The sequence below is a fragment of the Roseomonas sp. CAU 1739 genome, assembly GCF_039839775.1.
Lineage (GTDB): Bacteria > Pseudomonadota > Alphaproteobacteria > Acetobacterales > Acetobacteraceae > Neoroseomonas.
On sequence record NZ_JBDOQQ010000005.1, the window covers coordinates 110,632 to 165,930 of the forward strand.

52 protein-coding genes and 1 tRNA gene (1 of these 53 only partly in view) are annotated in these 55,299 nt (G+C 71.0%); 25 read left to right on the forward strand and 28 right to left on the reverse strand.

The genetic code is table 11. From position 1 onward, the window contains the following. Positions 1-207: 207 nt before the first annotated feature. Complete coding sequence (locus AAFN86_RS10680) at positions 208-1,422, reverse strand: ABC transporter substrate-binding protein (RefSeq protein ID WP_347543295.1); 1,215 nt, start codon at positions 1,420-1,422, stop codon at positions 208-210. A gap of 115 nt (positions 1,423-1,537) precedes the next feature. On the opposite strand from AAFN86_RS10680, the gene AAFN86_RS10685 reads away from it, so the two are divergent. The 3 genes from AAFN86_RS10685 (at position 1,538) to AAFN86_RS10695 (ending at position 3,667) form a co-directional block, all read left to right on the forward strand. Beyond that, positions 1,538-2,077 carry a sigma-70 family RNA polymerase sigma factor gene (locus AAFN86_RS10685; protein ID WP_347543296.1) on the forward strand — a complete coding sequence of 180 codons (540 nt, stop codon included), beginning with the start codon at positions 1,538-1,540 and terminating at the stop codon, positions 2,075-2,077. Then, positions 2,074-2,748 (forward strand): anti-sigma factor domain-containing protein, encoded by a 675-nt coding sequence (locus AAFN86_RS10690; protein ID WP_347543297.1) that lies wholly within the window; start codon positions 2,074-2,076, stop codon positions 2,746-2,748. The genes AAFN86_RS10685 and AAFN86_RS10690 overlap by 4 nt, the downstream gene beginning before the upstream one ends. 133 nt (positions 2,749-2,881) lie before the next feature. Then, positions 2,882-3,667, forward strand: a complete 786-nt coding sequence (locus tag AAFN86_RS10695; protein WP_347543298.1) for a DUF4394 domain-containing protein — start codon at positions 2,882-2,884, stop codon at positions 3,665-3,667. Positions 3,668-3,949: 282 nt separating this feature from the next. Here AAFN86_RS10695 and AAFN86_RS10700 read toward each other — a convergent pair whose 3' ends face one another. The 5 genes from AAFN86_RS10700 to AAFN86_RS10720 all read right to left on the reverse strand — a co-directional run bounded on the left by AAFN86_RS10700 (position 3,950) and on the right by AAFN86_RS10720 (position 9,756). Further along, on the reverse strand, positions 3,950-4,876 hold the full coding sequence (locus tag AAFN86_RS10700) for a 3-keto-5-aminohexanoate cleavage protein (protein ID WP_347543299.1): 927 nt from the start codon (positions 4,874-4,876) through the stop codon (positions 3,950-3,952). Between the two features lie 256 nt (positions 4,877-5,132). Beyond that, positions 5,133-6,710 carry an ABC transporter substrate-binding protein gene (locus AAFN86_RS10705; protein ID WP_347543300.1) on the reverse strand — a complete coding sequence of 526 codons (1,578 nt, stop codon included), beginning with the start codon at positions 6,708-6,710 and terminating at the stop codon, positions 5,133-5,135. A 166-nt stretch (positions 6,711-6,876) separates the two neighbouring features. After that, positions 6,877-7,170 carry a 50S ribosomal protein L28 gene (gene rpmB, locus AAFN86_RS10710; RefSeq protein WP_347543301.1) on the reverse strand — a complete coding sequence of 98 codons (294 nt, stop codon included), beginning with the start codon at positions 7,168-7,170 and terminating at the stop codon, positions 6,877-6,879. Positions 7,171-7,548: 378 nt separating this feature from the next. Further along, positions 7,549-7,812 (reverse strand): hypothetical protein, encoded by a 264-nt coding sequence (locus tag AAFN86_RS10715; RefSeq protein WP_347543302.1) that lies wholly within the window; start codon positions 7,810-7,812, stop codon positions 7,549-7,551. A gap of 69 nt (positions 7,813-7,881) precedes the next feature. Further along, positions 7,882-9,756 carry an ABC transporter ATP-binding protein/permease gene (locus AAFN86_RS10720; protein WP_347543303.1) on the reverse strand — a complete coding sequence of 625 codons (1,875 nt, stop codon included), beginning with the start codon at positions 9,754-9,756 and terminating at the stop codon, positions 7,882-7,884. A gap of 215 nt (positions 9,757-9,971) precedes the next feature. Between AAFN86_RS10720 and AAFN86_RS10725 the strand changes: the two genes are divergently transcribed. The 3 genes from AAFN86_RS10725 (at position 9,972) to AAFN86_RS10735 (ending at position 13,398) form a co-directional block, all read left to right on the forward strand. Continuing rightward, on the forward strand, positions 9,972-10,916 hold the full coding sequence (locus tag AAFN86_RS10725; RefSeq protein ID WP_347543305.1) for a ketopantoate reductase family protein: 945 nt from the start codon (positions 9,972-9,974) through the stop codon (positions 10,914-10,916). Between the two features lie 52 nt (positions 10,917-10,968). Further along, positions 10,969-11,823 carry a DUF4743 domain-containing protein gene (locus AAFN86_RS10730; RefSeq protein WP_347543306.1) on the forward strand — a complete coding sequence of 285 codons (855 nt, stop codon included), beginning with the start codon at positions 10,969-10,971 and terminating at the stop codon, positions 11,821-11,823. Positions 11,824-12,021: 198 nt separating this feature from the next. Next, complete coding sequence (locus AAFN86_RS10735) at positions 12,022-13,398, forward strand: hypothetical protein (protein ID WP_347543308.1); 1,377 nt, start codon at positions 12,022-12,024, stop codon at positions 13,396-13,398. Between the two features lie 422 nt (positions 13,399-13,820). On the opposite strand, the gene AAFN86_RS10740 is transcribed toward AAFN86_RS10735, so the two are convergent. The 3 genes from AAFN86_RS10740 to AAFN86_RS10750 form a co-directional block, all read right to left on the reverse strand. Next, a complete protein-coding gene (locus AAFN86_RS10740; protein WP_347543309.1) occupies positions 13,821-14,621 on the reverse strand; it encodes an alpha/beta fold hydrolase in 801 nt (266 codons plus the stop codon). Further along, complete coding sequence (locus AAFN86_RS10745; protein WP_347543310.1) at positions 14,618-15,592, reverse strand: tripartite tricarboxylate transporter substrate binding protein; 975 nt, start codon at positions 15,590-15,592, stop codon at positions 14,618-14,620. Before AAFN86_RS10745 ends, AAFN86_RS10740 begins: the two co-directional genes overlap by 4 nt. A 205-nt stretch (positions 15,593-15,797) precedes the next feature. Continuing rightward, positions 15,798-16,088, reverse strand: coding sequence for a hypothetical protein (locus tag AAFN86_RS10750; protein ID WP_347543311.1), 291 nt, complete (start codon positions 16,086-16,088; stop codon positions 15,798-15,800). Between the two features lie 62 nt (positions 16,089-16,150). Here AAFN86_RS10750 and AAFN86_RS10755 point away from each other — a divergent pair, with 62 nt between their 5' ends. Continuing rightward, on the forward strand, positions 16,151-17,404 hold the full coding sequence (locus AAFN86_RS10755; RefSeq protein ID WP_347543312.1) for an FAD-dependent oxidoreductase: 1,254 nt from the start codon (positions 16,151-16,153) through the stop codon (positions 17,402-17,404). Between the two features lie 17 nt (positions 17,405-17,421). Beyond that, complete coding sequence (locus AAFN86_RS10760; protein ID WP_347543313.1) at positions 17,422-18,423, forward strand: 4-hydroxyproline epimerase; 1,002 nt, start codon at positions 17,422-17,424, stop codon at positions 18,421-18,423. 12 nt (positions 18,424-18,435) lie between these two features. Here the strand turns inward: AAFN86_RS10760 and AAFN86_RS10765 are convergent, their stop codons facing one another. Next, complete coding sequence (locus AAFN86_RS10765; protein WP_347543314.1) at positions 18,436-19,476, reverse strand: alpha/beta fold hydrolase; 1,041 nt, start codon at positions 19,474-19,476, stop codon at positions 18,436-18,438. 275 nt (positions 19,477-19,751) lie between these two features. Here AAFN86_RS10765 and AAFN86_RS10770 point away from each other — a divergent pair, with 275 nt between their 5' ends. Genes AAFN86_RS10770 through AAFN86_RS10790 form a run of 5 tightly spaced genes read left to right on the forward strand, consistent with a single transcriptional unit; the run spans position 19,752 to position 24,183 of the window. Further along, complete coding sequence (locus AAFN86_RS10770; protein ID WP_347543315.1) at positions 19,752-20,963, forward strand: ABC transporter substrate-binding protein; 1,212 nt, start codon at positions 19,752-19,754, stop codon at positions 20,961-20,963. A gap of 4 nt (positions 20,964-20,967) precedes the next feature. Next, positions 20,968-21,828: a branched-chain amino acid ABC transporter permease gene (locus AAFN86_RS10775; protein WP_347543316.1), complete on the forward strand. Its 861-nt coding sequence runs from the start codon at positions 20,968-20,970 to the stop codon at positions 21,826-21,828. After that, the gene (locus AAFN86_RS10780) at positions 21,828-22,718 is read left to right on the forward strand and encodes a branched-chain amino acid ABC transporter permease (protein WP_347543317.1); all 891 of its coding nucleotides are present in this window, start codon (positions 21,828-21,830) and stop codon (positions 22,716-22,718) included. The genes AAFN86_RS10775 and AAFN86_RS10780 overlap by 1 nt, the downstream gene beginning before the upstream one ends. Then, entirely contained in the window at positions 22,715-23,476 is a 762-nt protein-coding gene (locus tag AAFN86_RS10785; RefSeq protein WP_347543318.1) for an ABC transporter ATP-binding protein, read from the forward strand. The genes AAFN86_RS10780 and AAFN86_RS10785 overlap by 4 nt, the downstream gene beginning before the upstream one ends. Further along, positions 23,473-24,183, forward strand: a complete 711-nt coding sequence (locus AAFN86_RS10790; RefSeq protein ID WP_347543319.1) for an ABC transporter ATP-binding protein — start codon at positions 23,473-23,475, stop codon at positions 24,181-24,183. Before AAFN86_RS10785 ends, AAFN86_RS10790 begins: the two co-directional genes overlap by 4 nt. 33 nt (positions 24,184-24,216) lie before the next feature. Here the strand turns inward: AAFN86_RS10790 and AAFN86_RS10795 are convergent. Then, positions 24,217-24,290: transfer RNA gene (locus AAFN86_RS10795), tRNA-Gly, on the reverse strand. A gap of 253 nt (positions 24,291-24,543) precedes the next feature. Between AAFN86_RS10795 and metZ the strand changes: the two genes are divergently transcribed. From metZ to folE, 4 genes are all read left to right on the forward strand, one after another. Beyond that, the gene (metZ, locus tag AAFN86_RS10800) at positions 24,544-25,764 is read left to right on the forward strand and encodes an O-succinylhomoserine sulfhydrylase (protein WP_347543320.1); all 1,221 of its coding nucleotides are present in this window, start codon (positions 24,544-24,546) and stop codon (positions 25,762-25,764) included. Positions 25,765-25,770: 6 nt separating this feature from the next. Beyond that, entirely contained in the window at positions 25,771-26,382 is a 612-nt protein-coding gene (locus AAFN86_RS10805; protein ID WP_347543321.1) for a LysE family translocator, read from the forward strand. Between the two features lie 76 nt (positions 26,383-26,458). Then, positions 26,459-26,872: a Co2+/Mg2+ efflux protein ApaG gene (apaG, locus tag AAFN86_RS10810; RefSeq protein ID WP_347543322.1), complete on the forward strand. Its 414-nt coding sequence runs from the start codon at positions 26,459-26,461 to the stop codon at positions 26,870-26,872. A gap of 128 nt (positions 26,873-27,000) precedes the next feature. After that, positions 27,001-27,642 (forward strand): GTP cyclohydrolase I FolE, encoded by a 642-nt coding sequence (gene folE, locus AAFN86_RS10815; RefSeq protein WP_347543323.1) that lies wholly within the window; start codon positions 27,001-27,003, stop codon positions 27,640-27,642. 67 nt (positions 27,643-27,709) lie between these two features. Here folE and AAFN86_RS10820 read toward each other — a convergent pair whose 3' ends face one another. The 11 genes from AAFN86_RS10820 to AAFN86_RS10870 all read right to left on the reverse strand — a co-directional run bounded on the left by AAFN86_RS10820 (position 27,710) and on the right by AAFN86_RS10870 (position 38,262). Further along, complete coding sequence (locus tag AAFN86_RS10820) at positions 27,710-28,315, reverse strand: hypothetical protein (protein ID WP_347543324.1); 606 nt, start codon at positions 28,313-28,315, stop codon at positions 27,710-27,712. Between the two features lie 82 nt (positions 28,316-28,397). Next, positions 28,398-29,525: a hypothetical protein gene (locus AAFN86_RS10825; protein ID WP_347543325.1), complete on the reverse strand. Its 1,128-nt coding sequence runs from the start codon at positions 29,523-29,525 to the stop codon at positions 28,398-28,400. Continuing rightward, positions 29,522-30,493 (reverse strand): tripartite tricarboxylate transporter substrate binding protein, encoded by a 972-nt coding sequence (locus tag AAFN86_RS10830; RefSeq protein WP_347543326.1) that lies wholly within the window; start codon positions 30,491-30,493, stop codon positions 29,522-29,524. The genes AAFN86_RS10825 and AAFN86_RS10830 overlap by 4 nt, the downstream gene beginning before the upstream one ends. 456 nt (positions 30,494-30,949) lie before the next feature. Next, positions 30,950-31,339, reverse strand: a complete 390-nt coding sequence (locus tag AAFN86_RS10835; protein ID WP_347543327.1) for a RidA family protein — start codon at positions 31,337-31,339, stop codon at positions 30,950-30,952. Between the two features lie 14 nt (positions 31,340-31,353). After that, positions 31,354-32,007 (reverse strand): hypothetical protein, encoded by a 654-nt coding sequence (locus AAFN86_RS10840; protein WP_347543328.1) that lies wholly within the window; start codon positions 32,005-32,007, stop codon positions 31,354-31,356. Then, positions 32,007-32,981: an Hsp33 family molecular chaperone HslO gene (locus tag AAFN86_RS10845; RefSeq protein ID WP_347543485.1), complete on the reverse strand. Its 975-nt coding sequence runs from the start codon at positions 32,979-32,981 to the stop codon at positions 32,007-32,009. Before AAFN86_RS10845 ends, AAFN86_RS10840 begins: the two co-directional genes overlap by 1 nt. A 197-nt stretch (positions 32,982-33,178) precedes the next feature. Next, positions 33,179-34,294 (reverse strand): class I SAM-dependent RNA methyltransferase, encoded by a 1,116-nt coding sequence (locus AAFN86_RS10850; RefSeq protein ID WP_347543329.1) that lies wholly within the window; start codon positions 34,292-34,294, stop codon positions 33,179-33,181. A gap of 374 nt (positions 34,295-34,668) precedes the next feature. After that, positions 34,669-35,619 (reverse strand): ornithine carbamoyltransferase, encoded by a 951-nt coding sequence (argF, locus tag AAFN86_RS10855; RefSeq protein WP_408906596.1) that lies wholly within the window; start codon positions 35,617-35,619, stop codon positions 34,669-34,671. Beyond that, positions 35,616-36,818, reverse strand: coding sequence for an aspartate aminotransferase family protein (locus AAFN86_RS10860; RefSeq protein WP_347543330.1), 1,203 nt, complete (start codon positions 36,816-36,818; stop codon positions 35,616-35,618). Before AAFN86_RS10860 ends, argF begins: the two co-directional genes overlap by 4 nt. 542 nt (positions 36,819-37,360) lie before the next feature. Next, positions 37,361-37,714 (reverse strand): hypothetical protein, encoded by a 354-nt coding sequence (locus tag AAFN86_RS10865; protein WP_347543331.1) that lies wholly within the window; start codon positions 37,712-37,714, stop codon positions 37,361-37,363. Between the two features lie 80 nt (positions 37,715-37,794). Further along, on the reverse strand, positions 37,795-38,262 hold the full coding sequence (locus AAFN86_RS10870) for a heme-binding protein (RefSeq protein ID WP_347543332.1): 468 nt from the start codon (positions 38,260-38,262) through the stop codon (positions 37,795-37,797). Positions 38,263-38,388: 126 nt separating this feature from the next. On the opposite strand from AAFN86_RS10870, the gene AAFN86_RS10875 reads away from it, so the two are divergent. Continuing rightward, the gene (locus tag AAFN86_RS10875) at positions 38,389-38,988 is read left to right on the forward strand and encodes a hypothetical protein (RefSeq protein WP_347543333.1); all 600 of its coding nucleotides are present in this window, start codon (positions 38,389-38,391) and stop codon (positions 38,986-38,988) included. 25 nt (positions 38,989-39,013) lie between these two features. Here the strand turns inward: AAFN86_RS10875 and AAFN86_RS10880 are convergent, their stop codons facing one another. Then, positions 39,014-39,319: a hypothetical protein gene (locus tag AAFN86_RS10880; RefSeq protein ID WP_347543334.1), complete on the reverse strand. Its 306-nt coding sequence runs from the start codon at positions 39,317-39,319 to the stop codon at positions 39,014-39,016. A gap of 121 nt (positions 39,320-39,440) precedes the next feature. On the opposite strand from AAFN86_RS10880, the gene AAFN86_RS10885 reads away from it, so the two are divergent. The 3 genes from AAFN86_RS10885 to AAFN86_RS10895 are packed head-to-tail and all read left to right on the forward strand — an operon-like array spanning position 39,441 to position 41,067. Beyond that, positions 39,441-40,064 carry a RecX family transcriptional regulator gene (locus AAFN86_RS10885; RefSeq protein WP_347543335.1) on the forward strand — a complete coding sequence of 208 codons (624 nt, stop codon included), beginning with the start codon at positions 39,441-39,443 and terminating at the stop codon, positions 40,062-40,064. After that, entirely contained in the window at positions 40,061-40,768 is a 708-nt protein-coding gene (locus AAFN86_RS10890; protein ID WP_347543336.1) for an AzlC family ABC transporter permease, read from the forward strand. The genes AAFN86_RS10885 and AAFN86_RS10890 overlap by 4 nt, the downstream gene beginning before the upstream one ends. Then, positions 40,765-41,067 (forward strand): AzlD domain-containing protein, encoded by a 303-nt coding sequence (locus tag AAFN86_RS10895; RefSeq protein ID WP_347543337.1) that lies wholly within the window; start codon positions 40,765-40,767, stop codon positions 41,065-41,067. The genes AAFN86_RS10890 and AAFN86_RS10895 overlap by 4 nt, the downstream gene beginning before the upstream one ends. A gap of 12 nt (positions 41,068-41,079) precedes the next feature. Here AAFN86_RS10895 and AAFN86_RS10900 read toward each other — a convergent pair whose 3' ends face one another. The 3 genes from AAFN86_RS10900 to AAFN86_RS10910 all read right to left on the reverse strand — a co-directional run bounded on the left by AAFN86_RS10900 (position 41,080) and on the right by AAFN86_RS10910 (position 48,956). Next, positions 41,080-41,400, reverse strand: coding sequence for a putative quinol monooxygenase (locus AAFN86_RS10900; RefSeq protein ID WP_347543338.1), 321 nt, complete (start codon positions 41,398-41,400; stop codon positions 41,080-41,082). A 41-nt stretch (positions 41,401-41,441) separates the two neighbouring features. Then, positions 41,442-43,475 carry a penicillin-binding protein 1C gene (gene pbpC / locus AAFN86_RS10905; protein ID WP_347543339.1) on the reverse strand — a complete coding sequence of 678 codons (2,034 nt, stop codon included), beginning with the start codon at positions 43,473-43,475 and terminating at the stop codon, positions 41,442-41,444. Positions 43,476-43,853: 378 nt separating this feature from the next. Continuing rightward, positions 43,854-48,956 (reverse strand): alpha-2-macroglobulin, encoded by a 5,103-nt coding sequence (locus AAFN86_RS10910; RefSeq protein ID WP_347543340.1) that lies wholly within the window; start codon positions 48,954-48,956, stop codon positions 43,854-43,856. Between the two features lie 176 nt (positions 48,957-49,132). Between AAFN86_RS10910 and AAFN86_RS10915 the strand changes: the two genes are divergently transcribed. Next, positions 49,133-50,107, forward strand: a complete 975-nt coding sequence (locus AAFN86_RS10915) for a tripartite tricarboxylate transporter substrate binding protein (RefSeq protein WP_347543341.1) — start codon at positions 49,133-49,135, stop codon at positions 50,105-50,107. 266 nt (positions 50,108-50,373) lie between these two features. Here AAFN86_RS10915 and AAFN86_RS10920 read toward each other — a convergent pair whose 3' ends face one another. Both AAFN86_RS10920 and AAFN86_RS10925 read right to left on the reverse strand, forming a co-directional pair. Further along, on the reverse strand, positions 50,374-51,630 hold the full coding sequence (locus AAFN86_RS10920) for a hydantoinase/carbamoylase family amidase (RefSeq protein WP_347543487.1): 1,257 nt from the start codon (positions 51,628-51,630) through the stop codon (positions 50,374-50,376). Next, positions 51,630-52,745, reverse strand: a complete 1,116-nt coding sequence (locus AAFN86_RS10925; RefSeq protein WP_347543342.1) for a CoA transferase — start codon at positions 52,743-52,745, stop codon at positions 51,630-51,632. Before AAFN86_RS10925 ends, AAFN86_RS10920 begins: the two co-directional genes overlap by 1 nt. A gap of 65 nt (positions 52,746-52,810) precedes the next feature. Here AAFN86_RS10925 and AAFN86_RS10930 point away from each other — a divergent pair, with 65 nt between their 5' ends. The 3 genes in view from AAFN86_RS10930 to AAFN86_RS10940 are tightly spaced (each overlapping or abutting the next) and all read left to right on the forward strand, a layout consistent with a single transcriptional unit that may run on beyond the window. Next, positions 52,811-53,776, forward strand: coding sequence for a tripartite tricarboxylate transporter substrate binding protein (locus tag AAFN86_RS10930; RefSeq protein ID WP_347543343.1), 966 nt, complete (start codon positions 52,811-52,813; stop codon positions 53,774-53,776). Then, entirely contained in the window at positions 53,773-54,768 is a 996-nt protein-coding gene (locus AAFN86_RS10935) for an NADPH:quinone oxidoreductase family protein (protein WP_347543344.1), read from the forward strand. The genes AAFN86_RS10930 and AAFN86_RS10935 overlap by 4 nt, the downstream gene beginning before the upstream one ends. Then, positions 54,765-55,299 carry the 5' end (the start) of an MFS transporter gene (locus AAFN86_RS10940; RefSeq protein ID WP_347543345.1) on the forward strand. The gene runs 860 nt beyond the window's last position, so only the first 535 of its 1,395 coding nucleotides appear in the window; its start codon is at positions 54,765-54,767; its stop codon lies off the right edge, out of view. Before AAFN86_RS10935 ends, AAFN86_RS10940 begins: the two co-directional genes overlap by 4 nt.

Consider the following 55,299-nt stretch of genomic DNA (forward strand, 5'->3'; position numbering starts at 1 on the left):
CCACGCGCGAGCCAAACCATCGGGCGCAGCAACCCTCGGCCCGATGCCCTGCATCGGGCCGGGAGCGCAAGGCGCGACCGCGCCCGGACAGCCTGCCGCCACCAGCGCGACAGTGCTCGGCGCGAAGCCAAGCGGCCCGGATGGGCCGCGCCCGGCGTCTGAGGGACGAAACAAGACTCCAATGGCCGCCTGCAGCGGCCATTGATATCAGGCCGAACGGCGCGCGGCGCGGACCTCGGCTTCGGGGAACATGTAGTTGGCGCCATCGGCGAAGCGGATGTTCTTCATCGTGCCCTGGCGGCCGCGCAGCGTCGTCTCGCCGACCCAGGCGCCGAGCGTGCTCTGGTGGTCAAGCCCGCGCATCGTCACCGGACCGACCACCGTATCGGTGCGCAGGTCGGCCAGCGCGTCGATCAGCGCCTCCGTCTCGATGGTGTTCGCCTTGTTCAGCAGGTTGGCGATCATCTGCACGGTGACGTAGCCGAGCAGCGAGCCAAGCCGCGGCGTGTCGTTGAAGCGCGCGCGATAGGCCTCGATGAACGCCTTGTGCGCAGGCGGCGCGTCGATCTGCTCGGGGGCGTAGCCGGTGACGATCCAGCCCTCCGGCGTCTCGTCGCCCAGCGGGATCATGTATTCCGGCTCCCCCGTCAGCAGGGAGACGACGGTGCGGCGTTCGAACAGCCCGCGCGTGTTGCCTTCGCGTACGAAGGCCGTCAGGTCCGGGCCGAACAGCACGTTGAAGATGCCATCCGGGCGCGACTGCGCGAGCGCGCCCACCGTCGCCCCCGCATCCACGCGGCCGAGTGCGGGGAATTGTTCCGCCACGATCTCCGCGCCGGGGATCGCCTCGGGCAGCATGCGCTTGAAATTCGCCGCGGCCGACTGGCCGTATTCGTAGTTGGGCGCGACGATCGCCCAGCGCTTGGCAGTCTTGCCGCGGATCGCCTCGATCAGCATCTTCGTCTGCATGAAGGTGCCGGGCCGCACGCGGAAGGTGTAGCGGTTGCCCTGCGCCATGGTGATCGCGTCGGTCAGCGGTTCGGTCGCCAGGAACAGTCGCTTGCGCTGGTTGGCGAAATCCGCGACGGCAAGGCCGACATTCGACAGGAAGGTGCCGGCGAGAAAGGCGACGTTCTCGCGCGTCAGCAATTCCTCGGCGACGCGCACGGCATCGCCGGGCGTTGAGCCGTCGTCGCGGAACACCAGTTCGATCGGCCGGCCGCCCATCACGCCGCCCGCCGCGTTCACCGTATCCTGGGCGAGTTGCATTCCGCTGCGGTACGGCCCCGCGAAGGCCGCCATGCGGGCATAGGAATTGAGCTCCCCGATGCGGATCGGGGCGGGCTGCGCGAAGCCGGGCCGCGCCAGCGTGGCCAGCGCCGCGGCACCGAGCGCGCGGCGGGGAAGGGTGAAGCGCGTCATGCGGAAGCCTCCTGGAAACCCTGCTGAACAGGATGATCGGTGTGGCGGCCCCTTGGTGCAATGGGGTCATTGCGCTTGACCGCCGCGCCTTACCCGTGGCCTGTTCCGCGCCTTGATGGAAGCCGACACCGATCTCGCCGGCCTGCTCGCCGCTGTCGCCACCGGTGACAGGGCAGCGTTGCGCGCGGTGTACCAGCGTCAATCCGTGCGGCTGTTCGGCGTGGCCAACGCCATCCTGCGCGACCGCGACGCCGCGGCCGACGCGCTGCAGGATGCCTTCCTGCGCATCGCCCGCCGCTCCGGGCAGTTCGACGCCAGCCGTGGCGCGGCGGAGGCCTGGCTTGGCGCCATCGTCCGCCATGCGGCACTCGACATCATCCGCGCTCGCGGGCGGGAGATCCCGACCGACGATCCCACTCTTGGCGACCAGGCGGTGGCGCCGGAGGCTGAGGAACGCCTAACGGCCAGCGCGGAGGGGCGCCGCCTGCGCCAATGCCTTGAAGGTCTGGAGCCGAAGAACCGGGAGGGTATCATCCTCGCCTTCGTCCATGGGCTGTCGCATCCGCAGATCGCGGACCGCCTCGGCACGCCGCTCGGGACGGTGAAGTCGTGGATCCGCCGCGGCCTGCTGGCGCTGAAGGAGTGCCTGGCGTGATCCCGACCGATCCCGTCGAACGCGATGCGCTGGCCGCGGAATATGTCCTTGGCACGCTGGATGCGCGGGCGGCACGCGAGGTCGAGCGCGCGTTGGACGGCGATGCTGGGCTGCGCGAGATGGTCGCGGCGTGGGAAGCGCGGCTTGCGCCGTTGAGCGCGCTCGCCCCGCCCGAGGCGCCGCCGCCGGGGTTGTGGGACCGCATCGCGACGGCACTCGATGGTACCGCGGTGCCGTTGCAGCCCTCGCGGATCTGGCGGTTCTGGGCCTTGGGGGCGAGCGCGGTCGCCGCGGGCCTCGCCGCCTTCCTGGTGCTGCGGCCGGTGCCCGAGCAGCGGCTGATGACCGTGCTGCTGACCCAGCGCGACCAGCCGGCCTGGCTGGTGGAAGCCGATGGCGGTGCGCTGCGGCTCGCCTCGCTGAACCCGCAGCCAGTGCCATCGGACCGGGTCATGCAGTTGTGGGCGCTGCCGCAGGGGGCGACGGCACCGACCTCGCTCGGCCTGATCCCGGCGGAACAGGGGCGGCTGACGGTGACACCGTCCAGCCTGCGGCCGGAGCCGGGGATGCTGATCGAGATCACCCTGGAACCACCGGGCGGGTCACCGACCGGACGGCCAACGGGGCCGGTGCTGTTTATCGGGCGCTTGGCGGCGGCGCGGGGGGCGTAGACCGGAAGGGACAAAACCCCTTCAACTCCGCAATCGCGAATACGTGACCACCTCCCTGCATCCGCGCTGCACCTGCCCCCGTAAGGCGGTCAGCGGGGCCGTTGGCGGCCTCGCCCGAGCAGGAGAGACCGCCATGACGAACCCCATTCGCCTCACCCTCGCCGCCTTCGGGATGATCGCCGCCGCGCAGGCCGCCCAGGCGGCCAACCTGGTCGGCCTGACGGCCGACAATGCGCTGGTCGTGATCGACAGCGAGACGCGGCGCGCGGCGGCACCCATCCGCATCACCGGCACCGATGGCCGCGTGCTGGGCATCGACCAGCGCCCGCAGGATGGCCGCCTGTATGGCGTGACCGAGCGTGGCCAGATCGTCACCATCGACATCGCCAACGGCCGCGCCACGCAGGTCAGCCGGCTGAACACCGCGTTCGAATCGGGCGGCCGCGCGGTGGTCGACTTCAACCCGGTCGCCAACCGCCTGCGCGTGATGGGCATGAGCGGGGTGAACCTGCGCGTGAATGTCGAGACCGGCGAGGCGGTGACCGATGGCACGCTGAAATACGCGGCCGGAACGCCGCTCGCCGAGACGACGCCGCGCGTCGTCGCCGGCGCCTACACCAACAGCATGACCGGGGCGCGGGCCACCGCGCTGTACACGATCGACACGCTGACCCGCCGGCTGAACCTGCAGGCACCGCCGAATGACGGCGTGCAGCAGCCGCGCGGCGAGGTGGCGGCGATGCTGCCGGCCGGCGTGGCCTTCGATATCCTGCCGGATGGGCAGGGCGGCAACACGACCTTCCTGCTCGCTGGCGGGACGCTGCACAGCGTCAATCTGGAAACCGGTGCGGCGACCGCGTCCGGCCCGGTGACCGGCCTGCCGGCGGCCGAGGTGATCGACATCGCCGCCATGCGGTGATCCCGGCGCACCCCCGGGGTGGGGCGTGGCTCATCCTTCGCGGAGCAACTGCCCCCGGTTCCGCGATGCCCGACCCCGGGGGAAAGCGCGACGCCCGCACGGTTCCGTGCGGGCGTCGTTGCATCATACCGGCGGCCGATCACTGGTATTCAGCCATTCGTGCCCTCGGACGCGTCGTGCCGAGGGCAGCCCTTGGCGTGACACGCAGACCTCCGGCTTGCCCGGCTTTCGCTTGGCCACCTTCGCGGCCTCGGCCCGAGGCAACGACACGGGCCGTCGGTATCAGAACCCGACCAGGTCGCCGCCCTTCAGCGCCAGCATCTGCCGCGCCTCCGCCGGGGTTGCAATCTCCATCGACAGATCCTCGAGGATGCGGCGGATCTTGCTCACCTGCTCGGCATTCGACGTCGCTGCCTTGCCCTTGCCGATCCACAGGCTGTCTTCCAGCCCGACGCGGACATTGCCGCCCATCATCGCGGCCATCGTCACGAAGGGCATCTGGTGGCGCCCCGCCGCCAGCACGGACCAGACATAATCCTTGCCGAACAGCCGGTCCGCCGTCTCCTTCATGAACATCAGGTTGCGGTGCTCGGCGCCAATGCCGCCCAGGATGCCGAAGATGGTCTGCGTGAACAGCGGCGGTTCCACCACCTTGCGGTCCAGCATGTGGGCCAGGTTGTACAGGTGGCCGATGTCGTAGCATTCGAACTCGAAGCGCGTGCCGTGGCCCTTGCCGAGCCGTTCCACGACCTGCTCGATGTCCTGGAAGGTGTTGCGGAAGATGTAGTTGGTGGTGCCCTCCAGATACGGCTTCTCCCAGTCGTATTTGAAGTGCTTCACCCGCGCGGCCGATGGCGCGATGTTGAAGTTCATCGAGCCCATGTTGAGGCTGCACATCTCCGGCTTGGCGAGCAGCGGCGCGGCCAGGCGTTCATCGAGCGTCATGCCCAACCCGCCGCCGGTGGTGATGTTGATGACCGCGTCGGTGGATTGCTTGATCACCGGCAGGAACTGCATGAACACCGCCGGATCGGGCGTCGGGCGGCCATCGATCGGGTCGCGCGCATGCAGGTGGATGATCGAGGCCCCGGCTTCGGCCGCGGCAATCGACTGCTCGGCGATCTCCTGCGGGGTGATCGGCAGGTGGTCCGACATGGATGGGGTGTGGATCGCACCCGTGACGGCGCAGGTGATGATGACCTTGGACATGACCGCTTCCTCCGCGAAGACGCGCCGATCCTGCCCGCTGTGGCGGCGGACAGGAAGGGGCCGCTGCATGCGGCGGAAGGGCCAGGAAGCAAGGTCGGGGGAGCGAACTCCCCCGATCCCCCTCCTTTTTCTGTCTGTTGGAGACTGACGGCGACGGGTGGCGCCAATTGACAAAAAGCGGTGGGGGATTCGGGGGAGGTGTCCTCCCCCGACCTTTATCCGCGTGCTCTTTGCGACGGACCTCGATCCGCGCGCCTTACGGCGCGATGCCCAGTGACGTCACCAGCGTGTATTCATCCGACCGCGGCGCATAGGTCAGCCCCCGCCGCGTCGCCCAGATGTTCATCTGGTGGTGGATCGGCAGATAGGCCGCATCCGCCATGGCCAGGCGCATGCCTTCCCGCCACAGGCCGATGCGTTCCTCCATATCCATCGAGGCGACGGCGCGTTCATACAGCGCATCGACCTGCGGGTTGGAATACAGGTGCCGATTAACGGTTCCCCAGCCCCTGTCGCGGTTGGGCGTCAGCAGTAGCGGCGCGAAGATGTTGCTGGGTTCATAGGATGACGACTGCCACCCGGTCATCGCAACCGCATAGGCACGCTGGGCGCCGCGCGGAAAGAAGACATTCGATGGCACCGCCTCGACCCGGACCTTCACGCCGATGCGTTCCCAGAACTGCGCGATCGCCTGGAGCACGCGTTCGTCATTCACATACCGGTCGTTCGGCCCGGCCAGCGTGATGCGGAAACCGCCGCCGAATCCGGCCTCGGCCAACAAGGCGCGGGCGCGGGCCGGGTCGAAGGGATCTGGCCGCAGCGTCGGGTCCGCCACACCGAGGCCGATCGCCTGCATCTGCCCCGCCGGCGCGGCCTGGCCCTCCATGATGTTGCGGGCGATCGCCTCCCGGTCGATGGCGACCGACAGGGCGCGGCGCACGCGCTGGTCCTTCAGCGGATTGCGCTCGAGCGGACGGCCTTCGAGGTCCGTCACACCCGGCGCGGCATCGCGCGACACATCCAGAGAGATGTAGATCAACCGCGTGCCCGGCGCGCTCCAGATCGCGACATTGGGGTCGCGCTCCAGCTGGGCGACATCGCGCGGCGGCACGATCTCGATCAATTGCACATCGCCCGCCCGCAGTGCCGCGACGCGGGCGCTGTCATTGGCGATGACGCGGAAGGTCACGCGGGAGAAGGGGGAGGGCGCGCCCCGCCAGGCCGGATTGCGGTCCAGCACCACGCGTTCGCCCTGGGTGTATTGCACCAGGCGGAACCGGCCGGACCCGATCGCGGCGCGGCCCGCATTGAAATCCTGCGTCGTCGCGGCCTGTGCGATCCGCTCGGGGATGATCATCACCGGCGGGATGTCCTGCGGCAGCAGGGGCGAGGGACCGCGGGTGAGCAGCCGCACCGTATGCGGCCCGGCGGCTTCCACCGCGCGGATCTGGTTGGTGTAGATGGTCAGCCGCCCTGGGCTGTTCGGCACGTCCGGCAGCCGGGCGATGGTGGCGGCGACATCGGCGGGCGTGACCGGCGTGCCGTCGGAGAATCGGGCCGCCGGATTGAGGTGGAAATCCCAGCCGCTGCCATCGGGCAGCATCTCCCATCGCTCGGCCAGGGCCGGGATGGTGCGGCTGCGCTCATCGCGCCAGACCAGCGGCTCGAAGACGTGCAACTGCACCATGAAGGACGGGGAATGGGTGAAGAAATGCGGGTCGAAACTGGTCGGTGGCGCGCCAAGGGCGATCGTCACCTCGCGACCGGCCGGCTGGGCCGCGACAGCGAGCGGCAGCGCGGCGGCAAAGGCCGCAGCCAGCAGGCGATGACGCATGTGTTTCCCCCGGACAGGTCTTCCCTGCCCGGAAGGCTAGAGGCGGCGCAGAGGCGCGACCAAGAAAAAAGGCGGTCATCCCGAAGGATGCCGCCCTGTCAGGCTCCCGGCAGGAGGCTTGCGCCAGCGCCGGACCGAACGGGACCCTTGGGTCCCGTGGCCCGGTTCAGGCCGCCTTCTTGTCCTTCGCGCGCTCGATACGGCGCTTGAGGGTGATCGCTTCCACCGGCAGGCGCCGGTCGGGCGTGCCGAGCAGGAAGCTGTCGAGGCCGCCATTGTGCTCGATCGTGCGGATGCCATTGGCCGACAGGCGCATCTTCACCGCCGAACCAAGCACATCGGACCAGAAGGAGGATTCCTGAAGGTTGGGCAGGAAGCGCCGGCGGGTCTTGTTGTTGGCGTGGCTGACGTTGTTGCCCGTCAGGACGCCCTTGCCGGTGATGCCGCAGCGGCGGGCCATGGTGGTATTCCCGAAACAATGAGGGCGCACGAGTGAACCCCGCGCGCAGGTGGAACCGAGGAAGGCGGGGTGTTTGGCCCAGCGGGGGCGGCGCGTCAAGTCCGGGTGATGGAGGGGCGCTGCCCCTCCAGGCCACCCCGCCAGGGGCCAGCGGGCCCCTGGACCACGGGGACCTGGCGCCCGGCACGGCCTGTGCGCCGCCCTGTCACCCGACCGCTGTGCCAGGTGCCCGGAATCATGCCGGCTTTGGTGCCGCACCAGCCCGGATTTGTCTGCCGCAACCCGGGTCATCCGGCGCCAGGTGACGGTTTCCAAAGGCCTTAAGCCTTTGGTGGGGTGAGGTCCGGAGAGGGGCAAAGCCCCTCTCTGGCCTTCCCCTCAAGCCCGGTTCGGACCACCCGGCGCCTGCCGCGCCTCGTTCAGCTCCCCGCTCTCGACCGACGCCAGCGCATTGCGCAGCACGGCGGCCACGGCGCGGTCGTCCATCGTCCGCGCCAGCAGCCCCAGCGCGCCGCCCAGCAGTGCCGAGGCGATGGAAATGGGCGCGATGTGCTGCTCCATCATGTATTCGATCGCCTTGTCGACGACGGAACCGGCGTGGCTCAGATCCTCCGGGGCCATGTCCGCGGGGTCCTGCTGCATGCGGCGTCACTCCTCAGTCGCTGGTGAAGATTGGAAGGGGCGGGGGGCGATGTAACCCCCGGCTGGTGTTCAGGCGACGCTCTCGCCCAGCCGGCCGCTGCGCGGGCGGTCCATGTCGGCTTCGGCCTGGGCGCGGGCGGCGGCCTCGGCGGCGGCAACCGCCTGGGCCTGGCGGCGCCACATCTCGGCATAGAGGCCGTCCTCGGCGATCAGGGAGGCATGGGTGCCGCGCTCGGCGATGCGGCCATCCTGCAGGACGATGATCTCATCGGCCTCGACCACGGTGGACAGGCGATGGGCGATGACCAGCGTGGTGCGGTTGCGCGAGACGTCGCGCAGCGCGGTCTGGATTTCCTGCTCGGTGCGGGTGTCGAGCGCGCTGGTGGCTTCGTCCAGGATCAGGATGCGCGGGTCCTTGAGGATGGTGCGCGCGATGGCTACGCGCTGCTTCTCCCCGCCCGACAGCTTCAGGCCGCGCTCGCCGACACGGGTGGCGTAGCCCTCGGGTAGGCGGAGGACGAAGTCGTGCACCTGGGCGGCGCGGGCGGCGGCCTCGACCTCCTCATCGGTGGCGCCGGGGCGGCCATAGGCGATGTTGTAGCGGATGGTGTCGTTGAACAGCACGGTGTCCTGCGGCACCACGCCGATCGCCGCGCGCAGGCTGGCCTGCGTCACGCCGCGCACATCCTGGCCATCGACCGAGACGGCGCCGCCGGTCACGTCATAGAAGCGGAACAGCAGGCGGGAGACGGTGGACTTGCCCGCCCCGGTCGGGCCGACGATCGCCAGCATCCGTCCCGGCGGGACCGTGAAGGACACGCCCTTGAGGATCTCGCGGTTGGGCCGGTAGCCAAAGCGGACGTCGTCGAAGCGGACCTCGCCCGCGCCGCGCGCCAGGGCCACCGCGTCGGGTGCGTCGCGCACCTCGGGCGGGACTTCGAGCAGCCCGAACATCTGCTCCATGTCGGTCAGCCCCTGCTTGATCTCGCGATAGGCGAAACCGAGGATGTTGAGCGGCAGGTAGAGCTGGATCAGGTAGGTGTTGACCATGACGAGGTCACCGACCGTCATGGTGCCGGCCGCGATGCCGGACCCGGCGAGCAGCATCGTCACCGTCAGCCCGACAGCCATGATGAAGGCCTGGCCGGCATTCAGCATGTTCAGCGTCGTCTCGGACCGCACATAGGCGCGTTCGTAGCGCGTCAGGCTGTCCTCGTAGCGATGCGCCTCATGCGCCTCGTTGCCGAAATACTTGACCGTCTCGTAGTTCAGCAGGCTGTCGACGGCCTTGGTGTTCGCCTCCTCATCCACCTGGTTCATGGTGCGGCGGAAGGCCAGGCGCCAATTGGTGAAGGTCAGGGTAAAGGCGACATAGGCGACGATGGTGCCGACCATGGTCAGCGCGAAGGACGCCGCGAACATCCACCACAGGATGGCGGCGACGAACAGGATCTCGACGATGGTCGGGATGATGTTGAACAGCAGGAAGTTCAGCGAGGTGGCGATGCCGCGCACGCCGCGCTCGATGACGCGCGACAGGCCGCCGGTGGCGCGGTCCATGTGGAAGCGCATCGACAGCGCATGCAGGTGTTCGAACACCAGCAGCCCGACGCGGCGGCCGGCGCGTGCCTGCACCTTGGCGAAGACCGCGTTGCGCAATTCCCCGAGCACCGAGGACATCACCCGCAGGATGCCGTAGCCGAGCAGCAGCGCGACCGGCACGGTGATGGCCGCGCCGACACCCGATTTCGGCGCCAGCGCATCCACCGCATGGGCATAGACCATCGGCACCAGCACATTGGCCGCCTTGGCCGCCGCCAGCAGCGCCAGCGCGGCGACCACGCGGATGCGCAGTTCCACCTCCCCCTTCGGCCACAGATAGGGGGCGAGGCGGATCAGGGCGCGCAGGTGATTGTCGCCGGCGGCAGGCTTGGCAGGGGGCACGCGTCTCGGACTCCGGTCAGACCCCGCCAGATGGGGGCAGCGGGCGGCCAGGGGAAGCGCCCTGACCGCATGGGACCCATCGGCGCAGCGGATGCAAGCCCCTCCGCCGCGGCCGCCGCCATGATATGGACAGCGCAGCCCGGGACAACGGCATTGGCGCGTCATCACCAGGCCGCACCGTCCTGCCCGGCTCCCTGCAGTCCAATGAGGCTAAGATGCGGATCCTATTCCTCGGCGCCGGCGCGATCGGCGGGTATTTCGGCGGCCGGCTGGTCCAGGCGGCGGCAGCCGAGGAGGTCGGCTTCCTCGTCCGGCCCGGCCGCAAAACTCAGCTCGACCGCGATGGCCTGGTCATCGAAAGCCCGAGGGCGGGCGATTTCCGTATGCCGGTGCGCACCATCGCCGCGGCCGATGCCGCGCCGGGCTGGGACATCGTGGTGCTGACCTGCAAGGCCTATGACCTGGACGACGCCATCGCGGCGATCCGGCCGGCGGTCGATGCCGGCACGGCCGTGCTGCCCCTGCTGAACGGCATGACGCATCTCGCGACGCTCGACGCCGCCTTCGGGCCCGGCCAGGTGCTCGGCGGGCTCGCCGCCATCCAGGCGGTGCTGGACGGGCGGGGCGTGGTGCGGCACCTCGGCTCGCCGCCCTCCCTGAAGTTCGGAGAGCGGGACGGGTCGCTGTCGGGCCGCGTGCTGGCGCTGAAGGCCGCCTTCGACCAGACGACCATCGTGGCCGAGGCCAGCACGGACATTGCCGGCGCCATGTGGGCGAAGCTGGTCTTCCTGCACACGGTGGCCGCCGCCACGGTGCTGATGCGCGCCAATGTGCGGGAGATCGCGGCCAATCCGGGCGGGGCGGCCTGGCTGGCTCGCCTGCTGGACCGCAATGCCGCGATCGCCGCCGCGGAAGGCCACCCGGTGCCCGCCAAGGCGCTGGAGGGCTTCCACGGCTTCTTCCGCGGCGCGCCTCCGTCGGAGGCCTCGATGGCGCGCGACCTTGAAAGCGGTGGGCGGATCGAGGCGGACCACATCCTGGGCTACCTGCTTGACGCCGCGCGGCGGCACGGCCTGCCGGACGACATGCATGAGGCCGCCTGGCTCCATGCCAAGGCCTATGAGACGCGCCGCGCCGCCGGACGACTGCCCGCTGGGTGAAGGCAGCGGGCGGGGGGTCGCGGGCCGCCGGCCGGCGCTGTAGAGCGGAGCCATGCCCGACCCCGCCCTCCAGCGCCACATCGACGCCTGCAACAACATCGGCTCCCCCGCCGGGCTGATCCCGTTCCGGATCGGCCCGGCGCAGGTCGGCTGGGTCTCGGCCGACCTCGCCCAGGCGCTGACCTTCCGCCCGCGCGACTTCCATTTCGACCGCGACGGCGTGGCGCTCGCCGCGCGGCTGCGCAGCCCCGGCCTGCGCAGCACGGCGCTGGCCGAGGTGTTGCCCGCGCTCGCCACCGGCGGCTTCCTGCGCATCCGGCGGGAGGCCTTCGACGTGCGCGCGACCAGCACGGGCGCCACGCTGGCCACGCTCGACCGCGGCGCCCTGCCGGCCTTCGGCGTCATGTCCCAGGGTGTGCATGTGAACGGCCTGGTGCGGCGCGCGGACGGGCTGCATGTCTGGGTCGGCGTCCGCGCCAAGGACAAGGCGGTCGCCCCCGGGCAACTCGACAACATCGTCGCCGGCGGCATCCCGGCCGGCCTCGCGCCCGACGAATGCCTGGTCAAGGAAGCCGCCGAGGAGGCCTCCCTGTCGCCGATCCTCGCGGCCACGGCGCGCCCGGCGGGCCGAGTCTCCTACGTCATGGCCAATGCCGAGGGGCTGCGCCGCGACGTGCTGCATTGCTACGACCTCGACATCCCCGACGGCGTGCAGCCCATCCCCAATGACGACGAGGTGGAGCGTTTCGAGTTATGGCCGGCCACGCGGCTGCTGGAGGCGGTGCGGGCGACCGACACCGTCAAGTTCAACGTCAACCTGGTGCTGATCGACCTGTTCCTGCGCGAGGGCCTGGTCGGCGACCCGGATGGGCTGCTGCGCGCGGGGCTCGACCAGGGTCCGGACTGAGCGACCGCCCGCGGGCACGGCGATGACGCCCCCGCGGGCATGGCGCGGTCAATCCTTCGGCAATCAACCCGGCCGCATCTTCCGCGCGTGATCCGACACACGTGATTGCAACCGGGGCGGGCTGGACTCCAGCCATGGCTGCGGCCCTAAATTTCGCTTGCGACCCGAACCCGCGGGAACGCCCCATGAGAGGTGCCGATGACCGCGACCCGCATGCTGCCCCGCCTCGTCCTGCTTGCCTCGGTGGCGCTGCTGCCCGGCTGCGGCTTCAGCCTTGAACGGACGGACCGGGTCCAGGGCCTTGAGCGCAGCCTCGCGGAATCCGAGGCGCGCAGCCGCGACCTCACGGCGCAGGTCGCGACGCTGGAACAGACCCTGGCTGCCGAACGCCGCGCGCGCGGCGACCTGACCGCAGTGGAGCGTCGCCTTGCCCGCGCCCGCACCGAACTCGGCTCGGCACAGACCGGCCGAGGCGCCGCCGAACAGGAAGCCGCCGCCCTGGCCCGCCGGGTCGAGGAGGAGGAGCGCCGCCTCGCCGGCCTGCGCGGGGAAGCCGGGCAGTCGCAGGTCCTGCTCGACCAGCGGCGTGCCTCGGTCAACGCCGCCGAATCGCGCCTGACCGGCCTGCGCGAGCAGATGAACGGCGAGGAACGCCGCCTGAGCGCCCTTCGCACGGATATCGCCGCCTCCGAGGGGCGGGTCGCCACGCTGGGCGGCCGCAATGCCGAGGAGGAACGCCGCCGCGACAGCCTGCGGGCCGAGGCCGCCGCTACGGAACGCCGGCTTGCCGAACTCGGCACCAGCGCCGGGGCGGAGGAACGGCGGCTCGCTGATTTGCGGATGCGCGTCTCCGAGCAGGGCACGCGCATCGCCGAACAGGAAGCACGGCTGAACGCCGCGCGCGAAGCCGCCAATGTCGCCCAGGCCGAGGCCGCGGCGCGCCGGCAGGCGGTGACGCAGCTCGATGGCGAGGTCGCCCGGCTGTCCACCTCGCGCGACCAGACCTCGGCCGAGTTGCGCGGGTTGCAGGCGCGCGCGGCTGAATTGCGCGGCACCGTGGCCGAGGCCGAACGCCGCCTTGCCCAATTGCGCGAGACCGCCGCCACCGAGGAACGTCGCGTCGCCACGCTGCGCGACCAGGCGGGGGCGGCCGAGCGCAGCCTTGCCGAGCGGCAGGCCGCGGCGGCCGAAGCCGACCGCCGCGCCGCCGAACTGATCCGGCGGGCGGAGGAGGAAGCCTCGCGCGGGCGCGCCCAGGCGCAGGCCGCCCAGACCGAGGCTGTGGCGGCGCAACGCCAGGCCGAGGCTGCGCGCACCGACCTGGCGGCGGCGCAGCGCCAGCGTGCGGACCTCGTCAGCCAGTCCGAGGCGATGCGCAATGAGGTCGCCGCCACCGAGCGGCGGCGCGCGGAACTCGCGGGGCAGGTCGCGGCCGCCGAAGCGCGGCTGGCGGAACGGCGCAACGAATTGGGCGAGCTGGAAGCGCGCATCCGACGGGCGCGGGAAGCAACGCAAGGCTCGCCGGTGACGGTGACGGCGCCGGCGCCCGAGGCACCGGTCACCACGCCGCGTTAGAGCAGATCGCGTTCAGATGGAATCATCTGGACGCGTGAAGATGCTCTCAAAACGATAGGCTGGAGCATGTGCGTGAGTGCATGCGAACGCAGCATGCTCCAGATGTCTGGTCCGTGCCGAAGTTTGAAGGGCCTTGCCCTTCCAAGCCACCCCGCCCAGGGCTGTGGCCCTTTGGAAACAGTCATCTGGCACTGGGCATGACGGCCGGGATCCATGCCCTGAATCTGCATGGCCCCGGACCATCTGGGCCATCGCCGCGCACCATCCACCAAGCGCCAAGTCGAGGTTTCCAAAGGCCTTAAGCCTTTGGTGGGGGAGGTCCGGAGGGGGCAAAGCCCTCTCCGGTTCCATCGCCCCGCGGCGCATCCTGGCGCCCATCCGGCAAAGCCGTGCCAGGCCACTCCGCCATGGCCACCGTCACCCTACAGCGCCCGGTGCCACGCGATCAGCGGCGCCGCCGCGGCTTCCACCCAGGGCGCGAGCATCATGCAATGCGGCATCTCCGGCAGCAGCAGATGCGACCCGCCGAGGAAGCCGGCGATGGCCGCATCCTGCCCCGCCGGATGGCGCTCGGCGTCGTCGCGGCCGGCTTCGATGACCAGCGAGGGGATGGCGCCGAAGCGCGCCGGGTCCACCGCCACGCGCAGCGCATAGCGGTCGTTCAGCGCGCGCGGTGATTCCGGGGACAGCGCGGCGAGGTAGGCCGCGAGGCCCGCTGGCCGTGCGCCACCCAGGAACCGCGTAACCGCCACCGCTTCCGCCGGCGGCTGGACCAGGGCGCCTTCCGGCACCTCGCGTACCGCGGCAACGCCCGGCATGTTGCCCGGCGGGGAAGGGGCGACCAGCAGCAGCCCGGCGAGGTGCGGCATGTGCGTCGCCGCACGCAGGGCGACCAGCGCCCCAAGACTGTGGCCGAGCAGCACCACCGGACCGTCCAGCGTCGCACCCGCGGCGATGGCGTCGTCGGCATAGTCCTCGATGCTGGTCGCCGGGCTGGCGGTGGCGGCGAGCGTGCCCTTGCCGCGTGGTTCCAGCGCCGCCGCGGCGATGCCGGCGTGTCGGAAGGCGGCCATCAGCGGCGCGAAGCACCAGGCGCCGTGATACCCGCCGGGGATGCACAGGATGGCCGGGCCGGTGCCGGCGGTCGCGAAGACCGCCGCATGGTCGCCGGCGGCGTGGCGCGTGCCGGGGGGCACCAGGCCCGATGGTGGGGCGATGCTCACTCCGGCTCGATGCTGGCGATGCGGACCCATTCGCGCCAGCGCTCGCGGTCCTCGACCAGGAAGCGGTCCATCGTGGCGCCGTCCATGAAGCCGGGGGTCAGGCCCTGGCGGGTGACGGCCTCGACAAGCGCCGGGTCGGCCGCGGCGTCGCGCAGCAGCGCCTGCATGCGGTCGAGGATCGGCCGTGGCGTCCCGGCCGGTGCGGTCAGCCCGAACCAGCCCTGCACGACGAAGCCGGGGATGGCCTCGGCAACGGTGGGCAGGTCGGGCGTCAGGGCGGAGCGCTGCGGCGAGGTGACGGCGATCGGGACCACACGCCCGGATTGCAGCGCCGCCTGGGCCGAAAGGCTGTCCAGGAAGGCGAACTGGATCTGCCCGCCGATCAGGTCGGGCACGATCTGCGTGATGTTGCGATAGGCCGCGCCGGTGATGTCGAGATCGGCCCGCGCCTTCAGCAACGCCGCCGGCACCAGGGAGGAGGAGGAATAATAGCCGAAGAAGACGCGGCCCGGATTGGCGCGGGCGCGTTCGATCAGCGCCGGGATGGATTTGTACGGCGCATCCGCCGGCACCACCGCGACGGTCGCATAGGTGCCAAGCAGGCCGACATGGGCGTAGTCGCGCACGGGATCATAGGGCAGGCGGCGGTAGAGAAACGCATTCGCCGCATGGGTCGAGTTGGTGGAGATGAGGAAGGTGTAGCCGTCGGGTGCGGCGAGCTTGGCGGCCTCGGTGCCGGTGATGCCGCCGGCGCCGGGGCGGTTGTCCACCACCACCGGCTGGCGCAGATGCGGTTCGAGGAAGCGGCCCAGCGTGCGGCCGATGAAATCCGCGGCGCCGCCGGCGGCCGAGGGGATGATGATGCGCACCGGCCGGTTCGGCCATTCGCCCTGGGCGAGGGCGGTGCGGGCGGCGAAGGGCGTAGCGGCGAGGCCGGCCAGCACCGCGCGGCGGTCGGGTCGATGGGTCATGGGGTATCCTCCAGTTGTTGAGGCGGAGCATCGCGCATCGGATGGTGCTTGGCACCCCCGCCGCCAGGCGAAAGCACCGGCGCCCGGCACCGCATGAGGCACTGGAATGTTCTTCACCGCGCTGGCCGGCGCACCGCGTCATGGCGATGCGCGGCACGGCACGCCCAGCCGCGGGCTGCGTCACCCAGCGCGGCCGGAACCCGCCCTACAGGATGAAGTCGGCGCCGTTCACGCCGTCAGTATCCCCTTCGACGACGTTGTTGCCGCCGAATTGGAAGACGCGAAGCTGGCCGGACACGCTCGTGTGCGCACCGGCGATGCAACTGAACGCGGCATTGCCGGCCCCGGCGCCATGCGCGTCGATCGCCGAGAGGTCGATGCGGCCGCCATGGGCCTTGCTGAAATCGCTGCCCGTGTAGCGCCCCGAGATGGCAAGCGCCGAAGCGGCGATCGTGCGGTATTGGACGAGAGGCGCAACAAGGCGGTCGACCGGCATGTCCCAGCCGACGCCGTCCGGCGATGCTGGCGGGGGCACTGCCGCAGGCTACACTCGACGCGATGACGCCTCCTTCCCCTGCCATCGACGTCGCCATCATCGGTGCCGGCGTCGTCGGCATCGCGACCGCCTGCCATCTGGCCGAGGAGGGTCGCCGCGTCCTGCTAATCGACCGCGAGGAGCCGGCGCGGGGTGCGAGCTTCGGCAATGCCGGCGGCCTCGCCTTCTCGGATGTCATGCCGCTGGCGTCTCCGGGCATCATGCGCAAGGCGCCGGGATGGCTGCTCGACCCGCTCGGGCCGCTGGCGATCCCGCCTGCCTACCTGCCGCGCATCGCGCCCTGGCTGTGGCGCTTCTGGCGCGCCAGCCGGCCCGATCGCGTGCGCGCCAGCATGGTCGCGCAGGCGGCGATGATGCGCCTGGCACGCGAAGCGATGGGCGCGCTGGTCAGCCGCGCCGGGCTCGGCGACATGCTGCGCTCGGATGGCGTGCTTGAACTGCATGAGAGCGAGGCCGAATGGCGCGCCAGCCTGCCAGGATGGGAAACGCGGGCGCGCGAAGGCATCGCCTTCGAGCATCTACGCGGCGAGGCGATCGCCGCGTTGCAGCCGGGCCTCTCGCCGCGATTCGGCTTCGCCACCTTCGTGCCCGGATGGCAGAATGTGGCGGATCCCTATCGCTTCGCGCTGGGCCTGCTGGACCATGCGCAACGCCGTGGCGCCATTCTGCGGCGCGGTCGCGTGCTGGCGGTGGAGGCTGTCGGTGACGGCGCGCGCATCGCCATCGAAGGCGGCGATGCCATCGCGGCGCGCCAGGCTGTGATTGCCGGTGGCGCCTGGTCGCGACCGCTGGCGCGTGCGCTGGGGGACGACGTGCCGCTGGAGACCGAGCGCGGCTACAACACCACCCTGCCGCCCGGCGCCTTCGACCTGCGGCGGCAGCTGACCTTCCCGGGCCATGGCTTCGTCATCTCGCCGATCGGCGGCGGGGTGCGGGTCGGTGGCGCGGTCGAACTTGGCGGGCTGACGCGCCCACCGAATTTCCGGCGCGCCGAGGCGATGCTTGGCAAGGCCGCGCGCTTCCTGCCCGGGCTGCGCACGGCGGGCGGGACGCAGTGGATGGGCTTCCGTCCGTCCTTGCCGGACAGCCTGCCGGTGATCGGGCCGTCGCGCGCCAGCGCGCGCATCATCCATGCCTTCGGGCATGGCCATCTCGGCCTGACGCAATCCGCGGCGACCGGGCGGTTGGTAGCCGATCTCGTCGCCGGGCGGGTGCCATCCATCGACATCGCGCCCTTCTCCGCGCAACGCTTCTGAACTTTCGGAGACGCCCCATGGCACGCCACACCTTCTCCTGCATCGACGGGCATACCTGCGGCAATCCGGTGCGCCTCGTCGCCGGCGGCGGGCCGTTGCTGCAGGGGGCGACGATGATCGAGAAGCGGGCGCATTTCCTGGCCGAGTTCGACTGGATCCGCACCGGGCTGATGTTCGAACCGCGCGGCCACGACATGATGTCGGGCTCGATCCTGTATCCGCCGACGCGGCCGGATTGCGACATCGCCATCCTGTTCATCGAGACCTCCGGCTGCCTGCCGATGTGCGGCCACGGCACCATCGGCACGGTCACCATGGCGATCGAGAACGGGTTGGTGACGCCGAAGCAGTCTGGTGTGCTGAAGCTCGACACGCCGGCGGGCGTCGTCACCGCCGAATACCGGCAGGATGGCGCGCATGTGGAGGAGGTACGGATCACCAACATCGCGTCCTTCCTGCATGCCGAGGCGCTGCCGGTGGAATGCCCGGGGCTGGGCCGACTGACGGTCGATGTGGCCTATGGCGGCAATTTCTACGCCATCGTCGATGCGCAGGAAAATTTCCGCGACATGGCGGATTTCTCCGCCGGGCAGTTGGTCGAACTCAGCCCGAAGCTGCGTCGCGCGCTGAACGACGCCTATGACTTCGTCCATCCGGAAAAGCCGGAGATCCGCGGCCTCAGCCACATCCTGTGGACCGGCGTGCCGACGAAGCCGGAGGCGAGTGCGCGCAACGCGGTGTTCTACGGCGACAAGGCGATCGACCGCTCACCCTGCGGCACCGGCACCTCGGCGCGCATGGCGCAATGGGCGGCGAAGGGGCGGCTGCAGCCGGGCGACGCCTTCGTGCATGAGAGCATCATCGGGTCGATGTTCCATGGTCGCGTGGAAGCCGCGACGAGCGTCGGCAACAGGCCGGCGATCATTCCGTCCATCGCCGGCTGGGCGCGGCTGACTGGCTACAACACCATCTTCATTGACGACCGCGACCCCTACGCGCATGGCTTCCAGGTGGTGTGACGGCCGGGCGCATCAATCCTCGAGGAAGGCGCGCACTTCGCGCCGGATGAAGGCGGCATCCTCCGGGTTCGCCGCGGGGTTGCCGGCGCGATGACCCCAGATCGACGGGATGGGTGTCAGCGTCCCGTGCTTCAGATGCGCCAGTTCGGCGGCATTGTCGGCTACGCGGAAATAGAGGTCGGTTTCGCAAGGCAGCAGCAGCACGCGCGCCTCGATGGCGGCCAGCGCGCGCGACAGGTCGCCGCCGTGGCGCGGATGGTCGGCGATGTCCGCGGCATTCCAGGTCCGCAATTGCGCCAGCAGGTCGGCTGCGGCCCGGCGGGAGAAGCGGTCCTCCGCGTCGACGCGCATGAAGGTGTCGAGGTCGGGGGCGTTCAGTGCGGAGAGATGCAGCCCGGCCCGATAGAAATCCTGGCTCAACCACCAGCCGGCATAGATCCGCCCGAAGGCACGCAGCGCCGCATGGGGCTGGGCGCGGAACAGCGCCGTGCCGTCGTATTCGGGCGCGGCTTCCAGCGTCGCCATCAGCCCGGCGAGGAAGACGCGGTTGTGCACTGAGGTCCGCGCGCTGCCGCAGATGGCGACGATGCGCGCGACATCCTGCGGATAGGCCGCGCCCCAATGATAGGCCTGCTGCGCCCCCATCGAGTTGCCATAGACCGCATGCAGGCGGTCGATGCCGAAGAGCTCGGTCAGCAGGCGCCGCTGCGCGGCGACGTTGTCCCAATGCGTCACCAGCCGCGGCCAGGCCGCGCTGTTGCTGGGGGATGATGACAGGCCATTGCCGAACATGCCGGGAATGACGATGAACCAGCGGGTCGGATCGAGGATGCCCTGCGGCCCGATCAGCCATTCGAGGTCGGAGGGATGCGCCCCGAAAGCGGTCGGGAACAGCACCGCGTTGTCGCGCGCCGGGGCGAGCGTGCCATGCGCCCGCCAGGCGATCCGCGCATCCACCAGCGTGCCGCCCCGGTGCAACGGCAGATCGCCAAGGAGGAAGACGCCGTCGCGCACAGGCCAGGTCATGCCGCTCTCCGTTCCCGACGCGGTCATGCTGGACCCGTCCTCGGGAGGAATCCGGGTCCAGTTCGTGTTCGGCGCGCGGCATCCGGGTTTGCCGTCGGGCCGGGCCGGCGCCATCTGGCCCGTGCGGCGCGGTCAGACTAGGCTCACGGTTTCATGACCGGAAGTGTCCGCCTGGCCGGCGCCGCCCCGCGCCATCCGGAACGCCTTGGCGCCGCCACCGCGATCGTGGTCGCGCACCGCCCGCCGGAGGTTGCATGAAGGACGAACGCGCGGCCAAAGCCGCCCCATGGGAGACTGCACCAATGACCACCACCCGCCGCACCCTCCTTGCCGCGACCGCCGGCGCGCTTGCCGCGCCGGGCCTCGCCCACGCCCAGGCCGAGACCTTCCGCGTCGGCGCGCTGAACCCGGTCACCGGCGCCGGCGCGCCCTATGGCACCGGCATGCAGCGGATGATCCAGGCGGCGGTCGAGGCGATCAACGCCGCCGGCGGCGCGAATGGCCGCCGCATCGAGGTCTTCGCCGAGGACACCCAGACTAGCCCGCAGGCGGCGGTGCTCGCGGCGAAGAAGCTGATCGAGGTGAACCGCGTGCGCGCGATCCTCGGCACCTGGTCCTCGGGCGTCTCGCTCGCCGTGGTGCCGCTGACCAATGAGGCCGACATCATCCTGATGAACACATCCGGCGCGCCGGCGCTGTCGGTGCCGCCGGCGAATGCGAAGGGCCTGTCCTACCGCTTCCAGGCGACCAATGACCGCTTCGGCCGCGCCTTCGCCGAGATCGCGGTGCGCGAGGGCTTCCGCAAGCCCGCCACCATGGCCTTCAACAACGCGTCCGGCATCGGCAATACCGATGGCTTCCGGCGCGCCTGGGCGGCCAAGGGCAACCAGAACGGCGAGCACGTCGTCTATGAGCCGAACCAGCCTTCCTACCGCGCCGAGTTGCTGCGTGTGCTGAACACGCGCCCCGATGTGATCGTCATGGGATCCTTTCTGCCCGACACCACGATCATCCTGCGCGAGTGGTTCCAGACCGGCATCCCCGTGAAGTGGATCATTCCGGGCTGGGCGGCCAATCCGCAGCTCGTGCAGGCGCTGGGGCCAGCGGTGACGAACGGCATCATCTCGGTCGATTCCGTATCGAATGAGGGATCCGAGGCGTTCACGACCTACGATGCCGCCTACAAGCGCGTGATGAACCAGCCGGGCCTGTCCAACGTCTATGCGGCGATGACCTGGGACATGGCGAACACGCTGGCTCTGGCCATCGAACAGGCGAAATCCTTCGAGACGGCGGCGATCAACGCCGCGATCCGCCAGGTGGCGAACCCGCCAGGCGAGCAGGTCGGCACCTATGCCGCCGGCAAGGCCGGCATCGTGGCGGGGAAGAAGATCAACTACGAAGGCGCCTCCTCGGTGCTGGATTTCGACGAGCATGGCGATGTCACGCCCGATTTCGGCGCCTATTTCATCGAGAACGGCGCGTTCAACCGGCGCTACGTCGTGAAGATCTGACAGCGTGCTCGGCGCGCTTCTCGTCGCCGGCATCGTGCATGGGCTGATCGTCGGCCTCGCCGCCCTGGCGGTGACGCTGGTCTTCGGCATCGCCCGCTTCCCCAACGCGGCGGCTGGCGACACCATGACGGCCGGGGCCTATGCCGGCCTGTTCGCGCATCAGGCGAGCGGGTCGCTCGCACTGGCCGGCGGGGCAGCGGTGGCGACGTCCGGGGCGGTGTCGCTGGCGGGCTACCTGCTGGTGTTCCGCCCGCTGGCGCGACGGCCGGTCGCCGCGCTGCTGGTCGCTTCGATCGGCGTCGCCTTCGTCATCCGCGCTGCCCTCGGCGTGATCTTCGGCCACCAGCAGCAGGTCTTCCAGGTGCCGCTCGCCTGGCCGATCGAGGTGATGGGGCTGCGCATCCCGCCCATGGACATCACGCTCGCTGCAGTCGCGTGCTGCGCGCTGGCGGCGGCCTTCGGCGTGCTGCACCTGACCTCGATCGGGCGGCAGATGCGCGCGGTGGCGGATGACCCCGACCTCGCGCGCGTGTCCGGCATCCGGCCGCTGCGGGTGATGATCGCGTTGTGGCTGCTGTCGGGTGCGGCGGCGGGGATCGCCGGGCTGATGCTGGGGGTGAAGACCATCGTCTCGCCCGAGATGGGTTGGGAGGGGCTGCTCACCGCCTTCGCCGCGGCGATCCTGGGCGGCGTTGGCTCACCGGCGGGTGCGGTGCTGGCGGGGCTGCTGCTCGGCGTCACGCAGGAACTGTCCACGCCCTATGTCGGCTTCACCTACAAGATCGCCATCGCCTTCGCCGTCATGCTCGCGGTGCTGCTGGTCCGCCCGCGCGGGCTGTTCGGCCGGGTGGAGGGCGTTCGCTGATGGAGGCCTATCTCCTCGCCATCGCCATCGTCGCCGCGATCTATGTGCTGCTGACGCTCGGCCTGACGCTGCAATACGGGCTGACGGGGCTGGTGAATTTCGGCCATGTCGGCTTCTTTGCGATCGGCGCCTATGCCTCCGCGCTGCTGTCGCTGCAGGGCGTGCCGCTGCTGCTCTCCTTCCCCGCGGCCGCACTGCTCGCGGCCCTCGCCGCCTGGCCGATCGGCCTGGTGGCGCTGCGGCTGCGGGAGGACTACTTCGCCGTCGTCACCCTCGGCTTCAGCGAGACGGTGCGCCTCGTCATCACCTCCGAACGCTGGCTGACCAACGGCGTGCAGGGCGTGCCCGGCATTCCCCGCACCTTCGCGGGGCTTGGCGTCGGCATGCCGGGCGCGCTGGCGACACTTGGCGCCATCACGCTGGTCTGCGTCGTCGCCGCCCTCGCGCTGCGGCGCATCGCCCGGTCCCCCTTCGGCCGCGTCATCGAGGCGATCCGCGACAATGAGGAGGCGCTGAAGGCGCTCGGCAAGGACCCCGCGCGCTTCAAGATGCAGGTGCTGGCATTGGGCGCGGCGCTGGCCGGCGTGGCGGGGGCCTTCTATGCGCACTACATCACCTACCTCTCGCCCGACCAGTTCATCCCGCTCGTCACCTTCTATGTCTGGATGGCGATGATCATGGGCGGCGTCGGGCGCGTCTCGGGTGCCGTGGTCGGCGCGCTGCTGCTGATGCTGTTCCTGGAGGGCACGCGCTTCCTGCGCGACATCGCGCCCGACGCGATTTCCTCCGTGGACATGGCGAGCCTGCGGCTCGGTGCGGTCGGCCTTGCGCTGATCCTGTTCACGCTGTTCCGCCCGCAGGGCCTGGTCGGGGACTACACGCGCCGATGACCCTGACCGTTCGCGACATCACCAAGTCCTGGGGCGGCTTCCGTGCGCTGGATGGCGTGTCCTTCAGCATGGAGAGCAGCGGGCTGCTCGGCATCATCGGCCCGAACGGGGCGGGCAAATCCACGCTTTTCTCCGTAGTCTCGGGCTTCATCGGCGCCGATGCCGGCAGCGTCAGCCTGGGTGGCGCAGCGTTCGACCGGATGGGGCCGGCGGCGCGGGCGCGGGCGGGCATGGTCCGCACCTTCCAGGTGCCGCGCGAATTCCACCATTTGACGGTGCGGGAGAACCTGATGGCCGCCGCCCCCGGCCAGAGCGGGGAGGGCCTGGTCGGCCTGTTCCTGCGCCCGGGACGGGTGCGCGCCGAGGAGGTGGCGATCCGCGCCGAGGCCGACGCCACCATCGATTTCCTGCGCCTGGCGCCGGTGGCCGACACGCCGGCCGGCCGACTGTCGGGCGGGCAGAAGAAGCTGGTCGAACTCGGCCGCGCGCTGATGGCGAAGCCGCGGCTGATCCTGCTCGACGAGCCCTTCGCCGGGGTGAACCCGGTGCTGATCGCCGAGATCGCGGAACGCATCGCCGTGCTGAACGCGCGCGGCATCGGGTTCCTCGTCATCGAACACGATCTCGACGCGCTGTCGCGGCTGGTGCCGCGCCTGGTGGTGATGGATCGCGGGCGCGTGCTGGCGGAAGGCGCGCCGACGCAGGTGCTGCTGGATCCGGCGGTGCGCGAGGCCTATCTCGGCGGGGTGGCGGCATGACGCTGTTGACCATCGCGGGCCTCACCGGCGGCTATGGCGAGACCGACATCCTCAACGGCATCGACCTGACGCTGGACGAAGGCGAGATCCTGACCGTCGCCGGCACCAATGGTGCTGGCAAGTCCACGCTGGCCAAGGCGGTGATGGGCCTGCTGCCGCGCGTCGCCGGGCGGGTGATGCTGGGTAGCGCGGACATCCTGCATGAGCCGGTGGAACGGCGCCTCGCACTCGGCATCGCCTATGTGCCGCAGGTGGGCAATGTCTTCCCCACCCTGTCGGTGATCGAGAACCTGCAGGTTGTCGCCGGTGTGCCCGATCAGCGCGGGCGCATCGCCGAGATGTTCGCGACTTTCCCGGCGTTGGCCGAGCGCCGTCGTGCCCGGGCGGGTTCGCTGTCCGGCGGCGAGCGCCAGCAACTGGCCTTCGCCCGCGCGCTGATGGCCCGCCCGCGCCTGATCGTGCTGGATGAGCCGACCGCGGCCCTTGCCCCCGCCCGTGTCGCGGAATCCTTCGAGCGTATCCGCGCCCTGCCGTCGCTCGGTGTCAGCGTGCTGATGGTGGAACAGCGGGCGCGGCAGGCCCTGGCCGTGTCGGACCGCGGCTGCATCCTCGATGGCGGGCGGGTCGCGATGCTGGGGGAAGCCGCCACGCTGCTGGCCGATGAACGCGCCGCGGCGCTGTATCTGGGGCGTGTCGGCGGCGCGTGACGCTGGCTACGGCTTTGCGATGCCAGGAAACTCTGGAGCGGGCGAAGGGAATCGAACCCTCGTCACTTGGTTGGGAACCAAGAGCTCTACCATTGAGCTACGCCCGCAACGCCCCCCGTATAGGCGGCCAGCCCACCCCCCGGCAAGCCACCCGCTTGACCCGCCGCCCCGCGCGGGCGTAACCAAGTCCCCGGCGGAAACGCCCCTCGCGATTTGTCCGGCCAGCTTGCGGCGAGGTCCCCCAACCCGGGACGCATCCGATGGATGCGGAAAACAAACGCGCTAAACGGCCGTGCGGGCGCCATGCGTCCGCCGCCCCGCGAAGGGCCGGACGCCGTCCATTCCGTGAAGGTGTGTCCCATGGCCAAGTCCCGTCCCGAACGTCCGCTCCGCCCTGCCACGTTGCTCGTGCGCGGCGGGCAGATGCGCTCGGATTTCGACGAGACGTCCGAGACGATGTACCTCACCTCCGGCTTCGCCTACGACAGCGCCGCGCAGGCCGAGGCGACCTTCAACGGCACCGTCCAGCACTACCAGTATTCCCGCTTCGGCAACCCGACCGTGGGCATGCTCGAAGCCCGCATCGCCGCCCTGGAAGGGGCGGAGGCCTGTCGCGCCACCGCCACCGGCATGGCCGCGGTGCATGCGGCGATGCTGTCGCACCTCAAGACCGGGGACCGCGTCGTCGCCTCCCGCGCGCTGTTCGGGTCATGCCACTGGATCGTCTCCACGCTGCTGCCGCGCTACGGCATCGCCACCGAATTCGTCGACGGCGCTGACCTGGGCCAGTGGGCGGCCGCGCTGTCGAAGCCGGCCGCACTCGTGCTGCTGGAGACGCCGTCCAACCCGATGCTCGAGATCGTGGACATGCGCGCGGTCTGCGACCTGGCCCATAAGGCCGGCGCGATCGTCGTGGTGGACAATGTGTTCGCCACGCCGCTGCTGCAGAAGCCGATGCAGTTCGGCGCCGATGTCGTCGTCTATTCCGCGACCAAGCATTTCGACGGGCAGGGGCGTGTGCTCGGCGGCGCGGTGCTCGGACCGAAGAAGTGGGTCGAGGACACGCTGCAGCCCTTCATACGCAACACCGGCCCGTCGATCAGCCCGTTCAACGCCTGGACCATCCTGAAAGGTCTGGAGACGCTGCATCTGCGCGTCCCCGCCATGTGCCGCAGCGCGGCCGCGGTCGCCGACATGCTGGCCGAACGCGCCGAGGTCTCCCGCGTGCTGTATCCGTTCCGCGCCGACCATCCGCAGCAGAAGCTGGCGATGGCGCAGATGTCCGCGGGCGGCACGCTGGTCACCTTCGACCTCAAGGGCGGCAAGGACGCCTGCTTCCGCTTCATGGACGCGATGCGGCTGATCGACATCTCGAACAACCTCGGCGATGCGAAGTCGCTGGCGACGCATCCGGCGACCACCACGCATATGCGGGTGGGTGCGGAGGAACGCACCCGCCTGGGCATCACCGACGGCACGGTTCGGCTGTCGGTCGGGCTCGAGGATGTCGCCGACATCATCGATGACCTGTCGGAAGCGCTCGATGCGGCCGCGCCCTCCGCGGCGCGCGCGGCGGAATAGCGCGCCATGGCGATCGACACCTGGCTCGCCTTCGTCGCCGCCACGATGGTGATGCTGGCGATCCCGGGGCCGACCATCCTGCTGGTGATCGGGCAATCGCTCGGCGCCGGCAGCCGGGCGGCGCTGCCGCTGGTCGCCGGCGTGGCGCTTGGCGACCTCACGGCGATCACCTTGTCGCTGGCGGGGCTGGGGGCGCTGTTGGCGGCCTCGGCCACGCTGTTCACCGTGCTGAAATTCGCCGGCGCGGCCTATCTCGTGTGGCTCGGCGTGAAGCTGTGGCGGGCGCCGGTCGAAGCCGCGGCCACCGCCCCGGTCAGCGCGCGGCGGGCGATGCGCGACGCCTATGTGGTGACCGCGCTGAACCCCAAGGGCATCGCCTTCTTCGTCGCCTTCGTGCCGCTGTTCGTCGACGCGAGCAGCCCCTTCTTGCCGCAGGCGGTGGTGCTGGTCGCGACCTTCGTCGGCCTGGCGGCGGTCAACGCCGCGATCTATGCGCTGATGGCCGCCCGGCTGTCGGGCGCGGTGCGTCGGCCTGGCGTACGCCGCGCGTTCAATCGCTGCGGCGGCACCGTGCTGGTGGGCGCCGGCCTCGCCACGGCCGCCATGCGGAACCATTGACGCCCCGCCACGGCACGCAAAGGTGGACAACCGCCCGGGCCGGACGTTTGATGACCACCAGCGAAACAGGGTCGCCATGGCCAGGAAGGACGAGTTCAGCGCGTCAACGCGCCACATCCGCGTCTCGGTGCGGGCCTTCTACCTCGCGGACCAGTCCGAACCCGACAAGGGGCAATTCGTCTGGGCCTATCGCGTGGAGATCGCCAATACCGGGCGCGAAACCGTGAAGCTGCTGCGCCGCACCTGGCACATCACCGATGCGCTCGGCCGGACCCAGACGGTGCATGGCGCCGGCGTGATCGGCGAACAGCCGGTGCTCGAACCGGGCGGGCGCTTCGAATACACCTCCGGCACGCCGCTCGCGACCGCCTCGGGCTTCATGCAGGGCACCTACCACATGGTGGTGACCGAAAGCGGCGAGGCCTTCGATGTCGCCATCCCGGCCTTCAGCCTGGACAGTCCGCACCAGCCTTCCGGCCGGGTGCATTAGGACCGGCACCCCCCTGCCGCCCGGGTTGCGGAGCCGTGACACAGCCCCATCTGCGGATCAGCACCGGCCCGCCGCATGGCCCCGGGGCCGAGACCGCCCGCCGCGCGACCCTGGAAGGAAGCCCGCCCGTGAACATCCAACTGCCCGCTTCCGCCCAGACTCAGGACACGGCGACGACCCAGCCGCGCCCGACCCAGGAGGAGGCCGAGCAGGCGATCCGGACCCTGCTGCGCTGGGCCGGCGACGATCCTTCCCGCGAAGGGCTGCTCGATACGCCGAAGCGCGTCGCGCAGGCCTATCGCGAATGGTTCTGCGGCTATGAGGAAGACCCGGTCGAGCTGCTCGCCCGCTCCTTCGAGGAGGTGGAGGGCTATGACGAGATGGTCGTGCTGCGCGACATCCGCCTGGAATCCATGTGCGAGCACCACATGTGCCCGATCATCGGCCGCGCGCATGTCGCGTATCTGCCGAGCGGGCGCGTGGTCGGCATCAGCAAGCTGGCCCGCGTCGTCGAAGCCTATGGCAAGCGGCTGCAGATCCAGGAGAAGATGACGGCGCAGATCGCCAACACGCTGCTCGACGTGCTGCAGCCCAAGGGGGTGGCGGTGGTGATCGAGGCGGTGCACCAGTGCATGACGACGCGCGGCGTGCACAAGACGGGCGTGTCGATGGTGACCAGCCGCATGCTCGGCGCCTTCCGCGACGATCCGTCTACCCGGCGGGAATTCCTGTCGATGATCCAGGGGCAGCGCGGGTCGGGCGAGGGCTGAGCGGCCGCTTGCCGAACCCGGCACCGGCCCGCGCCCCCATCGCGGCCCAGGCCGGCGGCCCTGCGGGTCACCAGGCCTTCTTCGCCCCGCGCGGCCACCAGGTCCCGTCGGGCTCGATCTGGAAGATGTGCGTTTCCTCGTCCGGGTGCGTGTTGTAGCCGGAGCCGGTCGGAATGATCTTGGTGACGGTGCCGATATACTGCAGCGGCTGGCCAGTGGTGACCTGCACCTCGGAATAGGGTGCCACGGACAGGAAGGCGGCGGCCGCGGGCATCGGTATGTCGCCACCCGGATCATAGACATCGCCAATGCCCATCCACTGCATCGCGAGCGTCTGGGCATTGGTCTCGACCGCGCGCCAGCCGCCGCTCTGCTGCCACAGGCTGGTCTGGGGCACGATATTGGCGGAGATGTCCGGCCCCCCGAGGTCGAGCGCCATCAGGTGCCCCTTGTCCGTCCCCCAGTTCATGCCCGTGCTGAAGCCGCTGAGCGGGGAGGGAGCGGACGGGCGGCCCTTGGTGGTGACCGGCACGATGATGCCCATGACCCGGCGCGGATTGGCCTCGGCGATCTCATAGAGGGTGAACGGGTCATTGTCGGAGATCGTCACGGGCCCCGCCCAGCCCGGCCGTTCATAGGGGCCGAACATCTGCATGGACCTGATCGTACCCATCGGCGCCTCCGCTGCGGCATCATGACGATGCATCATGGCGAAGCCGGGTGCTCCGCGGAATGCACGTCTGCCGGCGCGGCTGCTACCGCGCGGCCTCGACCGACAGGGCCGCCACCGCCCGCGCGATGGCCCCGGCACGCGCGCAATCCACACTGATCGGCCAGCGATCCTCCGGCGCGTGGAACCATGGGTTCTTGCCGATCAGCGAGAGATAGCGCCCACCCCGTTCCTCGATCTCATGCGCCTCGCCATTCGCCTTGCCGCCGGTCACCACCTCGAGCGGCGCGGCCGGATGGCCTGCGGCGCCCAGCAACGCGGCCATGCGTTCGGCCATGCCCGGCACGTTGGAGCGCACGGTCAGCCGTTCATCCTCCGCCGCGCCGAGATTGGCGCCGAGATGGATCACCAGCGGTGCGTCCGTCGCGAGCCCCGGTTCCGCCGCGAAGGCCTGGTGCGCGCCGATATGGCCAAGCTCATGCCCGCAGGTCGCCAGCCCGACCACGCCGCGCGACCGCTGCGCCCCGGCAAGCGCCTTCAGCGCCGCAAGCCAGGCCAGGATCCCGCCGCCACGTTCGGCGGTGCTGGTCCACCAGGAGGTGCGCGGCGTCAGCAGCAGCAAGGGCGGCCCCGCGCCCGGCAATTCCGCGCGGATGGAATGCGACAGGGCGGGCGCGCGCGTGCCGGCGGCGACCATCCGGGCCTCGGCCCCCGCCTCGGCCAACGCCAGCAGCCGCGGTGCGTCGCGTCCGGCCAATTGCAGCACTGGCGGGCCAAAGGGGGCCTCCAGGTCATGGGCGTTCAGCGGTGCCAGCCCATCCGGCTTGGTGCGCAGCGCAATGACGATGCCGGCATGGCGGCTCTCCGCCCGCGCCTGCGCGAAGGCGTTGCCGGGCAGGCTGGCGGCGGCGGGGTCCATCTCGGCGACGCCGATCGGCGCGTCGGATCCGATCGGGCCAAGCCGCCCGGCGATGCCCTCCGGCCCGGTCAGGCCGCCATCGAACAGCGGCAGGCCCTCGAAGGCGAAGCCGGCGCCTTCCAGCGCGGCGCGGCCAGGCGTCAGGCGGGTGAAGGGGGCGGGCAGGAGGCGCGCCTCGGCCCCGGTCGCCCCGGCCTTGCCGAGCAGCCAGGTGGCGGCGGCGGCGTCGCCCTCGCCGCCGGTGCGGCGGTCCCCGAAGGCGTCGTAGTCGGCAAAGAAGCTGGCGGGGTTCATTCGATGGTCGCGCCCGAGATGCGCACCAGGTCGCGTAGCCGCTCGACCTGGCCCGGCCAGGCGGCGGCATAGGCGGCCGGGCTTTCGGACAGGATGATCGCCCCGCCCTCGGCCTCGAGCGCCGTGCGCAGCGCGGCATCGCCCTGCACCGCGTCGCGGAAGGCGGCATGCAGGCGCAGCGTCACGGCTTCCGGCAGGCCGGCCGGGCCGACGACGGAGGAGGTGCTGGTCACCGGCGGGACGCCGGGGGCGACCTCGGCCAGCGTCGGCACCGCGGGCAGCGCCGCCATGCGCTGCGACCCGGCGGTGACCAGGATGCGCACCGCGCCCTGCTGCTGGCGCGGCAAGGCGATGTTGCTGATGGCGAAGGCGAAATCGACCTCGCCCTGCTCGACCGCCAGCGTCGCCTGGTTGGCGCCGCGATAGGGGACGTGAATGCCCTCGGCGCCGATCGTCTTCAGCAGCGCGGCGCCGGCCATATGCGCCGGCGTGCCGACCCCGCCCGAGCCATAGCGCAGCCCGCCGCCGGTGCGCCGCGCGGCCGTCAGCAGCGCGGCGATGTCCTGGAAGGGTGAGGCCGTGCGCACGGCGAGCACCGCCGGGTTCTCGGCGATCTCGGTGACCGGGGTGAAGTCGCGGAAGATGTCATAGCCGGGGTTGGCCTGCATCACCGCATGGGTGATCGCGGTGCCGCCGGTCCACAGCAGCGTGTAGCCATCCGGCGTGGCGCGGGCGACCGCCTGGGCGGCGATCAGCCCGCCCGCCCCGGCGCGGTTGTCGATCACGAAGGACCCGCCGAGCGGGCCGGCGGCCTTCGCCGTGATCAACCGCGCCAGCGTGTCGGAGGAAGCGCCGGGCGCGAACGGCACGATCATGCGCACCGGTCGATTGGGGAAGACGTCCTGCGCTCGGGCAGGGGCAGCCGCCAGCGCGGTGATTCCGATCAGGGCCGTGCGTCGCCGCATCATGCCGTTCCTCCGGTGCTTTGGCGTGACGCTAGGCCGGATCGGACAGGTGGGGAACGGGCGCCTTGGCGGCGGGTGCTGAAATTGCTGATGGCCGGACTGCGTCGGCAGCCCCTTGAGCCGGCAGATGGCTTTCCCATCCCGGCAAAGGCAGTTGGAGAGGCGCTGCCCCATTGGCGGGAAGTTTGGGCGCAGTGGCGCCTCGGAGAGGGGCTTTGCCCCTCTCCGAACCTCACGCCACCAAAGGCTTAAGGCCTTTGGAAACCTCGGTTTTGGCGCTGGACATCGCGGTTCGGTCCGAGAATCATGATGTCGTGCCTGGCACCCCTCCAGCCCCGCGCCGCCGCCCCATGCAAAGCACCAAAATCCCGCGGTCCAGGAGCCCGTTGGCTCCTGGCGGGGTGGCTTGGAGGGGCAGCGCCCCTCCAATCTTCGCGCCTATGAGGCGCTGCCGCTCCGTCAGCCAACCGCTTCCCCCTCGACCTCCACCGCGAAGGCGGGGCTGGCGAGCCCGGCGACAATCAGCAAGGTGCTGGTCGGCGCATGCCCGCCGAGAAAGGCGTCGCGCTGCCGCCGCCAGGCCGGGATCTGCGAGGCATCGGTCAGGAACACTGTCATCTTGATCAGGTTCGCCACCGCCATCCCATGCGCGGAGAGCACCGCGCCGAGGTTCTCGAGGCACTGCTTCATCTGGTCTTCCGGCTCGGCCACCGGCGTGCCGTCCGGTCGCAGCCCGACCTGGCCGGAGATGACCAGCCGCCGGCCCTCGCCTTCGATCAAGGCGGCCTGGGAATAGCGGGATGCCGGCTTCGGCGCGCCGTCGGGGTTCGAGAAGGTGACGCTGGCCATGGCCATTCCTCCGGTCAGATGTCGAGTGAAGCGGGTTCCGCTGGCGGTGCGGCCTGGGCGTCGGGGGGTGCCGGGGCGGGGGCGCCCGGTTCCGGCGCCGGCCCGCGCAGCACGGAACGCAGGTTGCGCCGCAACTGGTATTCGAACTCGACATTGAGGTCGTTGCCGGCGAGGCGGACGATCGCCTCCGCCGCGCGGGCGCGTTCGGCCTGGGTGCCGGCCGGCTGGGTAGCGGTCCGGCGCACCTCGGCCTCGGCGAAGCCCGCCGGAGCGCCATCCTCGCCGATGATCTCCAGCCGGCAGCGCATCACGCAGGTCAGGCGTTCCGTCGCGGTGGTGAAGACACCGCCCGCACCCGCGCTTTCGCGCGTCAGCGTCGCGATCTGGGTCCGGAACCGCGCCGAACCCCCGCCACCAGCCGCCGAAAGCCGGTCCTGCGCCATGGCCTGCACGACCACGGATGGTATCAGCGGGGCGGGGGGCATGGTGCGCGTCGCGGCGGCGTCGGTGGCCGGGACCAGTTCGATCCGACCGACCGCAAGGCGCAGGGGCGTCAGGTAGCCATAGGAGGGCGGGCCGACGGTTGCGACCGCCACCGGTTCCTCCCGCCCGCCGCAGGCCGCGGTGGCCAGCAGGCCGGCGAGGGCGGCGCGGCGGTCGATCGCCATCAGCCCTGCTCCGCGCTGCGGATCTCGGCGCGGTCGAAACGGAAACCCAGCTTGCAGAATTCGCAGGTCATGGTGATCACCCCGTCTTCGGCCATGTGGTCGAGGTCGTCCGAACCGAAGCCCGCCAGCACGCCCGACAGGCGCGCGCGCGAACACCGGCAGCCGTAGGAAAGGGCGCGGGCGCGGTCGAGGGCAAGCCCCTCCAGGCTGAACAGCCGGTGCAGCAGGCGTTCGCCGGGCAGGGCATCGTCCAGCAATTCGGCATCGGTCAGCGTGCCGGCGAGTGCCAAGGCAGTGCGCCAGGCATCGTCCTGGGCGTCCTGGTCCTGGTCTTCGCCCACGCCGCCGGCACCGGCGACGCGTTCGATGATCAGCGCGGCGGCGCGCCAGCCGGCCTCGGTGCGCGCGCAGGCGAGTTGGACGTGGGTGGCCAACTGCTCCGAGGTGCGGAAATAGGTGTCCGTCATCTCGGTCAGGGTCTCGCCCTCGATGGCGACCAGGCCCTGGTAGCGATCCATCTCCGGCCCCTGGTCGCAGGTGAAGGCGAGGTAGCCTTGCCCGAGCATGGCCGCGGCACTGGGCACGGTGCCGTCGGCGAGCAACGGCGCGAGGCGTTCGGCATCCGCACGGGCATAGCCACGCAGCGCACCCGCATCGGTGCAGTCAGCCAGCAGCATCGGCACCGGGCCGTCGCCCTTGGCCTGAAGGCTGAAGGAACCGCGGAATTTCAGCGCGGCGGCAAGGCCGGCGGTCAGCGCCAGCGCCTGTCCGGCCAGTGCCGTGACCGCCGGGTCGTTGTCATGCCGCGTCAGCAGCGCGTCGGCGAGCGCGCCGAGGCGCACTAGGCGGCCGCGCACGGGCTTGTCGCGCAGGTGGAAGGGCTGCACGCCACGCGGCACGACGATGTCGGGCACCGGCGGGCGGTCATGATTGAGGAAGTCGGGGGTGCGGGAGGGTTCGGTAGGGCTGGACACCGGGCCTAGATAGGGCGGGAGGGGGGGCGTGGCCAAGGCGGGTGATATCCTAAAACTGCGATACTTCAGGCCTGCAAGCGAGTCCCGGCACGATACGCAGACGGCGCAATTGATAATATTCCCATAATCTGCCCGTCACCGCGCCCGCACGGATCGTCTGCGATGTCGCGGCCGTGGACCGGCCCGCTCGGCAAGGCTCAACCGAGCATGCCCGTCCGATAGAGCGTCACCCGCAGCCCGCCATGCGGCACCGGTGCCCCAGGCGGCAGGAAGGGCAGGCCCGTGGCATGCGCCAATTGCGGCTCGGCCGTGACGATCCCGACGCGCCAACCCGCGAAGCGGGTCAGCAGCACCTGCCCAAGCGCGCGATAGAGCGGCGTCAGCGCCTTGCCTTCCCCCAGCCGATTGCCATAGGGCGGATTGACGATCACCAGCCCCGGCGGTCCTTCGGGCGGAACGAGTTCGCTGATTGTTGCCTGGCGGAACTCGGTCAACGCGGTCACGCCCGCCCGCTCGGCATTGGCGCGACTCATGGCTATCGCGCCCGCATCGCGGTCGCTGCCGTGGAAGCGCAGCATCGGTGCGGGGCGGGACTTCGCAGCGCGCATCTGCTGCCAGGCCGCCTTGTCGAAGGTCGCCAGTTGCTCGAAGGCAAAGTGGCGAGCGCGGCCGGGATTGAGGCGCGCGGCGATCTCCGCCGCCTCGATGACGAAGGTGCCCGACCCGCACATCGGATCGACCACTGGCTCACTGCCATTGAACCCGCATTGGCGCAGAAACAGCGCGGCCATGGTCTCGCGCAGCGGCGCCGCGTTCACCGCTTCCTTGTAGCCGCGCTTGTGCAACGGCTCGCCCGAGGTATCGACGCTGATGGTGCAGAGGTCGTTCTCGATGCGCGCCATCACGGTGATCGCGGCGTCGGGCGCTTCGGGCGCGCCGAGCGTGTCGCGGATCGCCGTCGCGATGCGCTCGGCCGCCGCGCCGCTATGCCAGATCCGCGACGATGCGCAGGAGGCCTCGACGCGGAACGGCACATCCGGGCGCAGCACCTCGGCCCAGGGCACGCGATGCGCCAGCGTGTCGAGCTGCGCGAGATGGACGACGCGGAACGATGCGATGCGGGCGAGGACACGCCCCGCGCCGCGCACCCACAAATTGGCGCGCCACACCTCCGGCCAGCGACCCTTGATGACCACGCCGCCAGGGACGGGCTTGGGGCTGTTGAAGCCCTTGTGGCGCACCTCGTCGCACAGCATCGGTTCAAGGCCGGGGGCGGTGGCGAGGAAGATGTCGAAGGGGGCGTCGTTGGTCATGGGGTCCGTGGGGGGAACGGCGGAGGAAGATCGGAGGGGCGCCGCCCCTCCGAACCACCCCACCAGGGGGCTGCGGCCCCCTGGACCGCGAGCGATTGGTGCCCGGTGCCGAGGTTCGGCCGAGCGATGATGGAAGCCGTCGTGACGGCAATCTCGGCGTGAGGCGTTGATTTCCATGGGCTTAGCGTCCTCGGACGCCTGCTCCCGTCGCGAAGCCTTACGGCGGGACGATGTAGGCGATTTGCGCTTCCAGGTCCCTGACCTGGCACTTGCCGGTCATTCGCCGCCCGCCACGCCCAATACCGGAAACCCGCGGTCCAGGGGCCCGTTGGCCCCTGGTGGGGTGGCTTGGAGGGGCAAGGCCCCTCCAACCGTCACGCCATCCCCAGCGCCCACAGCAACACGCCCTTCTGGGCATGCAACCGGTTCTCCGCCTCGTCGAACACAACGCTTTGCGGCCCATCCATCACCTCGTCGGTGATTTCCTCACCGCGATGGGCGGGCAGGCAATGCATCGCGATCGCATCGGGTGCCGCATGCTTCAGCAGCCCGGCGTTCAACTGGTACGGCGCCAGCAGGTTGTGCCGTGCCGGCGCCTTGCCGTCGCGCTCGTCGGACATCGACACCCAGGCATCGGTCACGACGCAGCGCGCGCCGGTCACCGCCGTCACGGGGTCGTTGGTCAGCTCGATCTTGGCACCCTGCGCGCGCGCCCAGTCGATCAGCGCGGCGGGTGGTGCCAGTTCCGGCGGGGTCGCGATGCGCAGGATGAAGCCGAAGCGCGCCGCAGCCTGGATGAAGGATTGCGCGACGTTGTTGCCATCCCCGGTCCAGGCGATGACCTGGCCGGCGATCGGGCCGCGATGTTCCTCGAAGGTCATCACATCGGCCATGATCTGGCAGGGATGCGAAATGTCGGTCAAGCCGTTGATCACCGGCACCGTCGCGTGTTCCGCCAATTCGCGGATCTTCCGCACGTCGTCGGTGCGCAGCATGATCGCATCGACATAGCGGGAGAGCACACGCGCGGTGTCCTTCGGCGTCTCGCCGCGGCCCATCTGCATGTCGCGCGACGTCAGCACGACCACGTCGCCACCCAATTGGCGCACGCCCACTTCGAACGACACGCGGGTGCGGGTGGACGGCTTTTCGAACAGCAGCGCCACGGTCTTGCCGGCGAGCGGCTTGTCGGTGACTTCCCCGCGCTTGGTGCGCGACCCGAGATCGAGCATGCGCCGCAGGGAGGCGCTGTCGAAATCCATGATTTCGAGGAAGTGACGGGGGGCGCTGGGCCCCCCGTCGATCGGCTTGAGCACTGCGCTCACTTCGCCGCCACCTTGGCGTTGGACGGCGTCATGCGGCGGCAGGCGCGGTCGAGCAGTTCGACCGCCTCATCCGCATCGGCCTCGGTGATGATGAGCGGCGGCGCGAGCCGCAGCACGTTCATCCCCGCCGCCACCGTCAGCAGCCCTTCGGTCACCGCGGCGGCCTGCATGTCGCCGTTGGACACCGCCGGGGTCAGCTTCAGGCCGCAGAGCAGGCCACGACCACGCACGGCCTCGACCACGGAAGGATGCTTCGCGACCAGGCCTTCCAGCCCGCGCCACAGATGCGCGGAGACTCGCTGCACCCCATCCAGGAAACCCGGTGCGAGGACGACGTCCAGCACCGCATTGCCCGCCGCGCAGGCCAGCGGATTGCCGCCATAGGTCGACCCGTGCGTCCCCGGCTTGAGGTACTGGGCGACCTTCTCCTTGGCGAGCACGGCGCCGAGCGGGAAGCCGCCGGCGATGCCCTTGGCCGCGGACATGACGTCCGGCTCGATCCCGGCCCATTCATGGGCCCAGAGCTTGCCGGTGCGCCCCATGCCGGACTGCACCTCATCCAACGCCATGATCAGCCCGTATTCGTCGCAGACCGCACGGATTTCCTGGAGGAACCGGTCGGAGCAGGGGCGCACGCCGCCCTCGCCCTGCACCGGTTCGATCATGATGCCGGCGGTCTTCTTGCCGATCGCCGATCGCAGCGCGTTCATGTTGTCGAAGGGCACGTGCTGGAAGCCTTCGACCGGCGGACCGAAGCCGGCGAGGTACTTCTCGTTGCCCGTCGCGGCGAGCGTCGCGAGCGTGCGCCCGTGGAAGGCGCCCTCAAAGCAGATGATCTCGTAGCGCTCGGGATTGCCGGTTTCCGCCTGATATTTGCGGACCGCCTTGATCATCCCCTCATTCGCCTCGGCGCCGGAATTGCCGAAGAAGACGGAATCGGCGAAGGACGCGGCGACGTGGCGCGCGGCCAGCTTCTCGGCCTCCGGGATGCGATACAGGTTCGAGACATGCATTACGCGCCCGGCCTGATCGGCGATCGCCTTCGTCAGGTGCGGATTGGCATGGCCGATGCTGCTGGTGGCGATGCCGGCGCCGAAATCCAGGAATCGTCGCCCATCAACCGTCCACAGGCGCGCGCCCTCGCCCCGCTCGAAAGCAAGGTCGGCACGGTTGTAGGTCGGCATCAGGGCGGGGATCACTGAAATCCACTCTCCGCTTCTTCCCGCCGGCGGGCAGCCACGACCATCGCGGCGCTGGCGCGCAGGAAAGGCGGGAGACTAACCGCAAGTCACACCCGGGAGGAAGGCCGCCCGTGGGATTGCGCCATGTCCGGCACGAAAGTCACGTCTGCGCAATCAGGCACGGCGCGCCGGGAGGCGCAGAGGGCCGGTTCGGATATGCGCCGGCATCGCGTCGTGTATTGGGGACCGGAGAGGGCCTTGCCCCCTCCGGACCTCCCCCACCAAAGGCTTAAGGCCTTTGGAAACCTCGACTTTGTGCCGGGCGCGATGGTTAGTCCCCAGGGCGGCGATTGCTTCGCGCATCAGAGCAGGATCCTGGCGCCGATCCTGCCCGCGGTGTCCGGCGCCAAGTGACGGTTTCCAAAGGCCCACTGGCCTTTGGTGGGGTGGCTTGGAGGGGCAAGGCCCCTCCAATCGTCAACCCTGAACCGCCACGCAGGGGGCAATTCCTCCGTCTGGCCCCTTTCGGCTGGAGGCCGGCGAAGCTCCCCTCCGCCTGGTCACAGGCCCGGATTGTTCGGATTGCGCCGTGTCGGCGGATTGGTGTCGAGGGCGCGCTCCACGGCGGTGCCGGTTGGATTGGTGCGCGTCCCGTCGCTCTGTGAGGGATAGGCGCCGGACATGTTCGTGCCCGCCGCCCGGTCGATCGCGCGTCCCGCCGCGGTGCCGGCCGGGTTGGCCCGCGTCCCGTCGCTCTGGGCCGGATAGGCGCCGGACATGTTGGTGCCCGCCGCGCGATCGGCCGCGCGCACGGGTTCCACATTCGCGGGGTCGCTGCCGCGCTGGCCGCAGGCGACCAGGCCGCCCATCAAAAGCAATGCCGCTGCGGTGCGGGGGAGGATGGAACGGAACATCTGCGACCTTCCTTGTCGAAGCCTGCGATGTCCGTTCAACGCAACCTGTGCGTCCAGGTTGCCGGATGCGGCCCGATCTTTCAGGCAGGATCACCCGTATCCGCCATCAGCCCGGCCGCCTCGATACCGGCGATGCAGCATTCCTCGTCCTTGGGCGAGGCGTCGCCGCTGATGCCGACCGCGCCCAGCAGGACGTTGTTCGCGTCGCGCACCAGCACGCCGCCCGGAACCGGCACCGCGCGCCCGCCGGTCAGGTCGGACAGCGCGTTGGTGAAGCCCGGCACGGACTGCGCCCGGCGGGCGAGTTCGCGGGTACCGAAACCCATCGCCAGCGCGCCGTAGGCCTTGCCGGTGGCGATCTCGGGGCGAAGGATCGAGGCGCCGTCCTCGCGCTTGGCCGACTTCAACTGCCCGCCGGCATCGAGCACCACGACGCACAGCGGCAACAGGCCGAGCGCGTGGCCCTTGGCCAGGGCAGCGGTGGCGATGGTTTCCGCCTGGGCGAGGGTAAGACCGTTGACGGCGGCGGGGTGGGCGGGCTGGGGCATGGCTGGTCCTTGGATCTCGCGGCGCGCACGAGGCGATGTTGGCGTGACTGGGGATCATGCCACGCTGAATCCGGATGAGGAATTGGAGCAGGTTCGGCTACGTTACGGTTCCGAATGGAGGCGCCGATGCTTCATCTCACCACCGCCACCGAGGACGGCGACCTGTCCAACGCCGTGCCGCTGACAGGCGCGATGCTGATGTCGTCCCTGGATCACGCGACGGTCGTGGTCGGCGTGCAGGGCCAGGCCAAGGCCGGCAACCGGCACTCCGAACTGGGCCGGTACGGCGTGGCCGTGGCCGGCCCGTGGGGCGAGGCATTCACCAGGGCGGAGGGCGTTGCCGTGGCGGGCGGCCTCGGCACCGCCCTTGCCGGCGCGGAAAGCGTCGCCGTCGTCCTGCAGCCCATCCTGGCACGGTCGGAGGCTGCAGGGGATCAGCGGGGGCGGGCCCATGGCGCCGACGGCGCGGTGGCGATCTGCTTCGGCGGTGGCGATGCCGACATCGACGGGCTCGGCATCGCCTATGGCAAGCCGGGCGCACGGGTGGCGGGCGGGCCGGGAAGCCTGCTGATCCTCGATACCGGGGACAGCGCCTTCGGGCGCTACATCGTCGAGCGGGTCGCCGATCCCGGCAGGGGCATCAGGGGACTGAAGCCGCGAACTTGGTACACCTACGCGCCCCGGGGTGGCGGCTACGTCTTTGTCGAGCAGGGCCCGGTGACCTGACGCTTCCAGGCGGGCGCGGCATCCGTCATCGCGGGGCACCGACCGGCGGCGTCTGCGGCGCGCGGGCGCCGGCCGTGGCGTGGCCTTCATTGCCCTGCGGCGTGATGCCGGTCGCATTCGGCTCGCCGAGCCCGGCTGCCGAGCCATCCGTGCCGCGATTGACGGCGTCGGGCGAGACGGTGCGCGGGGGGTGGTTGGCCGGCCCGGCATCGCGGCCCACCGAATCCTCGCGACCAGGCTGCGGGCCGCCTTGCTGCGGCGGCGTCACGGTCTGAGCAAGGGCGATGCCCGCCCATAGCAGCAGGACGGGCAGCAGGTGGTAGGGGCGCATGGCGTCCTCCGGCATGTCTCAGGGTGCAACGGCTGGCGTGGAAGCGGGTTGCGCGGCGTGGCCGGTCGCGCGCCGGCACGCGCGACTTGGGTGCATCGCCGCCCCGTGCGAGAACGCGCCGATGACCGCTGACGGCAACGAACGGGACCGGCGCACGCGGCGGGAAGCGCGTCCCGCGGGCCATGCCCCCACCGCGTCCCGGCTGCGGGAGGTCGCCCTCGCCCATCTCGCCCGCTTCGCGGCGACCGAGGTCGCGCTGCGCCGCGTCCTGGAACGCCGCATCGATCGCTGGGCCCGCGCCGCCGAGGCCGAGGGACAGCCACGCGAGCCGACCGCCGCCGCCGCTGCCGCCGCCCGCGCCGCCGCCGGCGAGGTCGCGAAATCCCTGGTCGTCGCAGGCGCGGTGGACGATGCCGCCTTCGCCGAAAGCCGCGCACGGCGCCTGGCCCGTGCCGGACGGTCGCGCCGGGCCATTGCCGCGCATCTGTCGGCCAAGGGCGTCGCCGCCGAGACCGCCGCCGCGGCCATCCCCGACGGCGAGGACGCGGAACTCGATGCCGCACTCGCCTATTGCCGGCGCCGGCGCATCGGCCCCTTCGCGCGTGCCGAGATGGATGCCGAGGCGCGGCGCAAGGCGCTCGGCGCCCTGGCGCGTGGCGGCTTCGCCCAGCCGGTCGCCCGCCGTGCCCTGGCGATGGACCCGGCCGAGGCCGAGGACCGGCTTCTCGCCGCCCGGCGCGCATGAGCGGGTCCGGCATCATCTTCACCCGCGACGGGGTGCGGCGCGGTGCGCGCCAGGCGATTCCGCTGGTGATCGGCACCTTCCCCTTCGGGCTGGTGGTGGGCGTGATTTCCGCCGCCAAGGGGCTGTCGATGCTTGAGACGCTGGTGATGTGCGGCCTGGTCTTCGCCGGCTCCGCGCAATTGCTGGCGCTGGAATTGTGGACCGACCCGGCGCCGGTGCTGGCGGCAAGCCTCGCGGCGCTGGTGGTGAATATGCGCCTCGCGCCGATGGGTGCGGCGCTCGCGCCCTGGCTGGACCGGCTGCGCGGCTGGCGGCTGTGGGGGACGCTGGCGACGCTGGTGGATCATTCCTACGCGCTGTCGGCGGCCGAGATGCGGCGCGGAGGGCGCGATGCGGGGTATCTCCTCGGCGTCGCGCTGGCGCTGTGGGTGTTCTGGATGATTGCGGTATCGGTCGGGCACGTGTTCGGCGCGGTGGTGCGGCTCGCACCCGGGCATCCGCTGTATTTCGCGGCGACTGCAACCTTCTGCGCCATCCTGGTGCCGGTCTGGCAGGGCGTGCGGCGGGACCTGCTGCCGTGGATGCTGGCGGCGGTGGTGGCGCTGGCAGCCTGGAGGGCGGGGTTTGGCGCGCCCTGGCCGCTGCTGGCCGGCGCGCTGTCCGGGGCGTCACTCGGTGCGTGGCTGGAGCTGCGGCGGGCATGACGCTGCGGCTCGATGTCCTGCTGGCGATCCTGGGCATGGCGCTGGCCACCTATCTGTGCCGCGCCGGGGGCTATGCGCTTTTCCGTGCGCTGCGCCCGCCGCGCTTCATCGAGGTGACGCTGCAGCATCTGCCGGGGCCGATCTTCATCGCCTATGTCGCGCCGGCGCTGGCGATGCAGGGGGCGAAGGGATTCCTCGCCGCGGCGCTGGTCGTCGCGGCGCAGGCGGTGACAGGCAATCTGGCCGCGGCAATCGCGGTGGGGGTCGCGGCGATCTGGGGCCTGGGGATGGTCATGTGACCGGCGCCACGATCAGGCCAGGGTCTCGGCCCGTCCGCTCAGCAGCGTGATCGAGGGCGGCGTGCCGTCGGAGGCCATGGCGAGCGCCGCGAGGAACGCCTGGGTGTGCGGCGCGCCCAGATGCGCGATCGCGGCCCCCCGGCTGGTCCAGCGTTCGATCGTCGCCAACGCGCAGGGGTCGGTCACCGAGGCCAGCATGTCATACGCGATGCAGCCTTCCTCCTGTCGGGAGGCCACGACGAAGGTGGCGGCCACCGTCGTGAAATCAGCCTGCGCGTCGGGGCGCAGCCGCGCGGTTGCGAGGACACGCACCTCCTGATCCTGTTCGGTCATCGGCTCCTCCTGCAATCTGGCGGCACCGTGCCGCCTGACCATTACGGCGCGGCGGCGGGAACGGATGCAGGGATCAGCACCACCGATGCCGCGGCCGATGCAGCCTCGGCGGAGCGCACGCGGATGGCGACGGAACTGGCCGCACCCTCCGCATCCAGCACCGTGACGCGATAGAAGCCCGGCCCCGGCGGCGTCCAGGCGACCTCCCGCCGGGCAGGTTCGACCGCCAGCGGCGCGCCATCCACCAGGAAGGACAGCGGCCGCTGCCCGCCCGCCGCGCGCAGCGTGACCGGCCCGGCACCTTCCGTCAGCGATGCGCCGGGCGGCGGGAACAGCAACCGCAGCCGGTCTGCCGGCGCTTGCCGGCGCGGCGCATCGGCCATCACGCGCAGCCTTTCGCGCGGGGCTTCGGGCAGCAGGGCGAAGGCGCGCGCCAGCACCGGCAGCGCCACCTGCCGACCGGTCGCCCCGGGCATCGCGGTGCCGTCCGGCCGGCCGATCCACACGCCCACGACATGGCGTGCGTCGAAGCCCATCGCCCAGGCGTCGCGCCCACCCCAGGAGGTCCCGGTCTTCCACGCCACCCCCGCCGGCCCGCCGCCGGGGAAGTTCTGCACCAGGATGGCGGCGACGGCATCGGCGGCGCGGCGTTCCACCGCCTGCTGCGCCTCGGGCTGTTCGCCGGGCGTGAGCCGCAGCGGGAGGGACCGGCCGTGATCGGCGATGGTCGCATACAGCGCCGTCATCTCCCGCAGCGTCGTCCCTGCGCCACCAAGTGCCAGCGGCAGCGATGCATCCGCCCCGCGTGGCAGCCGCGGCGCCGCTCCCGCCAGTTTGAGCGCGGAGGCAAAGCGCAGCGCGCCCACCTGGTCGAGCAAGGCCACCGCCGGCAGGTTCAACGACAGCCGCAGCGCATCCGCCGCCGTCACCCGCCCGGCGAAGTCGCGACCGAAATTCTCCGGCGCATAGGCACCGAAATGCCGCGGCAGGTCGGCGACGATGGTCGAGGGCGTGGCGATCCCGCGCTCGAACGCCATGGCATACAGGAAGGGCTTCAGCGCCGAGCCCGGCGAACGCACCGCCCGCGTGAGGTCGAGCGCGCCCGCCCGCGATTCAGCGCCCCATTCGCCGCCGATCAGCGCGCGCATCTCCCGCGTCGCGGCATCGGCGACGACGATGGCGAGCGCGGCGCGGTCGGGCAGCGTGGCCAGCACCTCGGCGGCCAAGCGTTCCGTCGCGCGTTGCAGCGGCGCATCCAGCGTCAGGGCCACCGTGCCGCTCGCCCCGCGCGCCATCTCCCGCGCCAGGTGCGGGGCAAGGCGCGGCATGGGCAGGCGGCGATCCGGCATGGCCGTGGCCATCGCGATGTCGCGGTCCGCTGCCGACAACCCCGCCGCCGGCCCGCCGCGCCGTGCCAGCACCGCATCGCGCGCCGCGCGCGCCGCATCCGGATGCCGGTCCGGCCGCAAGGTCGCCGGCCGCCGCGCCAGCGCGATCAGCAGCGCCGATTCCGCCGCATCGAGCCGTGCCGCCGGCCGGCCGAACCAGGCCAGGCTGCCGGCGCGCAGCCCCTCGATGTTGCCGCCCTGCGGGGCAAGCGTCAGCCAGATGCCGAGGATCTCATCCTTGCCAAAGCGCGCTTCCAACTGCATCGCGCGGAAGATCTCGATGAGCTTGGATCGTAGGTTGCGCGGCCGCGGTTCCAGCAGCCGCGCCGCCTGCATGGTCAGCGTGGACCCGCCCGATACCACCCGCCCCGCGCGCACCCACTGCACCGAAGCCCGAGCGAGCGCGATGGGATCGACGCCTGGATGGCTGCGGAAGCGGCGATCCTCGGCGGCGATGAGCAGGTCGGCGAGCGGGGCCGGCACATCCGCGACCGTGGTGCGCAACCGCCAGGTGCCACCCGGCGCGGGCAGGACGGACAGCGTGCGGCCGTCGCGGTCGAGCACCTCGGCGCCCGTGGCGTTCAGGCGCGACAGGTCGGGCGGGAAAGCGCGATCAAGCGCAAAGGGCGTCGCGACGAGGGCGGCGAGGAAGGCTGCGAGGGCGATGCGGGGCCAGGTCAGGCGCATGGGGCGGTGCATCTGGGAAGGGGGAACCGGAAAGGGCTTTGCCCTCTCCGGACCTCACCCACCAAAGGCCAACGGGCCTTTGGAATGCGGGTTTCCTGGTGTCGGGTATGGCAGGCGGAATGACCGCGAAAATCGAGCCGCGCGCCCGGCGGCGCATGACCGTTTGGACCGATGCCGAGCATCGGGCCGGGAGCGCAAGGCGCGACCGCGCCCAGACCAGCCGCCGGCCCCGGCGCGACAGTGCGTGGCGCGAAAGCCAAGCGCACGGATGTGCGCGCCGGCGATTGAGGCGTCCAAAAGCCGATCATCGTCCCCGGCACGGGGTCGATGATCGATGGTCTGGAGGGGCAGCGCCCCTCCAGTGGCCGCCCGCCGGGTTCACGGCAGCACCGTAATCCGCGCCGTGTTCTGCCGGGCGAAGATCCCCGGCCGGTACATGTCCTGCGCTTCCGCACCGGGCAGTTCGAACGCGCCTGGTGTCACCGCCCGCAGCCGCACCGCGATGCGCGCGAAGGGACGGGCCTGGGTGATCGTCACGGCCGCTGCGTACCGGTCGTCCAGCGCCGGCTGGCTGTCCACTTCCGTCAGCGTGCCGAGCCACGGCATGCCGGCGATGTCGCCGGCCGGCAGGCGGGACGCGATTTCCCACCCCGCGGGCAGCCCCTGCGTCAGCATCGCCTCATGCCGGTCGTTGGTCTCGGACCGCAACTCCATCAGCAGGATGAAGGAGGTGTTCTGCGCCAGCGTGTCGAGGTTCAGCGGTTCGCCGTTCAGGGCAAAGAAGCGGCGGGTGACGCGGAAGCCCTCGCGCGCGGCGGGCAGGGCCTCGCGCGGGATGCCGGTGATCGACACCGCCTGCCAGACTGGCGCACTGCCGAGGTTGCGCGCGGTGCCCGATGCGGTCAGGGGCGTGACCACCACCGGGCGCGGCGGCAGGGCGGACCCATTCACAGCGACGCTGGCGGCGCGCGTGCCCTGGCCCAGCACCTGCGCGGCCAACACCGCCCAGGCCTGTTCCTGCGTGCTGGACCGCATCGGCGTGAAGTCCGCGCCGGGCAGCACCGACATGGCCTGAGTCAGGCGGTCGGCCATCAGCCCGCTTTCGCGCAAAAGCGCGGTCGTCGCCAGCGCATCGCGCGGCGCGCTGCCGTAGTCGAAGAACCAGAAGCGCCGGCCGGTGGCGGCCAGCGCGGCGGTGAAGGCCTGTTCCGCCCGCACGGTGTCGCCGCCGCGCGCGAAGGTGGCGGCGAGCTGCGCCCGGGAGAGCTGCGTCGGCAGGTCGTTGAGCGATTCCATCAGCCGGCGCGCTGCGCCCAGGCGCGGCTGGCCGGCCAGGGCAAGGGCGTAGAGCCGATAGGCCTGCGCGGCGCGTTCCTCGGGCGTGTCGGCGGCCGTGTCCTCGATGGCGTCGTCGAGGAAGCGCAGCGCCTCGCGCAGCGCACCGTCGGGCACCGTGGCGCCGGCGGTGCGGGCGCGCAGCAGCGCTTCCACGGCATAGGGAGTGAGCCATTGCTGCGCCTCGCCATTGGCGCTCCACATGGAGAAGGATCCGTCGAAGCGCTGGCGGTCGAGGATGGCGTCCACCGCACGCTGCAGGCGGATGGCGCGTTCGGGATCGGCTTCGCCGGCGAGCCCGGCGGAGAGGGCGAGCGCGCGCGACGCCGATTGCTCGAGGCAGGCGAGGGGGAAGTCCTCCACCGCGCGCAGCATCGCCGCGACGTCGAAGCGCACGACCGCGCCGAAGGAGGCGGTGGCCCGCCAGGCGCCATTGACGAAGCGATCCACCGGGACGGTGAGCGGCAGTTCAACCCCCGGCGGCAGTTCGGCGCCGGCGACCTGCGTGATGCGCGGACGAGAGGAGCGGATGGTGATGCGGCTTTCGCGTTCGACGCGGAAGCCGTTCGTGCCGCTGACGGCAAGGCGAAGCACGCCTTCGCCACCTTCGGTCGCGCGCAGCGTGGTGAAGGGCTGCGCACGCGCGCCGGTGGCGAGGTTCGCCGCGAGGCGCGTCGGCCCGTTGATGGCGAGGCCGCCGGTCGCGGTGAGCTCGGCGACGATCTCGCCCGCCGGCAATTCGATGTTGTGCAGCAGGACCGACAGCCGCGCCTCGTCGCCCGGGGCGAGGAAGCGCGGCAGCAGCGCTTCCGCCACCACCTGGTCGCGCACCGTCATCGCCCGCGCACCGGCGCCGACGCGCGTGCCTTCCCAGGCCACCGCCATCAGGCGCAATTCGCCGGCGAAGTCCGGGATGTCGAGCGGCACCATCGCCACGCCATCCGGCCCGGCGCGCACTACGCCGGAGAACAGCGAGACGAGACGCTGCGGCGGCTGGAGCGCGTCGGCGCCATCGGATTCGTCGCCACCCTGGCGCAGCAGGGCGAGTTCGCCCTCGGCGGGCGCGATCAGCCGGCCGTAATCGTCGCGGATATCGACACCGAGGCGCCGCCGTCCGAGGAAATGCGCCATCGGATCAGGGTTGGCGAAATTGGTCAGGCGCAGGATGCCTTCATCCACCGCGGCGAGGGTCAGTTGCACCGGGCCGGCGGCGTTGGTCACGCGCACCGGGACGTCCACACGCTGGCGCGGCCGCACCAGCGCGGGGGCATCGACGGCGACGCCGAGCGTGCGGGGTGCCGGGTCCAGCCCGACCCAGGCGAGGCCGAGGCCGCGGCCGGGCTGGCCGGACCGCGCCTGGCCGGGGCGGAACACGGTGACGGCGACATAGCCGCCAGGGCCCCAGGCTGCATCGACGGGAACCTCGATCTCGGTTCCGCCCTCGGCGACCTGGATGTCGCGCACCGACACCAGCCGGTCGGTCATCACCGTCACGGCGGCGCGGCCGGCGAAGGGCGGGGTGATGCGGATGCGCGCGGTGTCGCCGGGCATGTAGGACCGCCGGTCGGCGGCGACGTCCACGCGGTCGGGGATCTCGGCACTTTCCACGCCAGCCCAGCCGGCGCGGAAGCGGATGGAGGTGATGCCGAGGCCGTTCGCATCGGTCACCTCCAGCCGGTAGCGGCCGAAGGGCAGCGAGCGGGCGAAGCGGGCGGGCTGCTGCGCGGTGACGCGGATCTCCTGCGCGTCCACCGGCTCGTCGCGCCACACGGTCTCCCAACGCGCGATGGAGCCGCGCACGACGATGCGCCAGTTCGGACGCTCACGCACCAGGCGCGCGCGCAGCGTGGCGGGCACCGCGCGGCCTTCCGGCGAGACCGCGGCGATGTCGAAGGCGGCTTCGGCGCCGGCATCGATGGCGTCGTTCTCGAAGGCCGGCTTCACGGCCAGCAGCGTGCCACGGGCGCGCACCGGCACGGTGAAGCGCGTGCGCGTCTCCCGCCCGCCGGGTTCGTTCATCGACACGCTGACCTCGCCCTTCACCGGGCGCGTGGTGTCGGGTGCGGCCGGCAGGTCGAGCATCAGCGTCGTGCGGCCCTGGTCGTCGGTCTCGGGGATCTCGAAGGTGATGAGGTCCGGGGCGAATTGTTCCTGGGCGAGGCCGAATCGCCAACCGCGCCAGGCCTCGAAGGGCTCCGGGTCGGTTAGCAGGCGCATCTCCGCCTGACCGGACAGGCCGGCGCCTGGCGCGCCATACAGGAAGCGCGCCGTGACCGGCACGGCCAGGTTCTGGCCGGGCACCAGCGGGCCGGGGACAGGGCCGGCGGTGACGTCCAGTCGTTCGGGTAGGAAGGCCTCGACGCGGAAGGTGGTGCGGCCAACCGGTGGCGCATCGGGGTCGGTCAGCGCCTCCAGCGTCCAGACGCCGAAGGTGGCGCCGGCCGACAGCCGCACCGGCCAGTAGATCGCACCGCCATCCTGGCGGGGCGGGACGTATTCGGCGGCGACCTGGCCGTTCGGCCGGCGCAGCCGCAGGCGCACCGGCAGGTCGAGCGGGCGGCCCGCCGGGTCGCGGATCAGCGCGGCGGCATTCACCGTCTCACCGGGGCGGAAGATGCCGCGGTCGAGCCACAGGAACGCATCGACCGGCCCCGGCTGCGGCAGGCCGGTGGCGCCTCGGTCGGACAGGTCGAAGGAGGCGGCTTCGAGCGACAGCGCGGCGAGGTCGTCCGCCGTTTCCGCATGCACCGCGACGGGCGCAAGCGGGCCGGTGCCGCGCATCAGCGCCGCCGGGAACCGCGCAAGGCCATCCGCATCGGTGCGCGCCTCGGCCAGGATCTCGTTGTTGCGCGCCATCAGCATCACGCGCAGCCCGGTGGTCACTGCGGCGGATTGCAGGCTGCGCGCCTGCACCGCGATGCCATCCGCGCCGCGCCACGCCGTCAGGCCGATATCGGTGACGAAGAAGGGCAGTGCAGCCGTCTCGCCGCCGCCGCGCCGGGCGTCGGCGTTGCGCAGCACGATCAGGTAGGCACCGGGTCCGGCGCTGCGCAGCACATCCGGCAGCGGCAGGATCGAGCGCAGGGTGCGATTGGCCTGCACGCCGCGCAACTCGGCGCGGCCCTCCCACAGGATGCGGCCCATATCGTCGCTGATCGTGTCGGCGGAATAGGATTCCAGCGCCTCCCCCGGCGTCCAGTCGCGGCGCAGCGGGACCAGGTTGCGTTCGGCCACGCGCACCACGCGCATCGTCATGGCATTGATGTTGATGGTGGCCACACCCACGCGCGGTTCCTGGCCGCGCGGCAGGATGAAGGCGCGGGTGTCGAAGGCGATGCGCGGGTCGCGGTTCGGCATGGCAATGCCGACGGTGGTTTCCTGGCGCAGGTTCTGGCGGTCCTCTCCCGGCAGGCCGGCGCGCAGGATCAGACGCGTGGTGGCCCCCCAGGGCAGGCCGGCGATGCAGAGCTGGTCGCCCTCGCGCTCCACCGCGATGGAAGGGATCGGCGGGTCGGCGCGGATCCAGTCGCCGGGATTCCAGTCGGTGCGGCGCGCCGGCGGGTTGGTGAAGGTCAGGCAGGCGCGGGCCGGTTCGGCATCGGCTTCCGGCGTGACGCGACGGACCAGCATCCCGGCGGCGCGGCGCGCGGCTTCGAGCCGCTGGCGGTATTCCGGGCTGTCGGTGCGTTCCAGGATGGCTTCCAGCGCCTCGATCTGCTGCACCGGGCGATCCATCCGGCGCAGCGCCTCGGCGATCACCAGCAGGGGCGCGATCTCCGGCTCGCCATAGGGGGCGAGTTGGAAGGCGCGCCAGGCGGCCTGGAGCGCGCGGGGATTCTGCGGCGGGGTGCGGTTGATCTGCGCCTGGGCGAGTGCGAGCCAATGATCGCCATTGGGCTGCCCCATGCCGATCCGTTCTTCCCACGCCGTGGCGGCGGCGGCGAAGTCGCGCCGGGCTTCGGCCTGCTGGGCCCGCTGTTCGGCGGCCAGGCGCTGCTGCGGCGACCCGCCGGCGGGGAAGCGGCGCTGCATCTCCTGCTGATAGGCGCCGGAATCGCGGCCCAGCCCCGGCAGATCGAAGGTTTGCGCCACCACTGCGCCGGGCAGGGCGAGGGCGAGGACCAGCAGCAGGCGGATGAGGCGCATGAGGGGCGTTTCCGGGTTCAGTTCGCGCGGCGAACCAGCATGACATGCCGCGCGGCGCCGCGCATCGGAGGAGGCGATGACGCAAGCGCGAGATGTGTGAAGCATTTCATTCCGGCCGCCCTGGGGTCTAGCCTTGCCGCCAACCCCACCCGCAGGGCGGGGAATGGGAGGACGAGATGCCGATCATCACGCTGATCCGGCGGCGGCCGTTGCTGGCCGCAACCACGCTGCTGGCCGCGCCACGCGCCCTGCACGCCCAGGGCGCCTGGCCGAACCGGCCGATCACCATGGTCGCACCCTATCCGCCGGGCGGGACGACCGACCTGTCGATCCGCCCGATCGCCGAACCGATGCAGCGCATCCTCGGCCAGCCCATCATCATCGAGAACCGCGCCGGCGCGGGCGGGACGATCGGCGCGCAATACGTGTCGCAGGCGCGGGACGGGCACACCTTCCTCGCCTTCCCGACGGCGGTGATGGTGATCGCGCAGCACGTGATGAACCTGCCCTTCGACCCCGCGACCGCCTTCACGCCGGTGGCGATGACGTCCTTTGCCTATGGCGTCGTCGCGGCCAATCCGTCGGTGCCGTTCCGTGATGTGGCCGGGCTGATCGCCTATGCCCGCGCCAATCCCAACGCGCTGCGCTTCGGTTCGGCCGGCAACGGCACCATCACGCAGTTGTCGGGGGAACTCTTCGCCGATGCGACCGGCATCCGCATCGAGCACGTCCCCTATCGCGGTTCCGCGCCGTCGCTGACCGACCTGCTCGGCGGGCGGGTGCAATTGCTGTTCGATGCGGTGGCGCTGCCGGCGGTGCGCGACGGCCGGGCCGTCGCCATCGCGACCATCGCCGAACGCCGCAACCCCGACCTGCCGGATGTGCCGACATTGGCCGAGGCCGGTCATCCGCGCGCGCTGGCGGTGCCGTGGTACGGCGTGATGGCGCCGGCGGGCACCCCGCCGGAGATCGTCGACCGGCTTGCTTCCGCCATCGGGGAGTCGCTGGCGCTGCCTTCCGCCGCGCAGGGTATGGCGCTGATGAGCATGGCGCCGACCTTCGAGCGCGGCGAGGTTTTCGCCAACCGCCTGGTGCGGGAGCGCGAGGTCTATGGGGCGCTGGTGCGCAAGCTGGGGATTCAGCCGTCCTGAGGTGGCACCGGAGAGGGCTTTTCCCTCTCCGCGTGAGGCAGTGCCTCACGCCCCCACCAAAGGCTTAAGGCCTTTGGGAACCTCGACCTGGCGTGGGGCACCGCGGTGGGTTTCGACCGCAGAGGAATGCGCCGTGCCCGGCGCCCAGGATTCAGCCTGGTGCCATGCCCGAATCACCCTTCCACATCCTGGTGCCAATTTCCCGCGGTCCAGGGACCCGTTGGTCCCTGGCGGGGTGGCTTGGAGGGGCAGGGCCCCTCCAACCTTCACCCGCGCAACAACTCAGCAAACGTCGCTGCGGCCGCCATCAGGTCGGCGGTGTCCATCGCCTCGCGCGGATTGTGGCTGCCATGCGCATTGCGGATCAGCAGCAGCCCGGTCGGGATGCCGGCGGCGGCGAAGTTCGCCGCGTCATGCGATGCTGGTGACCCAAGCGGCATGGTCGCGATCCCCATGCGCGCGGCGGCCTCGGCGAGTTCGCTTTGCAGCGTTGCGTCGCAGGGGCCGACCGGCGCGGCGTTGCGCGGGCCGAGGTCGATCGTCACGCTGCGCCGCTCGGCGACCTCTGCGACGATGGCGTGCAGGCGCCGTTCCAACGCGGCGAGATGCGCGGCGTCATAGGCGCGCAGGTCGAGCGACAGCGTGAAGTCGCCGGCGACGACCGTGAGTTCGTGCTTCGTCGTGTCCGTGTGGAAGCGCCCGATGGTCATCGCCATGGCGCGGCCTGCGGCTTCTTCCGCGGCCCATAGCGCGTCGAGCGCGCAGAACAGATCGGCACCCGCCAGTGCCGCGTCATGGCGGAAGCGGCGCGGCAGGCCGACATGCGCGTCCTCCCCGGTGATGCGGATGGCGGCGTGGCGGATATTGCCGGGGATGCCGGTGCAGACGGCCAGCGGCAGCCCGGCCTCGATCAGGCTCGGCGCCTGTTCGATATGGGCTTCGAGGAAGCAGCGGATCGGCCCGTCCGGCAGCAGGCGGCGGCCCGGCGCGATGCCGGATGGGTCGCCGCCGCAGCGGGTGATGTGTTCGGCCAGCGTCAGCCCGGTATCGGCGCGGCGGCGATCCAGCGCGTCGGGCGGCAGGATGCCGAGCGCGGCGCGGCTACCGATCAGGCCGAGGCCGAACCACACCGCTTCCTCGCAACGGAAGGCGGCGATGGTGATGTCGGCGCGCGGTGTGAAGCCCGTCGCACGCAGCGCGGAGACGGCGGCGATTGCCGCGAGCACCCCCGCCGCGCCGTCGAAATTCCCGCCATGGCGCACGCTGTCGAAATGCGACCCCAGCATGATCCGCGGCGCCGTGCGATCCGTGCCCGGCCAGGTGAGATAGAGATTCGTCGCCGCGTCGCGCGTCACCTCGAAGCCGAGGCGCTCGGCCTCGGCGATCGCGAGCGCATGGGCGGCGTTCTCGCGATCGTCGAAGGCGTGGCGCGTGATGCCGGGCGGATCGGCGCCGATCGCCGCCAGCCGGTCGAGCCAGGCCGCGACGCGCGGCTGCTCGGCGGCGATGGCGGCGGCGAGCATCACGCGCCGATCTCGGCCAGCACCTCGGCTGTGTGCTGGCCGAGCGTGGGCGCCAGGGCATGCCAATGGCCAAGGCCCGGCAGCGCAGGCAGCGGCACTTCCCCAAGTTGTGGCTGCTGCACGCGCGTCACCGCGCCGGATGCGACGACATGCTCGTTCGACAGCCAGTCGAGCGGCGTGTTGACGCGATCCGCCAGCAGCCGCGCGCCCTGCAGCAGCTTCACCCATTCGGCGGAGGGCCGCTTGATGAAGGCCGCGCGGACGATGGCGTACAATGCCTCGCGGTTTTCCCAGCGCAGCGGGAAGGTCGCGAAGCGCGGATCGCGCGCGGCGTCCTGGATACCGAGCACCTCGGCGATGGCCAGCCATTCTGCTTCGCGCACCAGCGTGACCATCACCCAGGCACCATCCGAGCATTGATAGGCGCCGGCCGGCGCATTGGGCGGCGCGGCCGGCTTGCCCTGCACGCCCCATTCGCCGATCTGCTGCATCAGCAGGTTGGAGGATGCGGCCATCAGCGACATGTCGATGACGCGGCGGCGCGGCGTGGTGTCCTGCGCGCGCGCGGCCAAAGCCACCTGCACGGCCGAGAAGGCATAGATCCCGGTCGCCATGTCCGAGACGAAGGCACCGACCTTATGCGGCACGCCATCCGCGCCGTCGTTCAGCGCCACGAGGCCGGAGAAGGCCTGCGCGACGGAATCCGTGCAGGGCCGCTCGGAATACGGGCCGGTCTGGCCGAATCCGGAGATCGACAGGCAGACGGCATCGGGCTTCGCATTTTCCGGCCCCAGGCCGATGCGCGCGGCGACACCGGGGCGGAAGGCCTCGATCAGCACATCGGCGCCGGCCGCCAGCTTCGCCGCCGCCGCGCGCCCCTCGGGCGATTTCAGGTCGAGCACCACCGACCGCTTGCCACGGTTGAAGGACACCGTCATCACTGAGACGCCATCCTTGGCCGTGCCCAATCCGCGCGACCAGTCGCCTTCGGCCGGTTCCAGCTTGATGACATCCGCGCCGCAGGCCGCCAGCATCATGGCGCAATAGGGCGCGGCGATGCCCTGGCCGGCATCCAGCACGCGCAATCCCTTGTAGGGTCGCATCGCCTCATCCATCGCGTTTCCTCCTGCGCGTTCCGGGCCTATCCTGACGCGAAGCGACGCAATGGGAAGAGGACGCCATGAGGATCAGCCGCCGGGCCGCGTTGGGACTGATGCTCGCGCCGATCGCGCTGCCGGCGCTGGCGCAGGACTGGCCCAGCAGGCCGGTGCGCTGCATCGTGCCCTACCCGCCCGGAGGCCCCACCGACCTTGTGGGGCGCGTTGCGGCGCAGCGCGCACAGCAGGAACTCGGGCAGCCGCTGGTGATCGAGAACAAGCCGGGCGCGTCGGGGACGATCGGCTCGGCGGAGGTCGCGCGTGCCGCGCCGGATGGCCAGGTGATCCTGGTCAATGCCTCGGCCCATGTCATCATCCCGCACATCAACCGCAACCTGCCCTACGATGCGCTCAACGATTTCACGCCGGTGACGAACATCGCGATGGTGCCGCTGGTGGCGCTGGTGAACCCGCGCCTGCCGGTGCGGTCCCTGCGCGAACTGGCGGATCATGCGAAGGCCAACCCGGGGCGGGTGAGCTACGCCTCCTCCTCGATCGGCGGGGCGCAGCACCTGGCGGGGGAGATGTTCAAGCAGATCGCCGGCGTGGACATCGTCCACATTCCCTATCGCGGGGCCGGGCCGGCGATCCAGGACCTGATCGCGGGCAATGTCCAGGTGATGTTCGACAGCGTGCCGGCCGGCGCTGGCGCGGTGCGGGACGGGTTGTTGAGGCCGCTCGCGGCGCTGAACGCGCGACGGATCACGGTGTTTCCCGACCTGCCGACCTCGGCCGAGGCGGGGTTCCCGGACCTTGTCATCTCGACATGGTATGGCTTCTGGGCGCCGCCGCGCACGCCGATGGCGATCGCCGAACGCCTGCAGCGCGCGGTGGCGGTGGCGGTGCAGGATAGTGAGGTGCGAGCGCGGCTCGCGACGCTGGGGGCCGATCCGGTCGCCGACTCGCCGGCCGATTTTGCCGCCTTCTGCCGCAGCGAGTACGACAAGTTCGGCGCCATCGTGCGCTCGGCCAATATCCGGATGGAATGATGCGCGCGGTCATCTGCGAATCCTGGCGCCCCTTCGATGCGCTGGAGTTGAAGGAGGTGCCGGCCCCGCCCATGCGCCCGCGCGGGGTCCGTATCCGCATCGAGGCATCGGGCGTGTCCTTCGCCACGCAGCTGGTCGTCGAGGGCAAGTACCAGCGCCGCCCGCCGCTGCCCTTCATCCCCGGCACCGAGGTGGTCGGCACGGTGGTCGAGGCCGCGCCGGATGCCGATGCGCCGCCGCCCGGCACGCGCGTCTTCGCCGTGCTCGACTGGGGTGGCTATGCCGAGGAGGTGGTGGCGGACGACATCCACGTCATCGCCATCCCCGAGGGGCTGCCGGCCGAAGCGGCGGTCGCCTTCCCGATCTCCTACCCCACCGCCGGGGCGGGGCTGTTGTGGCGGGCGCATCTGTCGCCCGGCGACTGGGTGCTGGTGCATGGCGCGGCCGGTGGCGTCGGCCTGGCTGGCGTCGAGATCGCCAAGGCCATGGGATGTCGGGTCATCGCCCGCGCCGGTGCGGCCAAGCATGGGCTGCTGCGCGACCGCGGCGCCGATGTGGTGCTGGACAGCGCCGCGTCGTTCCGGGATGCGGCAAGGGACGCGACGGCCGGGCAGGGCGTGGCCTGCGTGCTGGACACGATCGGCGGGCCGGCCTTCGATGACAGCCTGCGCTGTCTCGGCGATGGCGGGACCCTCGTGGTGATCGGCTTCGCCGGCGGCGGCATCCCGACGGTGGCGGCGAATATCCTGCTGCTGAAGAACATCGCCGTCGCCGGGGTGAATTGGGGGACCTATGTCGGCTGGTCGCCGGGGGATCATCGCCGGGCCCATGCGCCGCGCGCGCGGGCCTTGTGGTCGCAGCTGATGGGCTGGTGGCAGGCGGGCGCGCTGAAGCCGGAAGTGCATGCCGGCTTTCCGCTGGACCGGTTCCGCGAGGCGATGGCCGAGGTGAGCGGACGGCGCAGCGCCGGGCGCGTGGTGCTGCGACCGTGACCGCGGCGCGCGACCATCGCGGCATCGCGCTGATCGTCGCCTCGGCGCTGTTCATGCAGAATCTCGACAGCGCGGTGCTGGCCACCGCGCTGCCGTCGATGGCGCGGGACCTCGGCGAGGATCCGTCCCGGCTCGGCGCGGCGATCACCTCCTACCTCGTGGCGCTGACGGTCTTCATCCCTTTTTCCGCGTGGATTGCCGACCGCTTCGGCGCGAAGCGCATCTTCATGCTGGCGATCTTGGTCTTCGTCTTCTCCTCGGTGCTGTGCGGGCGTTCGCAGGGCTTGGGCGAGCTGATCGCCTGCCGCATCCTGCAAGGCATTGGCGGGGCGATGATGGTGCCGGTCGGGCGGCTGCTGCTGCTGCGGGAGGTGCCGAAGAAGGACATGCTCTCGGCGATGGCCTGGCTGACCATGCCGGCGTTGCTCGGCCCGGTGACGGGGCCGCCGGTCGGCGGCATCCTGACGGATCTGTGGTCCTGGCGATCGGTGTTCTGGATCAATGTGCCGATCGGGCTGATCGGCTTCGCGC

Bases quoted from the DNA above. Each gene is read 5' to 3' on its own strand.
- AAFN86_RS10680 (WP_347543295.1), bottom strand. From the start codon at position 1,422: ATGACGCGCTTCACCCTTCCCCGCCGCGCGCTCGGTGCCGCGGCGCTG.
- AAFN86_RS10685 (WP_347543296.1), top strand. From the start codon at position 1,538: ATGGAAGCCGACACCGATCTCGCCGGCCTGCTCGCCGCTGTCGCCACC.
- AAFN86_RS10695 (WP_347543298.1), top strand. From the start codon at position 2,882: ATGACGAACCCCATTCGCCTCACCCTCGCCGCCTTCGGGATGATCGCC.
- AAFN86_RS10700 (WP_347543299.1), bottom strand. From the start codon at position 4,876: ATGTCCAAGGTCATCATCACCTGCGCCGTCACGGGTGCGATCCACACC.
- AAFN86_RS10705 (WP_347543300.1), bottom strand. From the start codon at position 6,710: ATGCGTCATCGCCTGCTGGCTGCGGCCTTTGCCGCCGCGCTGCCGCTC.
- rpmB (WP_347543301.1), bottom strand. From the start codon at position 7,170: ATGGCCCGCCGCTGCGGCATCACCGGCAAGGGCGTCCTGACGGGCAAC.
- AAFN86_RS10715 (WP_347543302.1), bottom strand. From the start codon at position 7,812: ATGCAGCAGGACCCCGCGGACATGGCCCCGGAGGATCTGAGCCACGCC.
- AAFN86_RS10725 (WP_347543305.1), top strand. From the start codon at position 9,972: ATGCGGATCCTATTCCTCGGCGCCGGCGCGATCGGCGGGTATTTCGGC.
- AAFN86_RS10730 (WP_347543306.1), top strand. From the start codon at position 10,969: ATGCCCGACCCCGCCCTCCAGCGCCACATCGACGCCTGCAACAACATC.
- AAFN86_RS10735 (WP_347543308.1), top strand. From the start codon at position 12,022: ATGACCGCGACCCGCATGCTGCCCCGCCTCGTCCTGCTTGCCTCGGTG.
- AAFN86_RS10745 (WP_347543310.1), bottom strand. From the start codon at position 15,592: ATGACCCATCGACCCGACCGCCGCGCGGTGCTGGCCGGCCTCGCCGCT.
- AAFN86_RS10750 (WP_347543311.1), bottom strand. From the start codon at position 16,088: ATGCCGGTCGACCGCCTTGTTGCGCCTCTCGTCCAATACCGCACGATC.
- AAFN86_RS10755 (WP_347543312.1), top strand. From the start codon at position 16,151: ATGACGCCTCCTTCCCCTGCCATCGACGTCGCCATCATCGGTGCCGGC.
- AAFN86_RS10760 (WP_347543313.1), top strand. From the start codon at position 17,422: ATGGCACGCCACACCTTCTCCTGCATCGACGGGCATACCTGCGGCAAT.
- AAFN86_RS10765 (WP_347543314.1), bottom strand. From the start codon at position 19,476: ATGACCGCGTCGGGAACGGAGAGCGGCATGACCTGGCCTGTGCGCGAC.
- AAFN86_RS10770 (WP_347543315.1), top strand. From the start codon at position 19,752: ATGACCACCACCCGCCGCACCCTCCTTGCCGCGACCGCCGGCGCGCTT.
- AAFN86_RS10780 (WP_347543317.1), top strand. From the start codon at position 21,828: ATGGAGGCCTATCTCCTCGCCATCGCCATCGTCGCCGCGATCTATGTG.
- AAFN86_RS10785 (WP_347543318.1), top strand. From the start codon at position 22,715: ATGACCCTGACCGTTCGCGACATCACCAAGTCCTGGGGCGGCTTCCGT.
- AAFN86_RS10790 (WP_347543319.1), top strand. From the start codon at position 23,473: ATGACGCTGTTGACCATCGCGGGCCTCACCGGCGGCTATGGCGAGACC.
- metZ (WP_347543320.1), top strand. From the start codon at position 24,544: ATGGCCAAGTCCCGTCCCGAACGTCCGCTCCGCCCTGCCACGTTGCTC.
- AAFN86_RS10805 (WP_347543321.1), top strand. From the start codon at position 25,771: ATGGCGATCGACACCTGGCTCGCCTTCGTCGCCGCCACGATGGTGATG.
- apaG (WP_347543322.1), top strand. From the start codon at position 26,459: ATGGCCAGGAAGGACGAGTTCAGCGCGTCAACGCGCCACATCCGCGTC.
- AAFN86_RS10820 (WP_347543324.1), bottom strand. From the start codon at position 28,315: ATGGGTACGATCAGGTCCATGCAGATGTTCGGCCCCTATGAACGGCCG.
- AAFN86_RS10825 (WP_347543325.1), bottom strand. From the start codon at position 29,525: ATGAACCCCGCCAGCTTCTTTGCCGACTACGACGCCTTCGGGGACCGC.
- AAFN86_RS10830 (WP_347543326.1), bottom strand. From the start codon at position 30,493: ATGATGCGGCGACGCACGGCCCTGATCGGAATCACCGCGCTGGCGGCT.
- AAFN86_RS10835 (WP_347543327.1), bottom strand. From the start codon at position 31,339: ATGGCCAGCGTCACCTTCTCGAACCCCGACGGCGCGCCGAAGCCGGCA.
- AAFN86_RS10840 (WP_347543328.1), bottom strand. From the start codon at position 32,007: ATGGCGATCGACCGCCGCGCCGCCCTCGCCGGCCTGCTGGCCACCGCG.
- AAFN86_RS10850 (WP_347543329.1), bottom strand. From the start codon at position 34,294: ATGACCAACGACGCCCCCTTCGACATCTTCCTCGCCACCGCCCCCGGC.
- AAFN86_RS10865 (WP_347543331.1), bottom strand. From the start codon at position 37,714: ATGTTCCGTTCCATCCTCCCCCGCACCGCAGCGGCATTGCTTTTGATG.
- AAFN86_RS10870 (WP_347543332.1), bottom strand. From the start codon at position 38,262: ATGCCCCAGCCCGCCCACCCCGCCGCCGTCAACGGTCTTACCCTCGCC.
- AAFN86_RS10875 (WP_347543333.1), top strand. From the start codon at position 38,389: ATGCTTCATCTCACCACCGCCACCGAGGACGGCGACCTGTCCAACGCC.
- AAFN86_RS10880 (WP_347543334.1), bottom strand. From the start codon at position 39,319: ATGCGCCCCTACCACCTGCTGCCCGTCCTGCTGCTATGGGCGGGCATC.
- AAFN86_RS10885 (WP_347543335.1), top strand. From the start codon at position 39,441: ATGACCGCTGACGGCAACGAACGGGACCGGCGCACGCGGCGGGAAGCG.
- AAFN86_RS10890 (WP_347543336.1), top strand. From the start codon at position 40,061: ATGAGCGGGTCCGGCATCATCTTCACCCGCGACGGGGTGCGGCGCGGT.
- AAFN86_RS10895 (WP_347543337.1), top strand. From the start codon at position 40,765: ATGACGCTGCGGCTCGATGTCCTGCTGGCGATCCTGGGCATGGCGCTG.
- AAFN86_RS10900 (WP_347543338.1), bottom strand. From the start codon at position 41,400: ATGACCGAACAGGATCAGGAGGTGCGTGTCCTCGCAACCGCGCGGCTG.
- pbpC (WP_347543339.1), bottom strand. From the start codon at position 43,475: ATGCGCCTGACCTGGCCCCGCATCGCCCTCGCAGCCTTCCTCGCCGCC.
- AAFN86_RS10910 (WP_347543340.1), bottom strand. From the start codon at position 48,956: ATGCGCCTCATCCGCCTGCTGCTGGTCCTCGCCCTCGCCCTGCCCGGC.
- AAFN86_RS10915 (WP_347543341.1), top strand. From the start codon at position 49,133: ATGCCGATCATCACGCTGATCCGGCGGCGGCCGTTGCTGGCCGCAACC.
- AAFN86_RS10920 (WP_347543487.1), bottom strand. From the start codon at position 51,630: ATGCTCGCCGCCGCCATCGCCGCCGAGCAGCCGCGCGTCGCGGCCTGG.
- AAFN86_RS10925 (WP_347543342.1), bottom strand. From the start codon at position 52,745: ATGGATGAGGCGATGCGACCCTACAAGGGATTGCGCGTGCTGGATGCC.
- AAFN86_RS10930 (WP_347543343.1), top strand. From the start codon at position 52,811: ATGAGGATCAGCCGCCGGGCCGCGTTGGGACTGATGCTCGCGCCGATC.
- AAFN86_RS10935 (WP_347543344.1), top strand. From the start codon at position 53,773: ATGATGCGCGCGGTCATCTGCGAATCCTGGCGCCCCTTCGATGCGCTG.